27 protein-coding genes (1 of these 27 running past the window's edge) are annotated in these 57671 nt (G+C 66.9%); 16 read left to right on the top strand and 11 right to left on the bottom strand.

Annotated features, from left to right (window positions below; translation table 11 throughout):
• Both IAE34_RS06170 and IAE34_RS06165 read left to right on the top strand, forming a co-directional pair.
• Positions 1 to 322, top strand: the 3' portion of a protein-coding gene (locus IAE34_RS06170) for an arsenic transporter (RefSeq protein WP_200137985.1). It extends 932 nt beyond the left edge of the window; 322 of the gene's 1254 nt are visible here — the last part of the coding sequence; the start codon falls outside the window, past its left edge; it ends in the stop codon at positions 320 to 322.
• Between the two features lie 141 nt (positions 323 to 463).
• A complete protein-coding gene (locus tag IAE34_RS06165) occupies positions 464 to 1648 on the top strand; it encodes an MFS transporter (RefSeq protein ID WP_200137984.1) in 1185 nt (394 codons plus the stop codon).
• Positions 1649 to 1657: 9 nt separating this feature from the next.
• On the opposite strand, the gene IAE34_RS06160 is transcribed toward IAE34_RS06165, so the two are convergent.
• The 3 genes from IAE34_RS06160 to IAE34_RS06150 form a co-directional block, all read right to left on the bottom strand.
• Positions 1658 to 2602 carry a LysR substrate-binding domain-containing protein gene (locus IAE34_RS06160; protein ID WP_200137983.1) on the bottom strand — a complete coding sequence of 315 codons (945 nt, stop codon included), beginning with the start codon at positions 2600 to 2602 and terminating at the stop codon, positions 1658 to 1660.
• Between the two features lie 33 nt (positions 2603 to 2635).
• The gene (locus tag IAE34_RS06155) at positions 2636 to 4489 is read right to left on the bottom strand and encodes an ABC transporter ATP-binding protein (RefSeq protein ID WP_200137982.1); all 1854 of its coding nucleotides are present in this window, start codon (positions 4487 to 4489) and stop codon (positions 2636 to 2638) included.
• Positions 4490 to 4571: 82 nt separating this feature from the next.
• The gene (locus IAE34_RS06150; RefSeq protein WP_200137981.1) at positions 4572 to 5099 is read right to left on the bottom strand and encodes a hypothetical protein; all 528 of its coding nucleotides are present in this window, start codon (positions 5097 to 5099) and stop codon (positions 4572 to 4574) included.
• 175 nt (positions 5100 to 5274) lie between these two features.
• On the opposite strand from IAE34_RS06150, the gene IAE34_RS06145 reads away from it, so the two are divergent.
• The gene (locus IAE34_RS06145; protein WP_200137980.1) at positions 5275 to 6132 is read left to right on the top strand and encodes an SDR family oxidoreductase; all 858 of its coding nucleotides are present in this window, start codon (positions 5275 to 5277) and stop codon (positions 6130 to 6132) included.
• A 71-nt stretch (positions 6133 to 6203) separates the two neighbouring features.
• On the opposite strand, the gene nfuA is transcribed toward IAE34_RS06145, so the two are convergent.
• The 3 genes from nfuA to IAE34_RS06130 form a co-directional block, all read right to left on the bottom strand.
• Complete coding sequence (gene nfuA, locus IAE34_RS06140) at positions 6204 to 6788, bottom strand: Fe-S biogenesis protein NfuA (protein ID WP_200137979.1); 585 nt, start codon at positions 6786 to 6788, stop codon at positions 6204 to 6206.
• A gap of 59 nt (positions 6789 to 6847) precedes the next feature.
• The gene (locus tag IAE34_RS06135; RefSeq protein WP_200137978.1) at positions 6848 to 7882 is read right to left on the bottom strand and encodes an acyltransferase family protein; all 1035 of its coding nucleotides are present in this window, start codon (positions 7880 to 7882) and stop codon (positions 6848 to 6850) included.
• A 110-nt stretch (positions 7883 to 7992) separates the two neighbouring features.
• The gene (locus IAE34_RS06130) at positions 7993 to 10314 is read right to left on the bottom strand and encodes a fatty acid cis/trans isomerase (RefSeq protein WP_200137977.1); all 2322 of its coding nucleotides are present in this window, start codon (positions 10312 to 10314) and stop codon (positions 7993 to 7995) included.
• Between the two features lie 152 nt (positions 10315 to 10466).
• On the opposite strand from IAE34_RS06130, the gene metH reads away from it, so the two are divergent.
• The 8 genes from metH (at position 10467) to IAE34_RS06090 (ending at position 24220) form a co-directional block, all read left to right on the top strand.
• The gene (metH, locus tag IAE34_RS06125; protein ID WP_200137976.1) at positions 10467 to 14174 is read left to right on the top strand and encodes a methionine synthase; all 3708 of its coding nucleotides are present in this window, start codon (positions 10467 to 10469) and stop codon (positions 14172 to 14174) included.
• A gap of 408 nt (positions 14175 to 14582) precedes the next feature.
• The gene (gene pvdN / locus IAE34_RS06120; protein ID WP_200137975.1) at positions 14583 to 15869 is read left to right on the top strand and encodes a pyoverdine-tailoring periplasmic protein PvdN; all 1287 of its coding nucleotides are present in this window, start codon (positions 14583 to 14585) and stop codon (positions 15867 to 15869) included.
• Positions 15870 to 15916: 47 nt separating this feature from the next.
• A complete protein-coding gene (locus tag IAE34_RS06115) occupies positions 15917 to 16792 on the top strand; it encodes a formylglycine-generating enzyme family protein (protein WP_200137974.1) in 876 nt (291 codons plus the stop codon).
• 119 nt (positions 16793 to 16911) lie between these two features.
• A complete protein-coding gene (locus IAE34_RS06110) occupies positions 16912 to 17229 on the top strand; it encodes a DUF2388 domain-containing protein (RefSeq protein ID WP_200137973.1) in 318 nt (105 codons plus the stop codon).
• A gap of 219 nt (positions 17230 to 17448) precedes the next feature.
• Positions 17449 to 18693, top strand: coding sequence for a multidrug efflux RND transporter periplasmic adaptor subunit MexE (mexE, locus tag IAE34_RS06105; protein ID WP_200137972.1), 1245 nt, complete (start codon positions 17449 to 17451; stop codon positions 18691 to 18693).
• Between the two features lie 12 nt (positions 18694 to 18705).
• Entirely contained in the window at positions 18706 to 21885 is a 3180-nt protein-coding gene (locus tag IAE34_RS06100) for an efflux RND transporter permease subunit (protein WP_200137971.1), read from the top strand.
• Entirely contained in the window at positions 21882 to 23297 is a 1416-nt protein-coding gene (locus tag IAE34_RS06095; RefSeq protein ID WP_200137970.1) for an efflux transporter outer membrane subunit, read from the top strand. The genes IAE34_RS06100 and IAE34_RS06095 overlap by 4 nt, the downstream gene beginning before the upstream one ends.
• Positions 23298 to 23554: 257 nt before the next feature.
• Complete coding sequence (locus IAE34_RS06090; protein WP_200137969.1) at positions 23555 to 24220, top strand: helix-turn-helix transcriptional regulator; 666 nt, start codon at positions 23555 to 23557, stop codon at positions 24218 to 24220.
• 15 nt (positions 24221 to 24235) lie between these two features.
• Here the strand turns inward: IAE34_RS06090 and IAE34_RS06085 are convergent, their stop codons facing one another.
• The 4 genes from IAE34_RS06085 to IAE34_RS06070 form a co-directional block, all read right to left on the bottom strand.
• Positions 24236 to 26242, bottom strand: coding sequence for a MacB family efflux pump subunit (locus tag IAE34_RS06085; RefSeq protein WP_200137968.1), 2007 nt, complete (start codon positions 26240 to 26242; stop codon positions 24236 to 24238).
• Positions 26243 to 26244: 2 nt separating this feature from the next.
• Entirely contained in the window at positions 26245 to 27402 is a 1158-nt protein-coding gene (gene macA / locus IAE34_RS06080; protein WP_200137967.1) for a macrolide transporter subunit MacA, read from the bottom strand.
• 77 nt (positions 27403 to 27479) lie between these two features.
• Positions 27480 to 38891 (bottom strand): non-ribosomal peptide synthetase, encoded by an 11412-nt coding sequence (locus IAE34_RS06075; RefSeq protein WP_200137966.1) that lies wholly within the window; start codon positions 38889 to 38891, stop codon positions 27480 to 27482.
• Positions 38888 to 51793: a non-ribosomal peptide synthetase gene (locus tag IAE34_RS06070; RefSeq protein WP_200137965.1), complete on the bottom strand. Its 12906-nt coding sequence runs from the start codon at positions 51791 to 51793 to the stop codon at positions 38888 to 38890. Before IAE34_RS06070 ends, IAE34_RS06075 begins: the two co-directional genes overlap by 4 nt.
• A gap of 262 nt (positions 51794 to 52055) precedes the next feature.
• On the opposite strand from IAE34_RS06070, the gene IAE34_RS06065 reads away from it, so the two are divergent.
• Positions 52056 to 52604, top strand: coding sequence for a lipocalin family protein (locus IAE34_RS06065; RefSeq protein WP_200137964.1), 549 nt, complete (start codon positions 52056 to 52058; stop codon positions 52602 to 52604).
• A gap of 9 nt (positions 52605 to 52613) precedes the next feature.
• On the opposite strand, the gene IAE34_RS06060 is transcribed toward IAE34_RS06065, so the two are convergent.
• Complete coding sequence (locus IAE34_RS06060) at positions 52614 to 53927, bottom strand: methyl-accepting chemotaxis protein (RefSeq protein ID WP_200137963.1); 1314 nt, start codon at positions 53925 to 53927, stop codon at positions 52614 to 52616.
• A 276-nt stretch (positions 53928 to 54203) separates the two neighbouring features.
• Here IAE34_RS06060 and IAE34_RS06055 point away from each other — a divergent pair, with 276 nt between their 5' ends.
• The 4 genes from IAE34_RS06055 (at position 54204) to IAE34_RS06040 (ending at position 57450) form a co-directional block, all read left to right on the top strand.
• A complete protein-coding gene (locus IAE34_RS06055) occupies positions 54204 to 55166 on the top strand; it encodes a site-specific integrase (protein ID WP_200137962.1) in 963 nt (320 codons plus the stop codon).
• Between the two features lie 63 nt (positions 55167 to 55229).
• On the top strand, positions 55230 to 55877 hold the full coding sequence (locus IAE34_RS06050; RefSeq protein ID WP_200137961.1) for a DUF1345 domain-containing protein: 648 nt from the start codon (positions 55230 to 55232) through the stop codon (positions 55875 to 55877).
• 238 nt (positions 55878 to 56115) lie between these two features.
• Positions 56116 to 56376 (top strand): DUF1652 domain-containing protein, encoded by a 261-nt coding sequence (locus IAE34_RS06045; protein WP_200137960.1) that lies wholly within the window; start codon positions 56116 to 56118, stop codon positions 56374 to 56376.
• 696 nt (positions 56377 to 57072) lie between these two features.
• Positions 57073 to 57450, top strand: coding sequence for a hypothetical protein (locus IAE34_RS06040; RefSeq protein ID WP_200137959.1), 378 nt, complete (start codon positions 57073 to 57075; stop codon positions 57448 to 57450).
• The last annotated feature ends 221 nt before the right edge of the window (positions 57451 to 57671 follow it).

The raw sequence follows: 57671 nt of genomic DNA, 5'->3' as shown, positions 1-57671 counted from the left end.
CGAGGCATCGCCGACTCAGGCGACCTGGGCGGCGGGCATCGGGGTAGCGGTGGCGAGCAACCTGATGAACAACCTGCCGACTGGATTGATCGCAGGCTCCATGGGACAGCTGGCCGACCTGCCGCAGTCGACCACGGCAGCCTTGCTGATCGGCGTAGATCTGGGGCCGAACCTTTCCATCACTGGATCGCTGGCGACTTTGTTGTGGCTGGTGGCGATTCGTCGTGAAGGCGAGCAAGTGGGTGCCTGGCAGTTCCTGCGCCTGGGCCTGGTGGTGACGCCTGCGGCGTTGCTCGGAGCGCTCTTGGCCTTGTCGATCTGAGGCGTCGGGTGCTTGGCCAGAGGGCAACACGAAGCCAGGCACCTGCACTGATGAATTTTTTTCAGTGATGTGTGGAATTAATGCCAGAGAAGTGAATTCGATTAATCAATACAGTGGAGTGCCTTTGTAACGAGCCTTGTCATGTCCGCTACCTGCGCCTCCCCCACCGCTGCATCTACCTCCCGGCACACGTCCCTGAGCATCGCGATTCTGGCCTTCTCGGCCTTTCTGATCGTCACCACCGAGTTTCTGATCGTCGGCCTGCTGCCGGCGATCGCCAGGGACCTGCACCTGTCGATCTCCGCCACGGGTCAGTTGGTAACCTTGTTCGCCTTCACCGTGATGCTACTCGGTCCACCGCTGACCGCGGCCCTCTCGCACCTGGATCGCAAGAAACTATTCGTGACCATCCTGTGCGTGTTCGCCGCCGCCAACGGCCTGGCAGCGATGGCCGAGAACTTCACGGTACTGGCACTGGCGCGGATCGTTCCTGCCATGGCGCTGCCCGTGTTCTGGGGCACCGCGAGCGAAACCGCCGGGCAGCTTGCCGGCCCTGAACACGCTGGACGTGCCGTGGCCAGGGTGTATCTGGGCATCTCGGCGGCCATGCTGCTGGGCATTCCGCTGGGCACCGTGGCCTCGACCCTGATCGGCTGGCGCGGCTCGTTCTGGCTGCTCGCCGGCCTGTCGCTGCTGATGGCCATCGCCCTGTGGTGGCTGATGCCCTCGGTGGCCCGCACGGCCAAGCTGGATCTGCGCCAGCAGGCGAAGATCTTCAAGGACCCGTACTTCGTGGCCAATGTGCTGCTGTCGGTGGTGGTGTTCACGGCCATGTTCGTCGGCTACACCTACCTGGCCGACCTGCTGGAGCGGGTCGCCGGTATTCCTGCAGCGCAGGTGGGCTGGTGGCTGATGGGCTTCGGCGCCGTCGGGCTGATCGGCAACTGGCTGGGCGGCAAGCTGGTGGACCGCTCGCCGCTGAACGCGACGCGCACCTTCCTGGTGCTGCTGGCCCTGGGCATGGCGGCGCTGGTGCCTGCGGCGCAGTCGACGCTGCTGCTGTGCGCCGTGCTGGCGCTCTGGGGCATCGCCAACACGGCGCTGTATCCGATCTGCCAGGTGCGGGTGATGGCCTGTGTGTCCCAGGCCAAGGCTCTGGCGGGTACCGCCAACGTATCGGCGGCCAACGCCGGTATCGGCCTGGGTGCGATCATCGGGGCGGCGACGATCTCGAACCTGGGCACCGCATACATCGGCTATGTAGCGGCCGGTGTGGCCGTGCTGGCGCTGGTCTCGCTGCCGCTGGTGCGCAGGCTGGCGCACTGAAGGCATAGCTCAAGCGCGTTCATCGGCCTGTGGGCTGCGGATGCCGTGGGCACACAGGCGCGGCGTCAGATAGTCGAGCAGTGCCTGCACCTTGGGCAGGTTCTCGCGACGCTTGAGCCACACCAGGTTGATCGGTAGACCATCGGTCGCCAGGTCGGGCAGCACCTGCGTCAGGGCACCCTGCGTCATGTGCCGCTGGGTAAGCCAGGTCGGCAACTGGGCGATGCCCAGGCCCGCCAGCACAGCCGCCACCTCGCCTTCACCATCGCCCACGGCGATGCGCGCCTGCGGGCTGCGTCGTTCCATGTCGCCGGGCTGAGGCCCCTTCATGTACCAGGGGCCGACCCCGCCATCACGCTGGCCATAGACCACGCACGCATGCCCGAGCAACTCGGCTGCCGTGCGCGGTTCACCCTGGCGCTGGAGATACGCCGGTGCGGCGCAGAACACCATGCGCTGGGCGCCGAGAAAGCGGTGGCCGAGGCTGGCTGGCCAGACGTCCGGCCCACCGATGCGCACGACGATGTCGATGCCTTCGGTCACGGGATCGACGAAGCGATCGGTGAACGAGACGTGCGGCTCCACTTTGGGAAAGCGCTGGACGAAGTCGAGGATCAGCGGCAGCACGTGCAGGCGTCCGAACGACGCTGGCAGGTCGATGCGTACCCTGCCCTGGGGCGCTTCGCTGGCGATGCTCAGCGCCGTCTCGGCTTCCTCCAATTCACCCAGCACCGCAGTGCAGGTCCGGTAGTAGGTGCTGCCGGCCTCGGTCAGCGCCAGTGTGCGCGTGGTGCGACTGAACAGCTTGAGCCCCAGCCGCGCTTCCAGACGGGCCACGCTCTTGCTCACGGCCGAGGCCGTGAGGTTCAGGCGCTCGGCCGCCGCCGTGAAGCTGGCGCACTCGGCCACCGCGACGAAGACGTCCAGGCCCTTGAGGCGTTCAGACGAATGCATGGCAGGCTTCACCTCGGGCGAGTTGACGGCGCCTCACTCCACGCCCTCCATCACGCCCTGGTCCTCTCCGAGGAAGCCGCCGCTCTGATGGCGCCACAGCCGCGCATAGGTGCCGTTACGGGCCAACAGCTCGGCGTGGGTGCCCTGCTCGACGATGCGCCCCTCGTCCATCACGACCAACCGGTCCATCGCGGCGATGGTCGACAGTCGGTGGGCGATGGCGATCACGGTCTTGCCCTGCATCATTTCGTCCAGGCTTTCCTGGATCGCCACTTCCACTTCCGAATCCAGCGCACTGGTGGCTTCGTCGAGCAGCAGGATCGGGGCGTTCTTGAGCATCACCCGGGCGATCGCCACGCGCTGGCGCTGGCCACCGGAGAGCTTGATGCCACGTTCGCCGACCAGGGTGTCGTAGCCGCTGTGGCCGTCGCGATCACTGAGCTGGCTGATGAAGCCGTCGGCCTGGGCGTCGATGGCCGCCTGGCGGATCTGCGCCTCGGTCGCGTCCGGACGGCCGTAGGCGATGTTGTCGCGGATCGAGCGGTGCAGCAGCGAGGTGTCCTGGGTCACCATGCCGATGGCGCTGCGCAGGCTGTCCTGGGTCACCTTGGCGATGTCCTGGCCATCGATGCGGATCTGCCCGCTGTCCACGTCATGGAAACGCAGCAGGAGGTTGATCAGTGTGGATTTACCGGCGCCGGAGCGGCCGACCAGGCCGATTTTCTCGCCGGCGCGGATGTCCAGGCTCAGGCCGTCCAGCACTTGGCGCTCGCCGTTGTAGTTGAAGCGCACCTGGTCGAAGCTCACCGCACCACCCCGGGTCTCAAGCACCGCGGCATCCGGCGCGTCCTGCACCTTGGGGCCGGTGGTGAGGGTGGCCATACCGTCCTGCACCGTGCCGATGCTTTCGAACAGCGAGGTCATCTGCCACATGATCCAGTGCGACATGCCGTTGATGCGCAGGGCCATGGCGGTGATCGCCGCGACGGCGCCAACGCCGATCTCACCCTGATGCCAGAGCCACAGCGAGTACCCGGCCGCGCTCATGATCAGCCCGACCACCAGCGCCTCGTTGACGATCTCGAACTGGCTCACCAGGCGCATCTGGCGGAACCCGGTCTGCTTGAAGTCTTCCATCGCCGCACGGGCGAAGTGCGCCTCGCGCCTGGAATGGGAGAACAGCTTGACCGTGGTGATGTTGGTGTAGGCGTCCGAGATGCGCCCGGTCATGGACGAGCGGGCATCGGCCTGCTGCTGGCCGACATCGCCCAGACGCGGCACGAAGTACCACATGGTCAGGCCGAACACCACCACCCAGCCCAGGAACGGCAGCATCAGCTTCAGCGCGAAGCCGCCGGCCAGGGCGATGATGGCCACGAAATAGACACCGATGCCAGGCAGCACCTCGATCAGGGTGAACAGCACCTCGCGCACGGCCAGCGCGGTCTGCATCACCTTGGTGGTAACCCTTCCCGAGAACTCGTCGGAGAAGAACGACAGGCTCTGGCGCAGCATCAGCCGATGGAAATCCCAGCGCAGGCGCAGCGGCAGGTTGATGGCCAGCACCTGGTGCTGAATCATCGTGCGCGCGGCCACCAGGAACACACTGGCCACCAGGATCGCACCCACACCCCACAGCACGTGGCTCTGCTGCTCGGTCAGCGCGCCGCCGACTTGCCAGTCGCCGAGCAGGTCGACCACCTGGCCGAGAAAGGAGAACAGCCACGCCTCGTAGATGGAGAACGCTGCGCTGAGCAGGGCCAGGGCCAGGATGTAACCGCGCGCGCCGCGGGTGCAGGCCCAGATGAAGCGCGCCAGGCCCATGGGCGGCGGCGGTGCTTCATCGGGCGGGAATGGATCTAGCCAGCGCTCCAGGACACGCAGCATGAAGGTCTCCAGACAGATGAAAAGACAGGATGATGCCAGACAGCGCGGACGCAGACTGTAGGTGAATTGTTAACCGTGGCCGTCAACCGAGCTGGATGTACAGTGCGTAGCCGCCCAGGGTCAGCCAGAACACCAGGAAAATCCACGGTGTGCGCAGGGAGAACAGCAGCGACTTTCGGTGCGAGGCCTGGGAGGTCTCGGTTTCGCTGAACAGCGGCGATTCGTCGTAGGCCAGCCCCATCAATGGCTCGCTGCGCAGCAGGTGGCTCTGCTTGAGCTGCCAGTGCTCGATGATCTTGAACGCGGCGCGGATGCCCGGCCAGGCATTGAGCGAGCTGAGTACACCCAGCAGTGCCAGGAATGGGGGGACCAGCAAGGTGAACATCTGCCCCCAGCTCTCGTTCAGATTGCTCATGGCCGAGACGAAGGCGATGACCAGAAACGACTGGGCGGTGAGGTAGGCGTCGGTGCGGTTGGCCAGGATGCTGGTTTCGTACTGGATTTCGCGGCGGTAGAAGTCCAGGCGCTCCTTGGGCGAGCCGAACATGCGTGCTTCGGACTCGCTCCTGATCTCATGCTCGGGAGTGCTCGGGGTGATGATGCGCGGCACGTGATCGCTCCTGATCGTGGCCCTGTTGGATAAGGGATAGAGCCGATCGTTCGGCAAAGATTCAGCCGGCGATGGCGATCGACCGTCCGTCGTGGCGATCGGGCATCCGGTTCAACGCTCGGGATGGCCGTCTCTCGAACCCTTACGGACCTTTCCATCTGCAGGAGTGACAACCATGCGCGACTACCCGACCCCACCCTTCCCTTCCCAGCCGCAGACAGTGCCCGGTGCGCAAGACAAGATGCAGCCCGTGCCCGATTGTGGCGAGCAGAGCTACACCGGCCATGGCCGGCTGGCGGGCAAGAAAGCCTTGATCACCGGTGGCGACAGCGGCATCGGCCGGGCCGTGGCCATCGCCTATGCCCGCGAAGGCGCGGACGTGGCCATCGCCTACCTGGACGAGCATGAGGACGCCCAGGACACCGCCCGCCATGTCGAGGCAGCCGGCCGCGAGTGTCTGCTGCTGCCGGGAGACCTTGCGCACAAGGCGCACTGTGAGCACATCGTGGCCAAGACCGTGGAGCGGTTCGGCCGGATCGACATCCTGGTCAACAATGCCGCGTTCCAGATGTCCCACGACAGCCTGGACGAGATCGATGACGAGGAATGGGTCAAGACCTTCGACATCAACATCACGGCGATCTTCCGCATCTGCAAGGCGGCGTTGCCGTCCATGCCGCGGGGCAGTTCGATCATCAACACCAGTTCGGTGAATTCTGACGATCCGTCGCCGAGCCTGTTGGCCTATGCCACCACCAAGGGCGCCATCGCCAACTTCACCGCCGGCCTGGCGCAGATGCTGGGTGAACAGGGGATCCGCGTGAACAGCGTAGCGCCAGGGCCGATCTGGACGCCGCTGATTCCGGCGACCATGCCGGACGAGGCAGTGCGAAACTTCGGTTCGAAGACGCCCTTGGGGCGTCCGGGCCAACCGGTGGAAGTGTCGCCTATCTATGTACTGCTGGGCTCGGATGAGAGCAGCTACATCTCGGGTTCGCGCTATGCCGTCACGGGCGGCAAGCCGATCCTGTAAGCACACGCCTGGACGTCTCGGGGCCGCGATGGACCCCGAGTCGGTCCTGTCCAAGCCGGATGGACGATGGATCAGTAATACGCGTTTTCTTTCTGAGTGTGGTCGGTCACGTCACGCACGCCCTTGAGTTCGGGAATGCGTTCGAGCAGCGTGCGCTCGATGCCGTCCTTGAGCGTGACGTCGGCCTGGCCACAGCCCTGGCAGCCGCCGCCGAACTGCAAGACGGCGATGCCATCCTCCACCACGTCGATCAGGCTGACCTGGCCGCCATGGCTGGCCAGGCCGGGATTGATCTCGGTTTGCAGGTAGTAGTTGATACGCTCGTTGATCGGGCTGTCCTCGTTGACCATCGGCACCTTGGCGTTCGGCGCCTTGATGGTCAGCTGCCCGCCCATGCGATCGGTGGCGTAGTCGACCAGCGCGTCCTCCAGGAACGGCTCGCTTACCGCGTCGATGTACGCAGTGAAACTCTTGAGGCCCACCGGCAGATCGTCGGGCTTTTCCTCGCCCGGCTTGCAGTAGGCGATGCAGGTCTCGGCGTACTGGGTGCCCGGCTGGGTGATGAAGACGCGGATGCCGATCCCGGGCGTGTTCTGCTTGGAAAGCAGATCGGCCAGATAATCATGGGCGGCGTCGGTAATGGTTATAGCGCTCATGGAAGTTCCTCACAGACTTGCCGTGCAGTGTACGCCAAAGGCCGGCATCGGACAAAGTCCTAGTATTTGACTCGGGATAACGCAGGCGCTGGTTGCGGGGCGTTGCCCACGGCCAGCCTTGCCTTGAGGCGTCGGTACAGGCCGCATTCCAGCCATTGATAGCTGAACCAGGACAACAGGCCGATCGCCGGCACGCACACGGCGAAGACCAGGTACGGGTTCAGCTGCAGCCGCTGGCTGGCGAACCAGCCGGCCCACAGCACCAGCACATGGATCAGGTACACCGAGTAGGAACAGTCGCCGAGGGTCTTGAGCACTCGATTGCCGCGAAAATACGGTTCGAGCGAGACGAATGCCATCACCACCAGCGCGCTGGGCAGTCCCCAGTGCAGCAGGCGTTCGGAGGCATCGAGCAGGTACAGCGCGCAGCCGGCGGCGGCCAGCACCGCCAGTGGCAGCCACAGCCCCTCGCGGATCAGCCCCCGGCGATACAGCACGCCCAGGCCGATACCCAGCACGAATTCGTAGATGATGTCGTTGTTGTAGAAGCGGCTGAGCACGCCCAGCCGTCCCAGCACTTCGCTGACCAGCAACAGCGCGGCCGTGACCAGGATCAGGTGATGACGCTGACGAACCAGGAAGGCCAGGCCGAACAGCAGGTAGAAGAACATCTCGAAGTTCAGTGTCCAGCCGACGTTGAGCGTGGGATAGAGCCCATAGCCGCCTGGGTTCTCGGACGGGATGAACAGCAGGGACAGCAGCAGGTGCTGCCAGTCGAACACCTGATGCGGCATCCAGCGGCTGACGCACAACAGCATCAAGGCCATGAGCAAGGTGTAGAACCAGTACGCTGGCACGATGCGCAGCACCCGGTTGAGCAGGAACTCGCGCGGGGCGATGTCCTTGTCGCGGGTCGACAGGTAGATCACCAGGCCGCTGATGACGAAGAAGATGTCCACCCCCACCGCGCCCCGGTCGGCGAGCAGGCGGCCGATGGGGCCGGTGGCATGGAAGTCGAAGAAGATCTGCATGAAGTGATGGCACACCACCACCCAAGCGGCGAATGCGCGCAGCGCCTGAAGCGAATACAGCATGGGTTGTCCTGCGGTTGTCGGTGCATTCAGGCCCGCATGGGCAAGCGCCTGGCGCCTGCCCCTGCGGGCCACCCACCTGTCCGACCGCAGTCAGCCGGCAAAGGTCCCGCTCATAGATTCTCGTAGCGATTCATGTCCAGCACCCCCGTCTCCACCGGATCGGTTTCCTCGATGAATTTACTCAGGTCATGGAAGTACTCCCAGAACTGCGGATGACTGCGGCGCACGCCCCAGCGCTGGACGATGGCATCGAACTTGCCGGTGTCGTCACGTGCCGCCTCCAGGTCCTCGACGAACTCGGTGACCTCGTTGGCGGGGATGTTGAACATGAAGTTCGGGTAGCTGCTGAGCACCCCGGGGTACAGGGTAAGGGTGTCCAGCCCGGGCTGGTAACGGTACGCCTCGCCAAGCAGGAAGGCGACGTTGCTGTGGGCCCGGTTGCGCAGCAGGCTGTACACCTGGCGCTGCCCGTCCTGCCCGACGATGCGCAGCATAGTCGCCTCGGGCAACTGGCCGATCACCTTCAGCCCGGCGGCCGGACGCGAGACCAGGCGGCTCAGGGACTGCTCGACGTTGCGGAACTCCTCGTTCATCTGCGGCCGCGAGCAGTAGGCGCCGGTGCAGCGGTTGATCGGATCGGGGGCGACGTTGAGGCTGGCGCTGCGTTGCAGCAGCTTGAGGCCGAAATCGCGCTCGGCATGGTGCTCGCTCAGTTGCAGGCCGCTGGGCGTGTCGGTATCGATGTCGGTGTAGTCCAGCCACATCTTGACCTTGCCGCTGTTCTGGTACCAGTCGTCGAGAATCGCGCCCCGTTTGCTGGCCGGCATCAGGCGCAGGAAGTTGACCTCGGCGCCGTTGCGGATCAGGTCGAAGTACAGGCGGGTCTGCAACTGGTGGGACAGGTTGCCGAAGACGTCGAAATTCACCGCCAGTTGGTAATAGGTGCGCTCCAGCAGGGGGTAATCGAACAGCCACATGGTCAGGGGCACGTCGCCGATCAGGCCCTTGCTCACCGACGCGCTGTCGAAATGACGGAAAATGCTCAGCAAGGCATTGTCATTGCCGGTCCACAGGGTCGACCAGTTCGGTGGCGGCACCTGGGCGTAGGCCTCGCGGCGCAAGGTCTCGTAATCGTTGCGCTTGTCGCGGTAGGCGCGCCACAGGCTCAGCACGCTGCCGACGTCGTCGATCTGTCCGGGCATGGCCAGCAAGGGCGTGGCCTGGCCACGGTACACGGCGTCGGTGACGTAGAGGTCATGGGCGGGATCCTGGAACAGCGCCCAGAAGTTGTCGCGGATCACGTCGGTGGCGATCTGGCCACGACACACCGGTCCGCGGATGAAGGTGCGCACGAAGTACTCGGCATTGTCGAGCATGAACTGGTAGCGCGCCTGGGCCGGAATCGCCTCGAAGGTTTCGAAGGGATTGGCGCGGCGCTGCGGGCCGTAGCCCGGCAAGGCGTCGGTGTGCCAGTTGCCGCTGTAGAACAGCTGCTTGACCCGTGCCAGCTTCTGCGGGCCCATTGCATAGGTGATGTGGGTCTTGTGCACGATCACGCCCTGCACGGGCATGAGGCGGTAGTAGAAGTCGCTGCCGGGGGGATCGTTGGGGCGCCGGCTGGCGATCAGGTCCACTGGCTGGCCGCTGGGCGTGCGCGAGCGCACCCACTGGAAGAAGTGGCCGGGCTCGCCGCCCTCGAAATGCACATGAGCCAGGAACAGGTGCTCGTAGAGCCAGCGCCCGACCAGGGCTTCGCTCGCGCCGGGGCGGTTGAGCAGCGCTTCCCAGTCGGCGATCTGCCGGGCCTCGCGGGCATTGGGCTGGATCGGCTGCGACTCCACCGGCGCACCGGCGGCCAGCCAGCGTTGCAGGGTCTGGTGTTCCTGGTCGGTCAGGCCGGTGACCGCCAGGGGCATGCCCTCCTTGGGATGAGCGCCGGCATAGGCATCGAACTCATGGGGCAAGGGGCACATGTTGTTGCGATCGAGCCCCAGGACGATCTCGTCCGGCAGCTTGGCGTTGGGCACCAAGGGCGTCTTGTGGCCCAGTTCGAGCATGCGCGCCATCAGCGCGGCCTGGCTGCCCTGGGCATCGAGCACCGAATAGAACCCTTTCTTGCGCCACGCCGCCTCGCCCTGGGCATCGTAGAAGATGCGCGTGGTCGGCACCGCTTCGCTGCGCTCACCCTGGTACACCGGCACTTTCGATGCACCGCGCTGGGCACCTTCGCCACTGCCGAGGTTGAGCTGGCAGGCAGCGTCGTTGCAGGCGTGGCAGGCCACGCACTTCTGGGTGAGGATTGGCTGGATATCCCGAGTGTAGGAAATGCTAGGGCTCGAGGTCGGTGTCTGCGCACAGGCGGCGCCGCCGATCAGCAAGGCGAAGGCGGCGGCGATGAAGCTGGGCAGCCTGGAGGCTGCGTTCTGGTTCATGAAGGCTGTCACGATGGTCTGCGTATCCGTTGGTTCTGCGCTGGGCCGCGCCAACATGAATGAAATTCATGCAAATTGGCGATGCGTCTAAAATTCGTGCAGCTTTGTTATCATTCCGCACTTCCCATCATCGTCCGACCAGGTTAGTTCTCATGCCCGACCGCAGCGCTCGTCTTCAAGCACTTCAGCACGCACTGAACGCGCGAATCCTGATTCTGGACGGCGGTATGGGTACCATGATCCAGAGCTATCGTCTGGAGGAAAAGGACTATCGTGGCACGCGCTTCGTCGATTGGCCAAGCGATGTCAAAGGTAACAACGATCTGCTGCTGCTGACCCAGCCCGATATCATCGCGGCGATCGAGAAGGCCTACCTGGACGCCGGTGCCGATATCCTGGAAACCAACACCTTCAATGCCACGCAGATTTCCCAGGCCGACTATGGCATGGAAGCGCTGGTGTACGAACTCAATGTCGAGGGCGCGCGCATCGCCCGCCAGGTGGCCGACGCCAAGACGCTGGAAACTCCGGACCGCCCACGCTTCGTCGCCGGCGTGCTGGGCCCGACCAGCCGCACCTGCTCGATTTCCCCGGACGTCAACGACCCGGGCTATCGCAACGTCACCTTCGACGAGCTGGTGGTGAACTACACCGAGGCCACCCGGGGCCTGATCGAAGGCGGCGCCGACCTGATCCTGATCGAAACCATCTTCGACACCCTCAACGCCAAGGCGGCGATCTTCGCCGTGCAGCAGGTGTTCGAGGAAGATGGCGTGGAATTGCCGATCATGATTTCCGGCACCATCACCGATGCCTCCGGTCGCACCCTCTCCGGGCAGACCACCGAGGCGTTCTGGAACTCGGTGCGCCACGCCAAGCCGATCTCGGTGGGCCTGAACTGCGCCCTGGGCGCCAAGGACCTGCGGCCCTACCTGGAAGAGCTGTCGACCAAGGCCGACACCCACGTCTCCGCGCACCCCAACGCCGGCCTGCCGAACGCCTTCGGCGAGTACGACGAAACCCCGGCGGAAATGGCCGCCGTGGTCGAGGAGTTCGCCGCCAGCGGCTTTCTCAACATCATCGGCGGCTGCTGCGGCACCACGCCGGGGCATATCCAGGCCATCGCCGAAGCCGTGGCGAAGTACCCGCCGCGGGCCGTCCCGGACATTCCCAAGGCGTGCCGACTGTCGGGGCTGGAGCCGTTCACCATCGATCGCCAGTCGTTGTTCGTCAACGTCGGCGAGCGCACCAACATCACCGGGTCGGCCAAGTTCGCCCGGCTGATTCGCGAAGAGAACTACACCGAGGCGCTGGAGGTGGCGCTGCAGCAGGTCGAGGCCGGCGCCCAGGTCATCGACATCAACATGGACGAAGGGATGCTCGATTCCCAGGCCGCCATGGTGCGTTTCCTCAACCTGATCGCCGGCGAGCCGGACATCTCCCGGGTGCCGATCATGATCGACTCCTCCAAGTGGGAGGTGATCGAAGCGGGACTGAAGTGCATCCAGGGCAAGGGCATCGTCAACTCGATTTCCATGAAGGAAGGCGTGGAGGCGTTCAAGCACCACGCCCGGCTGTGCAAGCGCTATGGCGCGGCGGTGGTGGTGATGGCCTTCGACGAGGTGGGCCAGGCCGACACGGCGGCGCGCAAGCAGCAGATCTGCCAGCGCAGCTACGACATCCTGGTGAACGAAGTCGGCTTCCCGCCCGAGGACATCATCTTCGACCCGAACATCTTCGCAGTGGCCACCGGCATCGAGGAACACAACAACTATGCGGTGGACTTCATCGAGGCCTGCGCCTACATCCGTGATCACCTGCCCCACGCCTTGAGTTCGGGCGGTGTGTCCAACGTGTCGTTCTCCTTCCGCGGCAACAACCCGGTGCGCGAGGCGATCCACTCGGTGTTCCTCTACCACGCGATCCAGAACGGCCTGACCATGGGCATCGTCAACGCCGGCCAGCTGGAGATCTACGACGAAATTCCGGCGGCGCTGCGCGAGAAGGTCGAGGACGTGGTGCTCAACCGCACGCCCGAAGGCACCGACGCCCTGCTGGCCATCGCCGAAGACTACAAGGGCGGCGGCGCCGCCAAGGAAGTGGAAAACGAAGAGTGGCGCTCGATGCCGGTCGACAAGCGCCTGGAACATGCGCTGGTCAAGGGCATCACTGCCTACATCGTCGAGGACACCGAGGAATGCCGGCAGCTGGCCGCGCGGCCCATCGAGGTCATCGAAGGCCCCTTGATGAGTGGCATGAACGTGGTCGGCGATCTGTTCGGCGCGGGCAAGATGTTCCTGCCGCAGGTGGTCAAGTCGGCGCGGGTGATGAAGCAGGCCGTGGCGCACCTGATCCCCTTCATCGAGGCCGAGAAGGGCGACAAGCCCGAGGCCAAGGGCAAGATCCTCATGGCCACGGTCAAGGGCGACGTGCACGACATCGGCAAGAACATCGTCGGTGTCGTGCTCGGCTGCAACGGCTACGACATCGTCGACCTGGGCGTGATGGTGCCCGCCGAGAAGATCCTGCAGACAGCCCGCGAGCAGAAATGCGACATCATCGGGCTTTCCGGCCTGATCACCCCGTCGCTGGACGAGATGGTCCACGTGGCCCGCGAGATGCAGCGCCAGGACTTCCACCTGCCGCTGATGATCGGTGGGGCCACCACCTCCAAAGCGCACACGGCGGTGAAGATCGAGCCCAGGTACGCCAACGACGCGGTGATCTACGTGACCGATGCGTCGCGCGCCGTAGGCGTGGCCACGCAGTTGCTGTCGCGCGAGCTCAAACCCGGCTTCGTCGAGAAAACCCGCCTGGAATACGTGGACGTGCGCGAGCGCACGGCCAACCGCAGCGCTCGCACCGAGCGCCTGAGCTATGACCAGGCCATCGCCGCCAAGCCGCAGTACGACTGGGCCAGTTATCAGGCGGCGGTGCCTTCGTTCACTGGCGTCAAGGTGCTGGAAGACATCGACCTGCGCGAGCTGGCCGAGTACATCGACTGGACGCCGTTCTTCATTTCCTGGGACCTGGCCGGCAAGTTCCCGCGCATTCTCACCGACGAGGTGGTCGGCGAGGCCGCCACGGCGCTGTATGAGGATGCCCGCGAAATGCTCGACAAGCTGATCGGCGAGAAGCTCATCAGCGCCCGGGCAGTGTTCGGCTTCTGGCCGGCCAACCAGGTGGCGCACGACGATATCGAGGTCTATGGCGAGCACGGGCAGACCCTGGCCACCCTGCACCACCTGCGCCAGCAGACCATCAAGCCGGACGGCAAGCCGAACCTGTCGCTGGCCGATTTCGTGGCGCCCAAGGACAGCGGCGTGACCGACTACGTGGGCGGCTTCATCACCACCGCTGGCATCGGGGCCGAGGAAGTGGCCAAGGCGTACCAGGACAAAGGTGACGACTACAGCTCAATCATGGTCAAGGCCCTGGCCGATCGTCTGGCCGAAGCCTGCGCCGAATGGCTGCACGAGCGGGTGCGCAGGCAGTACTGGGGCTACGCCGGTGACGAGCAGCTGGACAACGAGGCGCTGATCAAGGAGCAGTACAGCGGCATTCGCCCGGCACCGGGCTATCCGGCATGCCCGGACCACACCGAGAAGGCGACCCTGTTCCGCCTGCTCGACGGCACGGCCCTGGGCGAGACGGGTGCCAGCGGGGTGTTTCTCACCGAACACTTCGCGATGTTCCCGGCGGCGGCGGTCAGCGGCTGGTACTTCGCCCATCCCCAGGCGCAGTATTTCGCCGTGGGCAAGGTGGACAAGGACCAGATCGAACGCTACAGCCTGCGCAAGGGGCAGGAAGTCGGCGTGAGCGAGCGCTGGCTGGCCCCCAACCTCGGGTATGACAACTGACGGCAACAGGCTGCCAGCCTGGCGCCGGCTCGTGAACCTCGGGGCCGGGTACGCTCATCCGGAATCAACCCCGCGCGCCAGGCGCCGCGCAGGGTTTGAACCGAACGCCAGGGCAGGCGCGGCGGTTCTCCGGCTCGTTTCGCCCGCAATGGCCAGCACAAGCTGGCCAAAGGTGGTACCCAGACACCAGCCGACCGCTTTTCCCTAAATTCCTCCCGCACAGCCTCGTCCATCCCCTACAGCAGGTGCCCCACCTGCACCCTTGATGGCGAGCCGCGAGAAGGCCATGACACCACCCCGTTGCCCCCTGGACCTGCCGTCCGCGCAGGTTCGCACGTGCCCGCAAGCCCCTGACCCGTACACGATTCCACCCCGGCGCGCCTGCGTGCCACCCAGCGAAGCCCAGCCATGAACGACCGCAGAACCTTTCTCAAGCAGGCAGGGGTGCTGGCCGCTGCCCTGCCCCTGGGCAGCACCTTGCAAGCCAGCGCCCTGGCCGCACCTGCGCCGCCGGCTGCGAGCGGCGAGGACAAGTGGCAGCGCCTGCGCCAGCTGTTCGACCAGGACCCCGACTACCTGCACCTGTCCAACTTCCTGATCACCTCCCACCCACGCCCGGTGAACGAGGCCATCGCGCGCTACCGCGCGCATCTGGACCGCAACCCGGGGCTGGCGATGGACTGGGACCGTGAAGAGGTGTGGCAGCACGAGGCACGGGTGCGCGAGGCGGCCGGTCGCTACCTGAAGGCGCGCCCGGGCCAGATCGCCCTGACCGGCAGCACCACCGAAGGCCTGACCCTGATTTTCGGCGGCCTGCACGTGCGCCCGGACCAGGAGATCCTCATCAGCCCGCACGAGCACTACGCCACCAAGCACGTGCTGGCCTTTCGCAGTCAGCGCGAAGGCACCCAGGTGCGCCAGATCAGTCTGTTCGAGCAGCCGGCCAGCGTGTCCACCGACGAGGTCCTCGGCAACCTGGCCGCCGGGATCCGTGACAACACGCGGGTACTGGGCGTGACCTGGGTGCAATCGGGCAGTGGCGTCAAGCTGCCGATCGGCGAGATCGGCCAGCTGGTGGCCGAGCGCAACCGCAACCGGGACGACAAGGACCGCATCCTGTATGTGGTCGATGGCGTTCACGGCTTCGGCGTGGAGAACCTGGACTTCCCGGCCATGCACTGCGACTACTTCATCGCCGGCACGCACAAATGGCTGTTCGGTCCGCGCGGCACCGGGATCGTCTGCGCGGCCTCCGAGCAACTGCGCGACCTCACGCCGATGATTCCGACTTTTTCCCAGGACAACGACTTCGCCACCACCCTGACTCCGGGTGGCTATCACGCCTTCGAACACCGCTGGGCGTTGGACGAGGCGTTCAACCTGCACCTGCAACTGGGCAAGGCCGATGTGCAGACGCGCATTCACCAGCTCAACAGCGACCTCAAGCAGCGCCTGCTGGCAACGCCGGGCATCGAGCTGGTCACCCCGCAGAGTCCGACGCTGTCGTCAGGTTTCAGCTTCTTCCGGGTCGCCGGCCAGGACTGCGACCAGGTCGCCGCCTACCTCATGGCCAACCGCGTGGTGGCCGACGCCGTGGACCGCGACGTCGGCCCGGTGGTGCGCACCGCGCCGGGGCTGCTCAACGACGAGCGCCAGTTGGATCGGTTCATGGCCATCCTCGAAAAACGCCTGTAGCCCGCGTGCGGCTTTTCCGTTTCACCTTTCAGACAGCGAGACCCGCGATGAAACCACAGCTCTGCCACACCCTGTCCGCCCTGACCCTGACACTGCTGGCCGGTACCTCGGCCAGCACCCTGGCGGCCGAGGCGCCTCAACCAGGCAAGGTGTTCAAGGACTGCAAGGACTGCCCGGAAATGGTGGTACTGCCGGCCGGGACCTTCACCATGGGCACGCCGGACGACGAGCTCGGTCGCCAGCCCGACGAAGGGCCGATGCACGACGTGACCTTCAAGAAAGCCTTCGCCATCAGTCGCTTCCAGATCCAGAACGGTGAATGGCACGCCTACCTGCGCAGCAGCGGCTACAAGGTGCCCAACGGCGACACGCGCCCTGGTCGCGAGTGCATCGCCGGCAAGCCTCGCTACCCCATTGGCGACAAGCAGCCGGCGGTGTGCCTGAGCTTCTTCGAAGCCGAGGCCTACGCCGCCTGGTTGTCGAAGAAAACCGGCAAGGCCTACACCGTGCAGAGCGAAGCGCAACGCGAATACGCCGTGCGCGGCGGCACCACGGGACCATTCCCCTTCCCCTTCGACGAGGGCGAGGAATACAGCATCAACAAGCACGCCAATACTTATGGCCCCCGGGACGGCTTCTCCTATACCTCGCCGGTCGGCAGCTTCCCGCCCAACGCCTATGGTATGTATGACGGTCACGGCAACGTCTACGAGTGGACGCGCGACTGCTACGTCGACAGCTACCAGACCGCGCCTACCGACGGCAGTCCGCAGACCCAGAGCAGCGAATGCCGCGACCGTCGGGTGATCCGTGGCAACGACTACACCGAGGCGCCGATTTTCTCCCGCTCGGGCAACCGCAACGAACGCGGCTCGGGCCTGCGCGGCGACTGGCTCGGCTTCAGGGTAGTGCGCGAGCTTTGACGGCAGGCTGATCCAAGGGCTGGCTGCGGCCTGCAAATAAATCGAACTCCAGTCGCAACGCTCGCTCATATCTGCATGCAGTACATCTCATGGCTCGCGTTGCTTCTGGAGGACTGATCATGCGTTACGTAATGCTCGTTCCGGCACTGGTGCTGTGCACCGCCGCAGGTTCTGCCCTGGCCCGTGTGGATGGCCGCGACGTCGCGACCTCGGCGGGTGTCTCGGCGTCCTTGTATTCCACGTTCAAGGATGACAAGCGCATCATTCCGGCCCGCGACGAACTCTCCGCGTTCGTCGCCAGCGGTGGTGCGATCCGCGGCGTGTACGTCGATGCCGCGCTGCAACGCGCGCGTCAGAGCCATCCTGGCATCGACGCCAGCGATGAGGCGCTGGCACAGGCTTTGCTGTCGCAGGATGATCTGCTGGCAGAGCAATAAGCCGTTCGCCGACGCTTGCGCTTGCCAATGGATGGCGAGCGGCAAGCTTCGCTGAGACCCCTGCACCTCCCCCTCGATCGCTCCAAGCAAGCTTGGCCCAGCTGAGCCCTCAGCCAATCCATCAATCGGCTTGATAGTGACCTTCGAGTCGTTCGATTCGTTACCCGGCCTCGACACTCGCAGAATCCGCCCACTATTCCTACAGTGGCGGAGCTCTCCATGGAACCTTCATTCAAGGCCCTGCGCCATCCCCTGGCTGCCCTGGCAGTCGCGGTGATGATCAGCGCCTGCGGCAAGCACCCCGACACGGCCCAGGCGCCCGCTGCGCCCAAGGTCAGCGTGGCCAAGGTGATCGAACAGCCGATCAACGAATGGGACGAATTCACCGGTCGCCTGGAAGCGCCGGAAACCGTGGAGATCCGCCCGCGGGTCTCGGGCCAGATCGACCGCGTGGCCTTCACCGAGGGCGCCCAGGTCAACAAGGGCGATCTGCTGTTCCAGATCGATCCGCGGCCCTTCCAGGCCGAGGTGCGCCGCCTGGAAGCCCAGTTGCAGCAGGCCAAGGCCAGCGCTTCGCGCAGTGCCAATGAAGCCCGTCGCGGCGAGCGCCTGCGCGACAGCAACGCGATTTCCGCCGAATTGGCCGAGTCGCGCAGCAGCGCCGCCGCCGAAGCTCGCGCGGGCGTGGACTCGATCCAGGCGCAGCTGGACCTGGCGCGCCTGAACCTGAGCTTCACCCGCGTCACCTCACCGATCAGCGGCCGGGTCAGCCGCGCCGACTTCACCGCCGGCAACATCGTTACCGCTGACGTCACGCCGCTGACCAGCGTGGTGTCCACCGACAAGGTCTATGCCTATTTCGACGCCGACGAGCGGGTCTACCTCAAGTACACCCAACTCGCCCGCGAGGGTCAGCGTGGCCAGAGCACGCCGGTGTACCTGGGCCTGACCAACGAGACCGGCAACCCGCACCTGGGGCAGATGAACTTCGTCGACAACCAGGTCAACCCGCGCACCGGCACCATTCGTGGTCGCGCCGTGTTCGACAACCGCGACGGCCAGTTCACCCCCGGCCTGTATGCGCGCCTGAAGCTGGTGGGCAGCGCCCAGTACGACGCCATGCTGATCAACGACGAGGCGGTCGGCACCGACCTAGGCAAGAAATTCGTGCTGGTGATGGACGCCGACAACAAGGCGACCTACCGCGCCGTGGAGCTCGGGCCCAAGCTCGAAGGCCTGCGCATCGTGCGCAGCGGCCTGGCCAAGGACGACCGTATCGTGGTCAAGGGCCTGCAACGCGTGCGCCCTGGCTCAGCGGTCACCCCCGAGGAAACGCCGATGGCCAGCGCCGACACCCTGGCCACCCTCGCCCGCCAGCGCCAGGCCCTGCAAGCCAGCCAGCCGGCCCCGGCCGTGGCCGGTTCGAACGTGAAAGTCGCCAGTGCCCAGGCACCGCGCGGTTAAGGGACGACACCGATGAACTTCTCGAAATTCTTCATTACCCGGCCGATCTTCGCCGCCGTGCTGTCGCTGGTGCTGCTGATCGCCGGCAGCATTTCGCTGTTCCAGCTGCCGATCAGCGAATATCCCGAGGTGGTGCCGCCCACCGTGGTGGTGCGCGCCAACTTCCCCGGGGCCAACCCCAAGGTGATCGGCGAGACCGTGGCCGCGCCGCTGGAGCAGGCGATCACCGGGGTGGAGAACATGCTGTACATGTCCTCGCAGTCCACCGCCGACGGCAAGCTCACCCTGACCATCACCTTCGCCCTGGGCACCGACCTGGACAACGCCCAGGTCCAGGTGCAGAACCGGGTCACCCGGACGCAGCCCAAGCTGCCCGAGGAGGTCACCCGTATCGGTATCACCGTGGACAAGGCCTCGCCCGACCTGACCATGGTCGTGCACCTGACCTCGCCGGACCAGCGCTACGACATGCTCTACCTGTCCAACTACGCCATCCTCAACATCAAGGACGAACTGGCGCGCCTGGGCGGGGTGGGTGACGTGCAGCTGTTCGGCATGGGCGACTATTCCCTGCGCGTGTGGCTGGACCCGAACAAGACCGCCTCGCGCAACCTCACCGCCAGCGACGTGGTCGCTGCCATTCGCGAACAGAACCGCCAGGTCGCGGCCGGTCAGTTGGGTGCGCCGCCTGCGCCCGGCTCGACCAGTTTCCAGCTGTCGATCAACACCCAGGGCCGTCTGGTCAGCGAAGAAGAGTTCGAGAACATCATCGTGCGCGCCGGTGCCGATGGCGAGATCACGCGCCTGAAGGACATCGCTCGGGTAGAGTTGGGCTCCAGTCAGTACGCCCTGCGTTCGCTGCTCAACAACCAGCCGGCCGTGGCCATTCCGATCTTCCAGCGCCCTGGCTCGAACGCCATCGACATCTCCGATGAAGTGCGCGCCAAGATGGCCGAGCTGAAGAAAGACTTCCCCGAAGGCATGGACTACAGCATCGTCTACGACCCGACCGTGTTCGTCCGTGGCTCGATCGAGGCGGTGGTGCACACCCTGTTCGAAGCCCTGGTGCTGGTGGTGCTGGTGGTGATCCTGTTCCTGCAGACCTGGCGCGCCTCGATCATCCCGTTGCTGGCGGTGCCGGTGTCGCTGATCGGCACCTTCGCGGTCATGCACCTGTTCGGTTTCTCGCTCAACGCCCTGTCGCTGTTCGGTCTGGTGCTGGCCATCGGCATCGTGGTGGACGACGCCATCGTGGTGGTGGAGAACGTCGAGCGCAACATCGCCCTGGGCCTGGCGCCGCTGGAGGCGACCCAGAAAGCCATGAGCGAGGTGACCGGCCCGATCATCGCCACGGCCCTGGTGCTGTGCGCTGTATTCGTTCCAGCGGCGTTCATCTCTGGCCTGACGGGGCAGTTCTACAAGCAGTTCGCGCTGACCATCGCCATCTCCACGGTGATCTCGGCATTCAACTCGCTGACCCTGTCCCCTGCCCTGGCCGCCGTGCTGCTCAAGGACCACCATGCTCCCAAGGACAGGTTCTCGCGAGTGCTCGACCGACTGCTCGGTAGCTGGCTGTTCGCCCCGTTCAACCGCTTCTTCGAGCGGGCCAGCCACCGCTACGTGGGCGGCGTGCGGCGGGTCATCCGCTCCAGCGGCATCGCCCTGTTCGTCTATGCCGGGCTGATGGGCCTGACCTACCTGGGCTTCTCGTCCACGCCGACCGGTTTCGTGCCGGCCCAGGACAAGCAGTACCTGGTGGCCTTCGCCCAGCTGCCGGATGCGGCAAGCCTGGACCGTACCGAGGCGGTGATCAAGCGCATGAGCGAGATCGCCCTCAAGCAGCCGGGCGTGGCCGATTCGGTGGCCTTCCCGGGCCTGTCGATCAACGGCTTCACCAACAGCCCCAACAGCGGCATCGTGTTCACGCCGCTCAAGCCCTTCGACCAGCGCACGGACCCGAGCCAGTCGGCCGGTGCCATCGCAGCGGCGCTCAACGCGCAGTTCGCCGACATCCAGGACGCCTACATCGCGATCTTCCCACCGCCGCCGGTGCAAGGGCTGGGGACCATTGGCGGCTTCCGCCTGCAGATCGAGGACCGTGGCAACCTGGGTTACGAAGCGCTGTACAAGGAAACCCAGAACATCATCGCCAAGAGTCGCGAGGTGCCTGAACTGGCGGGGCTATTCACCAGCTACCAGGTCAACGTGCCCCAGGTCGATGCCGCCATCGACCGGGAAAAGGCCAAGACCCACGGCGTGGCGATCACCGACATCTTCGACACCTTGCAGGTCTACCTGGGCTCGCTGTACACCAACGACTTCAACCGCTTCGGGCGCACCTACCAGGTCAACGTCCAGGCCGAGCAGCAGTTCCGCCTCGATGCCGAGCAGATCGGCCAGTTGAAGGTGCGCAACAACCTCGGCGAGATGATTCCGCTGGCGACCTTCCTCAAGGTCAGCGACACCTCGGGTCCCGACCGAGTGATGCACTACAACGGCTTCATCACCGCCGAGATCAACGGTGCAGCGGCGCCCGGCTACAGCTCCGGCCAGGCGGAAGCGGCGATCGAGAAGCTGCTCAAGCAGGAACTGCCCAACGGCATGACCTACGAGTGGACCGACCTGACCTACCAGCAGATCCTGGCGGGCAACACCGCGCTGTTCGTGTTCCCGCTGTGCGTGCTGCTGGCCTTCCTGGTGCTGGCCGCCCAGTACGAGAGTTGGAGCCTGCCGCTGGCGGTGATCCTGATCGTGCCGATGACCCTGCTGTCGGCCATTACCGGGGTGATCATTTCCGGGGGCGACAACAACATCTTCACCCAGATCGGGCTGATCGTGCTGGTGGGCCTGGCGTGCAAGAACGCGATCCTGATCGTCGAGTTCGCCAAGGACAAGCAGGCCGAGGGTCTCGACCCGCTGGCCGCGGTACTGGAAGCCTGTCGCCTGCGTCTGCGGCCGATCCTGATGACCTCGATCGCCTTCATCATGGGAGTGGTGCCGCTGGTGTTCTCCTCCGGCGCCGGCGCCGAGATGCGCCATGCCATGGGCGTGGCGGTGTTCTCCGGGATGATCGGGGTGACCGTGTTCGGCCTGTTCCTGACCCCGGTGTTCTTCAACCTCATCCGCCGTCGTGTCCAGGGTCGCCAGGCCCGCAAGGCCGATGCCGCGCCCAGCCTGGAGCACACTGCATGAGCCTGCTCAAAGCCCTGACACCGAGCCTGTTGGCGCTGGCCCTGGCGGCCTGCGCCGTGGGCCCGGACTACCACGCGCCGGCCACCGCGCCGGCCCGCCTGGATGAGCCGGCGGCGGCAAAGCTGCTGGACCGCAGCCGCTTCGAGAGCAGCTGGTGGAAACAATTCGACGACCCAACCCTGAACCAGCTGGTGCAAGCCTCGCTGCAGGGCAACCGTGACCTGCGCGTGGCCTTCGCGCGCCTCAAGGCCGCCCGGGCGATCCGCGAAGACGCCGACAACGACGACCTGCCGGTGGTCACCAGCCGCGCCAGCAGCGAGATCGGCAAGGGCCAGGTGCCGGGCCAGACCGACCGCCGGGTCAACCAGGAGCGCTACGACCTGGGCCTGGACATGGCCTGGGAGCTGGACCTGTTCGGCCGCATCCAGCGCCGCATCGAGGCCAGCCAGGCGCGTGAAGACGCGGCAGCCGCCGACCTGCAGCAATTGCAGGTCAGCCTGATCGCCGAGCTGGTCGACGCCTATGGCCAACTGCGCGGCGCGCAGCTGCGCGAGAAGATCGCCCTGGCCAACCTGCGCACCCAGGAAGACTCGCGGCGCATCACCGTGACCCTGCGCGACACCGGCGTGGGCAACGAGCTGGACGTGGTGCGCGCCGATGCGCGGTTGGCAGGCGTCGAGGCCAGTGTGCCGCAGTTGCAAGCCGAGCAGGTACGCGCGCGCAACCGCATCGCCACCTTGCTCGGCGAGCGGCCCGAAGCGCTCAGCGTGGACCTCTCGCCCAAGCAACTGCCGGCCATCGCCAAGGCCTTGCCGGTGGGCGATCCGGGCGAACTGCTGCGGCGCCGTCCGGACATCCGCAGTGCCGAACGCGAGCTGGCGGCCGCCACCGCCGACGTGGGCGTGGCCACCGCCGACCTGTTCCCCAGGGTGAGCCTCAGCGGTTTCCTCGGCTTCACCGCCGGCCGTGGCTCGCAGATCGGCGCGTCGGCGGCCAACGCCTGGGCATTGGGGCCGAGCATCAGCTGGGCAGCCTTCGACCTGGGCAGCGTGCGCGCCCGTCTGCGGGGCGCCAAGGCCGATGCCGACGGGGCACTGGCGACCTACGAACAGCGGGTGCTGCTGGCCCTGGAAGAGTCGTCGAATGCCTTCAGCGACTACGCCAAGCGCCAGCAGCGGCTGCTGTCGCTGATGCGCCAGAGCGAGGCCAGCGGCAAGGCTGCCGACCTGGCCTCGATCCGCTACCGCGAGGGCTCGGTGGACTACCTGGTACTGCTCGATGCGGAGCGGGAAAAGCTCGCTGCCGAGGACGCCCAGGCACAAGGCGAGGTCGACCTGTATCGCGGCATCGTGTCGATCTACAAGGCTCTGGGGGGCGGCTGGCAGACCGAGCGGGTGGCCACCGCCAACTGACGGCCTTGCTCCTGCAACGACTCCTTTGGTTGGTCCGTACCAGCCCTTCGCCCCGCCGGCCCCAGGTCTGCGGGGCTTTTTTTGTCCAGTTCGGCAGCAGGCAGCAGTGCCAGCGCAATTTCGTCCGATGCCCGGCATTGATAACTCCCGCGCTGAATCGTTGTACTAGGATGACCGGTGCAGGGAAGCGAAATGATAGCCATGTGCTATTGTTCAGCGCTACACCAGGACGATTCACCCCAGCCATGGATGCCACGATGAATTCGCACATGTTCTTTCCGCAGGTCGGCAAAGTGATCGCCAGCACCGGCAGCCGCCATTTCCCGCGTTTGCTGCACGACCTGATCCAGACCCACCTGAACGTCGACGCCACGCACATCCGCCAGGTTCGCCCGGCCAGCGGCACTCTGGGCATCAGCACCACGCTGCTGAGCGAAACCGTCTTCAGCGCTGCCGAGCAGGCGGCCTGCGACCTCGGAGCCCCAGCGCGCCTGCACCTGGTGCAGCGCACCCCCGAGTACCAGTTCGAACTGCACGTGCTGCGGGCCGAGCGCGCCGCCTTCTCGGCCTGCGAGCGTGATCGCCTGCAGGACATCTCGCCGCTGCTGTTGCCGATGCTGCACAAGCACCTGGAGGCCTTGCAGCCTGCCGTTGCCGAACGCAGCAGTGGCGACAGCCTGCAGACCCGCTTCCAGGAGCGCCTGGCGCAGACCGGCCTGGAACTGTCCGCTCGGGAGTTGCAGGTGTGCCTGGGCCTGCTCGCGGGCCAGACCGCACGTCAGCAGGCCGAGCGGCTGGAGCTCAAGGTCAACACGGTGGAGAGCTACCTGCGCCGCGCCGCGATCAAGCTCGGCATCGGCGGGCGGCACTCGCTGATGAAGTGGATGTACGCGACCGACGCCCAGGCGCCGGCCGCCGAGTAGCGCCAGGCGCCGAACTCAATCCCGGGCCAGCGCTTGGATCGGGTCCAGGCGCGCGGCATTGCGCGCCGGCACGAAACCGAACACCACGCCGATCAGCGTCGAACAGGCGAAGGCCATGACCACGGAGGTGGTCGAGAACACCATCTCCCATTGCTTGACGAACAGGGTGAACAGGTAGCCGATGCCATAGGACAGGCCGATGCCCACCAGCCCACCGAACAGGCAGACCATCACCGCCTCCACCAGGAACTGCTGGCGAATGTCCGATTGTCGCGCACCGACCGCCATGCGGATGCCGATTTCGCGGGTCCGCTCGGTCACCGACACCAGCATGATGTTCATCACCCCGATGCCGCCGACCACCAGCGAGATCACCGCGATCAGCGACAGCAGCAGGGTCAGTGAACGGCTGGTCTTCTGCACCGTCTGCATGATGCTGTCCAGGTTGTTGGTGAAGAAGTCCTTGCTGCCATGGCGTTGCAGCATCAGGGCATTGACCTCCTGGTCCACGCGCTGGCTGGGGATGCCGTCCTTGATGCGCACGCTGATGCTGTCCAGGTGGCGCTGGCCGAGCACGCGTCCAGCGGCGGTCTCGTAGGGGACCCAGACGTTCAGCGCGTTGCCGGCGGCGAACAGGTTCTTGTTCTCGCGGGTGACGCCGATCACCGTGCAAGGCAGGTTGCCGACCAGGATCACCTGGCCCAGCGGGTCCACCCCCGGGGCGAACAGGCGCAGTCGCGTGTTGTGGTCGATCACCACCACCTGGGCCTGGCGCCGGGCATCGTTTTCGCTGAAGGCGATGCCGGCGGCCATTTCGATGTTGCGCACCTGGAAATAACGCTCGCTGACGCCATTGAGCTGGACGTCCAGGTCCAGGTTGCGGTAGCGCACCAGCAGGCTGCGACCGATCACCGGGGTGGCGCTGTCGACGTAGTACAGCTGGTTGAGCGCTTGCACGTCGCCCAGTACCAGGGTCTCGATGGCCTTGGCGCGGCTGTCGCCGAAGTTGCTGCCCGAGTAGATATCGATGGTGTTGCTGCCGATCGCCTGGATGTCCTTGAGCACGTAGCCCTTGGCGCCCTCGCCGATGGCCGAGATGGACACTACCGAGGTGATGCCGATGACGATGCCGAGCATGGTCAGCAAGGTGCGCATGCGGTGCGAGATCAGGGCGATCCAGGCCATGTTGAAGGCCTCGCGAAACAGCCCGAGGCTGGCCACCAGGCGCCGCGTGCCGGGCGGGCGCCGTTCGGTCTGGGCCGGCGCAGGAGCTGGCACGGCCTGGTGCGGGGTGCGCCGGTCGCTGACGATCTGCCCGTCGCTGACTTCGATGACCCGCTGGGCATGGGCCGCGACCTTGGGGTCGTGGGTCACCAGGATCACTGTATGCCCGGCGGCGTGCAGTTCCAGCAGGATCGCCATCACCTCCTTGCCGCTGGCGGTGTCCAGGGCGCCGGTGGGCTCGTCCGCGAGGATCACTTCGCCGCCGTTCATCAGCGCCCGACAGATGCTCACCCGCTGCTGCTGGCCCCCGGACAGCTGGCTGGGGCGGTGCGTGAGGTGCCCAGCCAGGCCCAGGCGCCGCAGCAGGTCCTCGGCACGCTGGTGACGCTGGGCCTGCGGCGTACCGGCATACACCGCCGGAATCTCCACGTTGCGCAGCGCATCCAGGTGCGGCAACAGGTGGTAACGCTGGAAGATGAAGCCGAAATGATCGCGCCGCAGCGCCGCCAGCGCTTCGTCGTCCATGGCGCGGGTTTCCTGGCCATCGACCTGATAAGAGCCGGCACTGGCGTGGTCCAGGCAGCCGAGGATGTTCATCAGCGTCGACTTGCCGGACCCCGAGGCGCCGATGATCGCCACCAGCTCGCCGGCATGGATCTCAAGGTCGATGTGGCGCAGGGCGAGGAACTCGCGGTCGCCGGCCATGAAGCTGCGGCTCACGCCGTGCAGGCGCAACAAGGGATGGGCAGCGATCTGCACAGGCGTGCGCCGGGCGCCCGGTTCGACGGTCATGTTCATGCTCAGGCCCCCGCCGCGTCGCCGATCGGCTCGCCGATCACCACGCGGTCGCCTTCGGCCAGGCCCTGCTTGATCTCGACCCGCACGTTGTTGTTGATGCCGGCCTGCACCTGGCGCACCTGGGCGAAGCCCTTGGCGTCGAGCACGCGCACGGCGAACCGCCCCTGGTCATCCTGCGCGCCCAGGGCCGCCACCGGCATGTTGAGTACCGCTTCGGCGGTGGCCAGCACGATGCGCACCTGGGCGGTCATGGCGATGCGCAGCCGATGGTCGGGGTTGGGCACCTCGAACAAGGCGTTGTAGAACACCGCGGTGTTCTGCTTGGGGGCGGCGGCGCCGGTGCGGTCGCTGCTTTCCAGGTAGTTCTGCGGCGCAGGCTCGGTGCCGCGCAGGGTGGCGTAGTAGCGGCGATCTTCGCCGAGGATGGTGAAGTACACCGGCTGGCCCGGGGCGATGTGAATGACGTCGGCCTCCGACACCTGGGCCTTGACGGTCATGGTGTCCAGGTCGGCGAGCTTGAGGATCACCGGCGCCAGTTGCTGGGCGATCACGGTCTGGCCCTGCTGGGTGACGATGCCCACTACGTCGCCGTCGATGGGGGCGCTGATGCGGGTGTAGTCCAGGTTGACCTTGGCGGTGTCGATCTGCACCTGGGCGCTCTTGATCTGCGCATCCAGCGAATTGAGGGTGGCCTGCTGCACCTGGTAGTCCGACTCGGCGTTCTCGTAGTCCTGGCGGGAAATCGACTGGTCGTTCTGCAACGCCTTGTAGCGCTCGTAGACGCGCCGCGTCTGGGTGACCCGGGCCAGGGTAGAGCGGCGCTCGGCCTGCAGCTTTTCCTCGTCGACCTGGGCCTGGCGCAGGGTATTGCGCAGCACCAGCGGGTCGATCTCGGCCAGCCACTGGCCTTTGACCACCTTGTCGCCGAGCTTGACCTTCAGCGACCGAAGCTGGCCGGACACCTGGGCGCCGACATCCACCTGGCGGATGCCTTCGAGCACACCGGTGGCCAGGACCGCATTCTCGAGGTCGCCCCGCTCGACGGTGGCGGTGATGTAGCGCGGCGCCTTGGCCGGGGCCTGCGCCGCATACAGCGCGATGCCGGCCACCAGGGCCAGAGCGCAGGCCAGGCCCACGTTGCGAAATCTGCTCTTGTCCATAAACACTCGTCCATCATTGCCAATGCGTGCGCGGCCACCGGCAGGCGCCCGAAGGCGCCTGCGCGGGGCCTGCGCGGTCAGGAGGTCACGCGGCGCAGCCGGCGCGTGTCATGCCACCAGGCCGCCAGGCTGTACACCTGCGGCGCCTTGAGCACGCTGAAGTGGTCGCCAGGCCCCTGCCACACCGCCAGTTGCGGCAGCACGCGCTGCCAGCCGGCCTGCATGGCGGCCTGCTCGCGCCGATTGCCGGCCGCATCCAGGCTGGCGTCGGCCACCAGCACCAGGCTGGCCGGTCCGCGATAGCCCGCTTGTGGACGGTAAGGTGTGCGCAGGGCACTGGCGAAGGTCCTGGCGATACCTTGCAAGGCCCGCACGCTGGAGCGCGCCGGCATCAGGCCTGCCCGCACCATGGCCTGGTGCAGCACGCTGAGCTGTCGCTCGTCGTCCAGCGCGGCGAAGGCCTGAGGGTCGAGTTGCAGGGTTCGGCCGCTGGACAGCTGCAACGACTCGATCAGGCGTTGCAGCGCTGCCGTGGCGGTATAGGGCCGTCCGCAGACGCTGTCGCTGCCGGGCGCTTCGCTGTCGATCAAGGTGAGCGAGCGCACCTCGCGGCCCTGGGCCTGCAGGCGCACGGCCATGGCATGGGCCACCCAGCCGCCGAACGAATGCCCGACCAGCTTCAACGGCCCGTCGGGGTACAGCGCCTCGATCGCCTCGACATGGCACGCCGCTGCGGCTTCGATCGTGCAGTGCGGCGGCGCGCTGCCATCGAGCCCGCGCGATTGCAGGCCGTAGACCGGCCATTCGCTGCCCAGGGCCTCGGCCAGGCCAATGAAGCTGGTGACGCTGTCACCGGCGCCAGGCACGCAGAATACCGGCGCATGACCGCCCTGCCCGCTCTGGATAGCCACCAGTGGCTGATGCCCGGCCCAGGGCGGTGCATCGCCCGCCCCTGCTCGCGCGGCCTGCAGGGCGTCGCTCAGGGTGCGCCCCAGCACCTGCACCTGGGGCGAGCGCATCATGCTCAGGTGATCGCCCGGCACCTCCAGGCAGCGCAGCTGCTCGGGCGGTAGGGTGCGGTCCCAGCCCAGGTTCGCCACCTCGCCGTGCTGCTGGCGGCTGTCGCGGGCCTGCAACAGATGCACGACGATACCCAGCGGCTCAGGACGATAGTGCGCCATGGCGTGGGCATGGGCGATCTCACGGGCGAAGAAACGCTGCAAGTGTGCGTCGTCGACACTGGCCAGCTCCGGGTACAGCAGGTCCTGCTCGCGGCATGCGACCAGCAGCTCGGACAATGGCGCCTGACCGTCGTCCAGGCGCTGCAAGCGTTGCAGTTTCGCGACGCCGTCGCGGCCCTGCCCCTGCCAGTGGCCGGTGCAATGCAGCAGCAACTGGCGCTCCAGCAGGCGCGGCCCCTGCCAGCGAGCCTTGCCCTGGTCGACCAGGCGCGGCTGCCAGGTGTCGATCAGGCCGAGGAATTCCACCGGCTGGTCATCGCCCAGCAACTGCGCGGCGATCTCGTAGGCCAGCAGCCCGCCGAACGACCAGCCGGCGAGCCGGTACGGGCCCTGCGGCTGGCACTGGCGGATGCGCTCGAGCTGGGCGCGGGCCAGGGCCTCCAGGGTATCCGGCTGCGGCTGCTGCAACGGCAGGCCGGGCACGCCGTAGATCGGGAAATCGCCAGGCAACGCCTGCCCCAGCACCGGGAAGTAGAAGTCCAGGCCGCTGAACTCGTGGATCAGGAACAGCGGCGGCTCGCGGCCTTCGGCACGCACGCAGACCAGTGCCTCGGAGTCGGCCCCCTGGCCCGTCTCCAGGTGCTGCGCCAGCGCGGCCACGCTCGGGTGCTGGAACAATTCGGCCAGCGACACGCCATGGCCTTGCTCACGCAACAGGCCGATCAAGCGAATCGCCAGCAGTGAATGCCCGCCCAGATCGAAGAAGCTGGCGTGGCGCCCGACCTGCTCGACGTCCAGTACCTGCTTCCAGTGCTCGGCCAAGCGCTGCTCCAGCGCCGTGGCAGGCGCCTCGTGAGTGGCGGGTGACAGGTCCGGTGGGGTCGGTTGCGGCAAGGCCTTGCGGTCGATCTTGCCATTGTTGGTCAACGGCAGGGCCGCAAGCTGCACCCAGGCCGACGGCACCATGTAGGCGGGCAAGCGCGCATGCAGCCAATGGCGCACCTGAACCAGCTCCAGCTGCGGGTCCTCGACGGTGAACCATGCCACCAGGTGCGTCGAGGTCTGGCCTTGCCCCTGCGCCATCACCACCACCTCGCCGATGCCTGGGCACTGCGCCAGGTGTTGCTCGACTTCGCCCAGCTCGATACGGAAACCGCGGATCTTCACCTGGTCATCGTTGCGTCCCAGGTACTCCAACTGGCCGTCGTCGCGCCAGCGACCGAGGTCGCCGGTGCGGTACAGACGTGCACCGGGCTGGGCGCTGAAGGGGTCGTCGAGGAAACGCTCGGCGGTGAGCACCGGGCGGTTCAGGTAGCCCAGCGCGACCCCATCGCCGCCAATGTACAGTTCCCCCACCGCGCCCAGCGGCACGGGCCGGCGGTGGGCGTCCAAGACATGCACCTGGGTGCCGCCGATGGGCGTGCCGATCGGCACCTGCTCGGCGCCCGTGGGCACGGCGCGGACCTGGCTGGCGGTGGCGTAGGTGGTGGTTTCGGTCGGGCCGTAGCAGTGCACCAGGCGCAGCGCCGGCGCCTGGGCCAGCAGGCTGCGGAAGGCTTCGGGGTCGGCACGCTCGCCGCCGCACATCAGCACGCGCAATCCGGCCAGCACTTGGGGGATCATCTGCACGTACTGGTTGAACAGCGCGGTGGTGACGAACAGCACCGTGACTTCGCCATCAGCCAGGGCCTTGCCCAGGCGCAGCGGATCGAGCAGCGTGTCGGGGTCGATCACCAGCACCTGGCCACCGTTGAGCAAGGCGCCCCACACTTCCTGAGTACTGGCATCGAACGCCGGGTTGGCGGCGAAGGCGATACGGTCCTGGGCACAGAAGTTTGCATAGGTGTCGTCCAGTACCAGACGGGCGATGCCGCGGTGGGTCACGCGCACGCCCTTGGGCGCGCCGGTGGAGCCGGAGGTGTACATCACGTAGGCCACGTCGTCGCCGCCCCGCGCCAGGCCGGGGTTGTGGTCGGGCATCCCGGCAAGGTCGAGGTGGTCAAGGTCGATGCGCCGGGCGCTGCACGCCAGCGTGGTGTCGCGTGTACAGATCAGCGCCACGGCCTGGCAATCCTGGAGCATGTAGGTCTGGCGGTCGGCAGGCGCCTGGCTGTCCAGGGGCACGTAGACGGCGCCACACTTGGCCACCGCCAATTGCGCCTGGAGCAGCGCCAGCGAGCGGGGTAGCAGGATCGCCACGGCGTCGCCCGCTGCCACGCCCTGTGCCAGCAGGTAATGGGCCAGGCGGTTGGCCTGCTCGTTGAGCGCGGCGTAGGTGAGGCTGCGATGCTGCTCGCGCGCTGCCACAGCCAATGGATGCCGCGCCACCTGGGCCTCGAACAGACGATGGACTGGCAGGTCGCGCGGATAGTCGCGCGTGGTGGCATTGAACTGCTCGCGCAGCAGACGCGTCTCGCTGTCCGGGATCACCGAGAGTCGCTCCAGCCCTTCCGCGCTCTGGGTGTGCAACGCCTCGACCAGCACTTCGAGGCTCTGGCGGAAATAACCGCACAGGCGCCGGGCATCGATGCCCGGCTCGGTCTGCGCGGTCAAGGCGAAGCCCTGCCCGAGGTCGTCGATGCTGATGGCCAGCGGATAGTTGCTGCGCTCCTGGGCGTGGACCAGCTCGATACCGTCCCAGGCCGCACGTTGCTGCGCGTCCTGGCCGCCCGGTGCACTGTGCCGGTAGTTGAGCAGTGTGCTGAACAGGGCAGCACCCACTGGCAGCGCACTGCAACGCTGGGCCACGGACAACGCGGCGTGCTCGTGGGCCAGAAGACCGGTCAGGCGCGCATGAGCCTGCTGCAACGCCGCCTGGGCCGAGTGACCGGCCAGGTCCAGGCGCAGGGGCAAGGTATTGATGTAAACGCCCAGGCCGCGCTCGGCGCCCTCGCCGCCTTGCAGGCGACCCAGCAGCACGGTGCCGAACACCACGCTGTCGCGCCCGCTCAGCTGACCGAGCACCAGTGCCCACGCCAAGTGCATCAGGCTGGCGGCGCTGACAGCGTGCAGGCGTGCCTGCTCGCGCACGCGGGCGCTCAAGGCGTCGTCGAGGCGCTGGTGATGGTCGCTCAGGGCGTCGAGATGCGGGCGCGCGTAGCCGCCATAGGCCAGAGTCGGCTCATCGATGTCCGCCAGTTGCTCGGTGAAGAAAGCTGCGGCGTCGTCGCCGCTGCGCAGCACCTGCGCAATGTAGTTGCGATAGGGCACCGGGGCCGGCAGGTGCTGCACCTCGCCCTGCAGGCAGGCCTGCAGCTCGCTGCGCAGCAGCTCCAGGGCCACATGGTCCATGACCAGGTGATGGAACAGCAAGGTGGCCTCCAGCCGTCCGCTGGCCGGGTCGGTGCTGTGCACCAGCCGCAGCAGTGGTGCACGGCGCAGATCGAATCGATGCACGTCTTCGACGTCGCCCAGTTGCACCACCTCCAGCGGCGCATGGCGCCACACCACCTGCACCGGCTCGACCAGCCCTTGCCAATGGAACGCCGTGCGCAGGCTGTCATGGCGGGCGATCACCTGGTCCAGCGCATGATGCAGGCGTTGCAACCGGCTGCGGTCGGCGAGATGGAAACGCGCCTGCAGCACGTAGGCGCCCTCGCCTTCGTGGGCCAGGTGGTGATAGAGCATGCCAGCCTGCAGCGGCCCCAGCGGATAGATGTCCTGAACGTTGCCCACGCCGCCGTCGACCTGGTCGACGAGGCGGTCGATGGCCTGTTGATCCAGTTGCACCAGCGCCAGCAACTCCGGGGTGATGCGCGTGCAGTGGTCGCCGATGCGGTTGGCCGGCACCTGCACCTGCTCCAGTGGCACCAGCGTGGCCGCCAGGGAAGCCAGGTCAGGCTGAGTGAACAGCGCCTGGATATCCAGAGCCAGGCCGCGTGCGCGCAACTGCGCCACCAGGGTCACGGCCAGCAGCGAATGTCCGCCGAGTTCGAAGAAGCCATCGCGCCGCCCTGCTCGCTCCAGCCCCAGCAACTGGCACCACAGCTGGGCCAGCAAGGTCTCGGCATCGCCTTGCGGCGCTTCGTGGACCCTGCGCTGCAAAGCATCTGCCTGCGGCACCGGCAGCGCCTTGCGGTCCAGCTTGCCATTGGGGCTCAGCGGCAAGGCGGCCAGGTGCACGAACTGCGCCGGGATCATGAATTCGGGCAATTGGCCCTTGAGCTCTGCGCGCAACGTCTCGGCGTCGTGCTCGGCACCCGTATGGTAGGCCACCAGGCGCAGGCCGGCGGGCGGCAGGTCCAGTGCCAGCACCGCTGCCTCCTGGACGCCGGCGATACGGGTCAGGCAGGCCTGGATCTCGCCCAGCTCGATGCGCAGGCCGCGGATCTTCACCTGGTCGTCGTTGCGGCCCAGGTATTCCAAGGTGCCGTCGGCCAGGTGCCGGGCCAGATCACCGGTGCGGTACAGGCGTGCGCCAGGGCGCTGGGTGAACGGGTCGTGGAGGAAGCGCTCGGCGGTCAGGTCGTCGCGGTTCAGATAACCGCGCGCCACCTGCACGCCGCCGATGTACAGCTCGCCTGCAACGCCCTGGGGTACGGGCTGACGCTGGGCGTCCAGTACGTAGAGGGCGGTGTTGGCGACTGGCTTACCGATCGGTGTGTTGTCCGGAGTCTGTGCCAGCGGTTCGGCACAGTGCCAGGCGCTGACGTCAACCGCTGCTTCGGTCGGGCCGTAGAGGTTGTGCAATTCCACGCTCGGCAGTTGCGCCTTGAAGCGTCGCACCAGGGCGCCCGGCAGCGCTTCGCCGCTGCACAGCACGCGCCGCAGCGCAGCCGCCTCGGCATCACCGAAGGCCAGGAACACATCCAGCATGGACGGCACGAAGTGCAGCGTGGTGACCGCTTCAGCGGCGATGACCTGGCGCAGATAGGCCGGGTCTCGATGGCCGCCGGGACGCGCCATCACCAGCTGGGCGCCCGTCTGCAACGGCCAGAAGAACTCCCATACCGACACGTCGAAGCTGAACGGCGTCTTCTGCAACACCACGTCGTCGGCATCCAGCCCGTAGGCGTCCTGGGTCCAGAGCAGGCGGTTGACCACCCCGGCATGTTCGTTCATCACGCCTTTGGGCAGGCCGGTGGAGCCGGAGGTGTAGATCACGTAGGCCAGGTGCTGCGGGGTGAGCCCCACGACTTCAGGGTTGTCGGCGGACAAGGACTGCCAGGTCGGCTGATCCAGGTCGACCCTCGGCACGTCGAAGCGGGCGAGCAGCGCCTGGGTGGCCGCGTGGCCCAGCACGACCCGTGGCGCGCTGTCGGTGAGCATGTGGCGGATACGCTCCACCGGGTAGTCCGGGTCCACCGGCACATAGGCGCCACCGGCCTTGAGGATGGCCAACAAGCCGACCACCATGGACAAGCCGCGCTCCACGCAGATCGCCACGCGCGCGTCCGGCCCCACGCCCAGGGCGATCAGATGATGGGCCAGGCGGTTGGCCTGGGCGTTGAGTTCGCGGTAGCTGAGCGCCTGACCCTCGGCGCGCACGGCGATGCGCTCGGGAGTGCGCGCCGCCTGGGCCTCGAACAGGCCATGGACGGTCTGCTCCAGGTCGTAGTCGGCGGCGGTGTCGTTGAATTCGATCAGCAGTCGCTGGCGCTCACGGATATCCGGCAGCACGACCTTGGACAGCACAGCGCCATCGCCAGCGGCCATCGCCTGCAGCAATTGCAGCCAATAGCCCAAGTAGCGCTCGACGGTGGCCCGGTCGAACAGCGCGGTGGCATAGGTCAACTGGCCGCCGAAACCGTCTGCTCGCTCGCCCAGGCTCAGGCTGAGGTCGAACTTGGCGAATGCAGCGCTGCCGCCCAGATTGCGCACGCTCAAGCCGGGCAGGCCATTGGCCAAGTCATGTCCGCTGTCCCATTCGAGGGATACCTGGTACAGCGGCGTATGGGCCAGGCTGCGCGGCGGCTTGAGCAGGTCCACCACCTGTTCGAACGGCAGGTCCTGGTGTTCCTGGGCCGCCAGCACCTGGGCCTTGACCCGTGCCAGCAAGGTGGTCACGTCCGGCTCGTCGGCCAGCTCCAGGCGCACCGCCAGGGAGTTGACGAACAGGCCGATCAGGCTTTCGACCTCGACCTGGCGGCGCCCGGCCACGGGCGTGCCGACCACCACGTCGGTCTGCCCGCCCAGGCGTCCCAGCAGGACGCTCCAGGCGCCCATGAACAGCATGAAGGGCGTGACCTGATGACGCTGGCACAGGGTCTTGAGGTCCTGCGCCAGGCGTGGGTCGAGGTGGAAGTCCAGACTGTCGCCGGCGTAGTCCTGGCGCGCCGGTCGGGGTCGGTCGGTGGGCAGGCTCAGCAGCGCCGGTGCGCCGGCCAGGTAGTCGCGCCAGAACGTCCCCTGGCGCTGCAGCGCCTGGCCCTGCAACCAGCGCCGTTGCCACACGGCGTAGTCGCCATACTGGAGGGTCAGCGGCGCGAGCGGTGTCTGGCGGCCGTCGCGCAACGCCGAATACAGTGCGCTCAGTTCGCGGGTCAACACCCCCATCGACCCGCCATCGGCGACGATATGGTGCAGGGTCAGCAAAAGGACGTGGCGATCTGGCGCAAGTCGCAACAGACGCCCACGCAGCGGCAAGTCCCGGCCGAGGTCGAACGGCTGCGCGGCTTCTTCGCGAACCCATCGGCGCAGGGTATCCGCGTCGGGATTGTCCAGCGTCTGGCGCTGCAACACCCAGGGCGTGGCGCTGGCCCGCACCTGCGGCTCGCCGTGCACCTCGAAGAATTCGCTGCGCAGGGCTTCGTGGCGCTCGACCAGCGCCGTCAGGGCGAGCGCCAAAGCGTCGCCGTCCAGCTCGCCACCCAACTCCAGGGCCAAGGGGATGTTGTAGGCCTGGCTGGCATCGCTCATTTGCGCCAGGAACCACAGGCGCTGCTGGGCGAACGACAGCGGCAGCGGCTGCTCGCGGGACACCGCCAGCACCGGTGGCAACTCGCTGCGTGCCGCCGTGGCGAGGGCCTGGGCCATCGCCGCCAGTTCGGCCTGGGCGAACAGGCTGGCCAGGCTCAATTCCACGCCCAGGCGCTGACGCACCAGGGCGACCAGTCGCATGGCCAGCAGCGAATGCCCACCCAGTTCGAAGAAATGGTCGTGGCGGCCAACCCGCTCGACCTGCAGCAGGTCCTGCCAGAGCTGCGCCAGGGTCTGCTCCAGCTCGCCCTCCGGCGCCTGGAAGTGACGCTCGAACAGGTCGGCGCGGGTCGGCGCAGGCAGCGCCCGACGGTCCAGCTTGCCGTTGGCGGTCAGCGGCAGGTTGGCCAGGCGCACGAAGGCTACCGGCACCATGTAGTCCGGCAGATGGGCCTGCAACTGGCTGCGCAGTTGCGTCGGTGTGGCCACGTCGACCTCGTCCTGGCCGGTGAAATAGGCCACCAGGCGCAGGTGCCCCGGCCGGTCCTCGCGGGCGATCACCACCGCCTCGTGGATACCTGGCAGCGACACCAGGCGGCCTTCGATTTCGCCCAGCTCGATGCGCACGCCGCGGATCTTCACCTGGTCGTCATCGCGCCCCAGGTAGTCCAGCGTGCCGTCGTCCAGCCAGCGCACACGGTCGCCACTGCGGTACATGCGCGCGCCGGGCGCCTCGCTGAACGGGTCGTCGAGAAAGCGCTCGGCGGTCAGCTGCGCCCGGTCCAGGTAACCGCGTGCCACCCCGGCACCGCCGATGTACAGCTCGCCCGGCACGCCCAGCGGGGTCGGCTGGCCCAAGGCGTCGAGCACGTAGAGCCGGGCATTGTCCACCGGCGCGCCGATGTGCAGCACGCCACAGGGGGTGACCGTGCCGGAACTGGCGACCACCGTGGTTTCGGTGGGGCCGTAGTTGTTGACCACGGCGAAGCCTGGGTGACGATTGAACTGGCGCAGGCGGTCGCCGCCGATCAGCAGCGTGCGCAGGGTCGGATGATCGAGGTGGTGGCTGAAGGCGTATTCGGCCACCGGGGTGGGCAGGAAGCTGACGTCCAGCGGACGACTGCGCCACCAGGCCAGCAACGCGTCGAGATCCTCGCCCTGCTCGCCGGGCGGTGCGATGTGCAGGCTGGCGCCGGCGCACAGGGCCGGCCAGACCTCCCAGGCCATGGCGTCGAAGCCGAAGCCGGCCAGGCTCGAAGTATGCCGGCCGGGGCACAGCTCGAAGGCGCGGCAGTGCCAGTCGATCAGGTTGTTCAGGGTCCGGTGCTCGACCATGACACCCTTGGGCAGGCCGGTGGAACCTGAGGTGTAGATCACGTAGGCGAGGTTGGCGACCGTGACCATTGGCAGTTGCGGCGCTGGGCCACGGGCCTGCCAGTCGAGGCGGTCGAGTTCGATGACCGACAGCGGGCACTGGCCCAGACGAGGACGCAGGGCGTGCAGGGTCAGCACTGCGGTCGGTGCGCTGTCCTGCAGCAGGTAGGCGATGCGCTCGTCGGGGTGGGCCGGGTCGATCGGCACGTAGCCGGCACCGGCCTTGAGCGTGGCGAGCAGGCCCACCAGCGCGTCGAGCCCGCGCCGGGCGAGAATCGCCACCCGGTCCTCGGGCTGCACGCCGAGGGCCACAAGGTGCTGGCCAAGGATGTTGGCGCGGCGCTCCAGTTCGGCGAAGGTCAGCGTGGCGTCGGCGCAGCTGGCCGCAATGGCGTGCGGCTGCAGTTGCGCCTGCTGAGCGATGCGCACGTGGACCGCCAGAGTGCTCTCGGCCACCCCGGGTCGTTCATTGAAATGCGACAGGATCTGCTCGCGCTCGTGGGGCGGCAGCATGTCCAACTGCCCGACCTGCGACTGCGGCGCGTGCACCAGCGCCTGCACCAGGCTGTGCAAGGTCTGGTGCAGGTACGCGCAGATCCGGCCCTGAGGAACGTCGGCACTGCGCAGCAAGGTCAGGCGCAGGTCATCGCCCAGGTCGTCGACGCTGAGGGTCAGCGGGTAGGTGGTGCGTTCTTCGCTGGCCAGAACCTCGATACCGTCCCACGCCGAGCGCGCCTGGCCATCGGCGATGGGCGCGCTGTGGCGGTAGTTGAGCAGCGTGTTGAACAGCGGCGTGGGCGCCTCTACCCCGCTGCACCGCTGCGCCAGTGCCAGGGGCGCGTGTTCGTGACGCATCAGCGTGGTCAGGCGCCGATGGGTGGCCTTGATCACAGGCACCAGCTCGAGCCCGCCCAGGTCCACCCGCAGCGGCAAGGTGTTGATGAAGATGCCCAAGGCGCGGTCATTGGCTTCGGCGCCCATCAGACGGCCCATCAGGACGGTGCCGAACACCACCGAATCGCGCCCGGTGAGACCGCCCAGCACGCGCGCCCAGGCCAGGTGGAGCAGGCTCGCCAGGCTCACGCCCAGCGCGCGCGCCTGGCTGCGCAGGCCTGCACTGAGGGTTGCCGGTAGCGTGAAGATTTCTTCGCCGGGCGGCGTCTGGTCGCCTTGCACATCCTGCACGCCGTAGGCCAGGGTCGGCTCGTCGATGTCGCCCAGCTGTTCGCGGAAGAACGCTTCGTGCTGCGTCTGGCTCACGCCCAGCAGGGCCTGGCCGACGTAGTTGCGAAACGGCACCGGCGTACCCAGCAGGTGCCCTTCGCCGCGCAGCACCGCCTGCATCTCGTGACGCACCACGTCCAGGGCGCTGTGGTCCAGGGCGATATGATGGAACTGCAAGATGGCCTGCACGCGGCCATCTTCGCGCGTGGTGTCGCAGTGCAGGCGGATCAGCGGCGCCTGGGTCAGGTCGAATCGGCCGCTGACGGCCACGTCGTGGAATACCGCAAGGCGCGCCTGGCGCCACACCACTTGCAGCGGCGCGTCCAGGCCCTGCCAGTGCACCGAGGTGCGCAGGATGTCGTGACGATCGATCACCGTCTGCAGGGCCTGGACGAAGGCTTGCAGGTGATCCTGGCTGGCGAAGACGAAACGCGACTGCATGATATAGGGGTCGGCGCCTTCGGCACTGGCGTGGTGGTACAGGATGCCCTGCTGCAAGGGTGCCAGCGGATAGACGTCCTGCACGTTGGCATGACCGCCGGGAATCGGCGCGAGCAGCGCATCGATGCTCGCCTGGTCGAGCTTCACCAGATTCAGCCGTTGCGGCGTGATGCGCGCGCACCCTGCTTCGATGGTATTGACCGGCACGCTGACGCTGGCGCTTGAAGGAGCAGCCTGGTACTCGCCCCGTTCGATCATCTCGATCAGCGCTGGCTTGTGCTCGCGCAGGCGCGCTACCAGCGCGGCATCGCTCAAGGCCTGGCGATTGCCCTGGACCACCAGCTGGCCATCCTTGAGCGCTAGCTGGATACCGCTGTCCGACAGGGTCGCGACTAATTCTTCGATGCTCACAGCACGATCTCCATTCTGTCTGTGATGGCGGCATAGCCCGCCAGTGTCGGTTGCTCGAACAGGGCGCGCACATCGGCCTCCAGGCCTTCCTGGCGCAGGCGCGCGGTGAGGGTCACCGCCAGCAGCGAGTGGCCGCCGAGCTCGAAGAAATTGTCGTGCCGCCCTACGCGCTCGACGCCCAGCAGTTCGATCCACAGCGCTGCCAACAGCTGCTCGGTATCGCCTTCGGGTGCTTCATAGGGGCGCGCGTCCGGCGCCGCGGCTGCTGGCAGCGCCTTGCGGTCAAGCTTGCCGTTGGGGCTCAGCGGCAAGGCGGCCAGGTGCACGAACTGCGCCGGCACCATGAACTCGGGCAACTGGCTGGCCAGGGACTGGCGCAGGCTGTCCAGTGGCTGCACGGTGCCGGTGTAATAGGCCACCAGGCGCTGGTCGCTGGCCAGTACCACCGCCTCCTGCACGCCGGCGATACGGGTCAGGCAGGCCTGGATCTCGCCCAGCTCGATGCGCAGGCCGCGGATCTTCACCTGGTCGTCGTTGCGGCCCAGGTATTCCAAGGTGCCGTCGGCCAGGTGCCGGGCCAGATCACCGGTGCGGTACAGGCGTGCGCCAGGGCGCTGGATGAACGGGTCGTGGAGGAAGCGCTCGGCGGTCAGGTCGTCACGGTTCAGATAACCCCGCGCCACCTGCACGCCACCGATGTACAGCTCGCCAGCCACGCCCTGAGGTACCGGCTGGCCCTGGGCGTCCAGTACGTACAAGGTGGTGTTGGCGACCGGCTTGCCGATCGGCGTGTTGTCCGGGGTCTGTGCCAGCGGCTCGGCACAGTGCCAGGCGCTGACGTCCACCGCCGCTTCGGTCGGGCCGTAGAGGTTGTGCAATTCCACGCTCGGCAGTTGCGCCTTGAAGCGTCGCACCAGGCTGCCCGGCAGCGCTTCGCCGCTGCACAGCACGCGCCGCAGCGCAGCCGCCTCGGCATCACCGAAGGCCAGGAACACATCCAGCATGGACGGCACGAAGTGCAGCGTGGTGACCGCTTCAGCGGCGATGACCTGGCGCAGATAGGCCGGGTCTCGATGGCCGCCGGGACGCGCCATCACCAGCTGGGCGCCCGTCTGCAACGGCCAGAAGAACTCCCACACCGACACGTCGAAGCTGAACGGCGTCTTCTGCAACACCACGTCGTCGGCGTCCAGGCCGTAGGCGTCCTGGGTCCAGAGCAGGCGGTTGACCACCCCGGCATGCTCGTTCATCACGCCTTTGGGCAGGCCGGTAGAGCCGGAGGTGTAGATCACGTAGGCCAGGTGTTGCGGGGTGAGCCCCACGACTTCAGGGTTGTCGGCGGACAAGGACTGCCAGGTCGGCTGATCCAGGTCGACCCTCGGCACGTCGAAGCGGGCGAGCAGCGCATCGGTGGCCGCGTGGCCCAGCACGGCCCGTGGCGCGCTGTCGGTGAGCATGTGGCGAATACGCTCGACCGGGTAGTCCGGGTCCACCGGCACATAGGCGCCACCGGCCTTGAGGATGGCCAGCAGGCCGACCACCATGGACAGGCCGCGCTCCACGCAGATCGCCACGCGCGCGTCCGGCCCCACGCCCAGGGCGATCAGGTGATGGGCCAGGCGGTTGGCCTGGGCGTTGAGTTCGCGGTAGCTGAGCGCCTGACCCTCGGCGCGCACGGCGATGCGCTCGGGAGTGCGCGCCGCCTGGGCCTCGAACAGGCCATGGACGGTCTGCTCCAGGTCGTAGTCGGTGGCGGTGTCGTTGAATTCGACCAGCACGCGCTGGCGCTCCTGGTCCTGCAACACGGGCAGGCGCAGCAGCGAGCGCTCGGGCTCGTGTTCCAGAGCCTGCGCCAGCGCTTGCAGCACCTGCTGCAACTGGCCGCACAGGCGGGCAGCGCCGACCGCCGGCAGCACTTGCACGGTCAGGCGCAGATCGTCGCCCAGATCGTCCACGTTCAGGCTCAAGGGGTAGTTGGTGCGCCCTTCGTTTGCGAGGGTCTCGATCCCTTGCCAGGCTTGGCGTTGCGATTCGGTCTCGGCTACACCGGCGCTGTGGCGATAATTGATCATGGCACTGAACAGCGGCGATGGGGCATGCACTGCGCTGCACCGCTGGGCCAGTGCCAACGTCGCATGCTCGTGAGCGAGCAGTGCACTGAGTCGCTCGTGGCTCATCCGTACCGCCTCGCGCACGCTCAACTCAGCGAGGTCCAGGCGCAGCGGCAGTGTATTGATGAACATCCCCAAACCCTGACCGCTGTCGGCACCGCCCTGCATGCGCCCCAGCAGCACGGTACCGAACACCACGCTGTCGCGACCACTGGCACTGCTCAGCAGACGCCCCCAGGCCAGGTGCAGCAGGCTCGCCGTACTGACCCCCAGCTTGCGCGACTGCTCGCGCAGACGTCGGCTGAGCACAGATGGCAGCAGCAACTGCGCCTCCTCGATGCGTCCGGGTTCGCCCTGGATGTCGCGCAGGCCGAACGGCAGGGTCGGCTCGTCGACATCCCCCAATTGCCCACGGAAGAAGGCTTCGTGCTCGGCCTCGCTCATGCCCAGGCGGGCCTGGGCCACGTAATTGCGGTAGGGTACTGCCGGCTCGGTAGGCACGGGTACGTCGTGCAGGTAACCCAGCAGCTCGGTACGCACCACCTCCAGCGCGGTGTGGTCGAGTATCAGGTGGTGAAACTGCAGCGTCGCCTTCAGGCCACCGGGCGTGTCGCGATACAGCAGACGCAGCAACGGCGGCCGGTCCAGTGCCAGGGTGTGGGTGTCGAAGCCAGGCGCTGCATCCAGGTCGATCAACGGCAGATCGGCCTGCCGCCAGACAACTTGCAATGGCTGGGGTAGACCTTCCCAGAGCACGGAGGTGCGCAGGATATCGTGCCGGGCAATGACCTTTTCCAGTGCCGCGGCGAAGGCGTGCAGGCGCGTCCTGCCATCGAAGGCCAACTGCGTGTGCAACAGGTAAGGGTCGGCGCCGCGGGCGCTCAGGTGGTGATACAGAATACCGTCTTGCAACGGCGCCAGAGGATAGATGTCCTGCACGTTGGCCGCACCACCGGGCACGCTGGCCACGACGCGATCGATCGCCACCTGGTCCAGCTCGATCAGGCTGAGCATGTCCGGGGTGATGTGTGTGCAGCCCGGCACGATGCGGTTGGCCGGCACCCGCACTTCTCGCCCCTGGCCCAGCACGGCGCTGAAGGCCGCTACGCTGGGATGGCCGAACAGCAGGCGTACATCGGCGTGCAGGTCCTGCTGACGCAGGCGCTCGACCAGGCTGACGGCCAACAGCGAATGGCCGCCCAGCTCGAAGAAATTGTCATGCCGTCCGACCCGCTCGACGCCCAGCAATTCGGCCCACACCGCCGCCATGCGCTGTTCGATATCGCCCAGAGGAGGCACGTACTCGGCCACCGGCAGGTCGGCCGGGTCCGGATCGGGCAATGCGCGGCGATCGAGCTTGCCGTGGCTGGTCAACGGCAATGCATCCAGGTGCAGGAACGCCAGCGGCAGCAGGTGCGCTGGCAGGCGGGCGCGCAGGGCCTGGCGCAGGCCATCCGCACGGGCCTGGCCCGTGTACCAGGCCAGCAGTCGTTCGCCGCGAACCAGCACCACGGCATCGGCGACACCGGGCTGGGCCGCCAGGGCCGCCTCGATCTCGCCCAGTTCCACGCGCACACCACGGATCTTCACCTGATCGTCGTTGCGACCCAAGTAGTCCAGGGTGCCATCGGGGTTCCAGCGCACCAGGTCACCGCTGCGGTACATGCGTGCGCCGGGATGAGCCGCGAACGGGTCGGCCAGGAAGCGCTCGTCGGTCAGCTTGGGACGGTGCAGGTAGCCTCGGGCCACGCCCTCGCCACCGATGTACAGCTCGCCCACGGCGCCCTGCGGCACCAGTTGGCGCTGCTCATCGAGCACATACACACGGGTGTTGGCGATGGCTGAGCCGATGTGCAGCGGTGCGCCGACATGCACCCGGCCGGAGGTGGCCACAACGGTGGTCTCCGTGGGGCCGTAGTTGTTGATCACGGCGAACCCCGGATCGCGCTCGAACTGGCGCAGGCGATCGCCACCGATCAACAGGGTGCGCAGGCTGACCGGGGCCTGCTCGCGGCGCAGGGCCTGCTCGGCCACCGGGGTGGGCAGGAAACTCACCTGCAGCGGCTGCTCGGCCCACCAGTCCAGCAGGCCCTCGACCTCTTCGTTGCCCAGCTGCACCGGTGGCAGGTGCAGCACGGCGCCAGTACACAGGGCCGGCCAGACTTCCCAGGCCATGGCATCGAAACCGAAGCCGGCGACACTGGAGGTGTGGGTGCCTGCCTGCACGGCGAACGCCTCGGCGTGCCAGTGCACCAGGTTGGCCAGGGTGCGGTGCTCGACCATCACCCCCTTGGGTTGCCCAGTCGAACCGGAGGTGTAGACCACATAGGCCAGGGCGCTGGCATCCAGGCCCGGCACCTGCGGATCGTCGGTCATGGCCAGGTCCCAGGTCGCCTGGTCCGGATCCAGGCGTGCAACGCCCTGGGGCAGCCCGGCGTGGGCGGCGGGGGCCAGCACCAGCACCGGTGCGCTGTCCTGCAGCAGATAGGCGATGCGCTCGGCCGGGTACAGCGGGTCCACCGGCACATAGGCAGCGCCCGCCTTGAGCACCGCCAGCAGGGCCACCAGGCGCTGCGCGGTACGTGGCAGGCACAGCGCCACGCGATCGCCCGGCCGCACGCCGAGACCGATCAAGTGATGGGCCAGCGCGTTGGCCTGGCCATTGAGCGCGCCATAGCTCAGCACCTGGGCGGCCTGCACCACGGCCGGCGCATGCCCGTCGCGGGCCGCGCTGGCTTCGACCAGCGCATGCACGGTATGGCCTTGCGGGTAAAGACGCGGCGCGGGGTTGAAATCGACCAGCAGCTGCCGGCGCTCATCCGGCCCCAGTACACACAGCCTGTCCAGGCGCAGCGTGGGCGTCTGTACCAGGCTCTGCAGCAGTTGCGCGACGCTGTTGGCCATCCACCGGGCCACCCGGTGGGCGCCGATTTCCGGCAGGCTCAGCACGCTGAACGTGAAGCCTTCGCCGCGATCGTCGACGCTCAGGGTCAACGGGTAGTTACTGCGCTCCTCGCCCCCGAGCAGCCGGACCCCTTGCCAGATGCCCTGGCCATCGCGTGGCAGGTCGGCGCTGCTGTGGCGGTAGTTGAGCAAGGCACTGAACAGCGGCTGGCCGGCCGGCACCGCGCTGCAGCGTTGCGCCTGGGCCAGGGAGGCCTGTTCGAAGCCGAGCAGCGCCGACAGCTGGGCGTGGACCGCCTGCACGGCGTCGGCCACACCCAGGCCGGTATCGACCCGCAGTGGCAAGGTATTGATGAACACGCCCAAGGCTCGGTCGGCCCCCTCGCCGCCTTGCAGGCGCCCCATCAATACGGTGCCGAACACCACGTCGCTGCGGTTGGCCAGCATGCCGACCAGCCGTGCCCAGGCCAGGTGCATCAGGCTCGCGGCACTGACGCCGAAGGTTCGCGCCTGCTCGCGCAGCTGGCGTGCCTGCGCCGGGTCCAGGGTCAGGTGGGCCTCCTCGATCCCCACCCCATCGCCCTGCACATCGCGTAAACCAAACGGCAGGGTCGGTTCGTCGATGTCCCCGAGGCGGTCGCGGAAGAACGCCTCGGCGGCGGCTGTGTCATTGCCCAGGCGCGCCTGGGCCACATAGTTGCGGTAGGGCACCGGCGCGCTCAGGCTGCCAGCGTCGCCCTGCAGCAAGGCGTGCATTTCCGCACCGACCACGTCCATGGCGGTATGGTCCAGGGCCAGATGGTGGAACAGCAGGATCGCGACGATCTCGTCACGCGCGGGATCTTCGCAGTAAACCAGGCGCATCAGCGGCGCCCGCGCCAGGTCCAGGCGCTGCTGACGGGCGTCGAAGCGCGTCTGCAATTGCTCGATCACGGCGCCTTGCCCTGTACACGGCACGTGCTCGACCTGCAGGGTCGCCTGGCGCCAAACCACCTGCACCGGCAGGTCCTGCCCTTCCCAGACCAGCGAGGTGCGCAGGATGTCATGGCGATCGATCACCTGTTGCAGCGCTGCGGCCCAGGTGCGCAAGCGCTCGAGACTGTCGAACGCCAGGCGCGACTGCAACAGGTAGGGATCACCCTGTTCGGCGCTCAGGTGGTGATAGAGAATCCCCTCCTGCAGCGGGGCCAGAGGGTAGATTTCCTGCACGTTGGCCGCGCCACCGGGCACGCTGGCGACGATGCGGTCGATCGCCGCCTGCTCCAGCTGGACCAGGCTAAGCATCGCCGGGGTGATACGCTCGGCATTGCTGGGCACGCGGTTGGCCGGCACCTGCACCTCGCGCCCGCTGCCCACCGCCGCCGCCAGCGCGGCCAGGGTCGGCTGGGCGAACAGCACGCGCACGTCGGCAGCCAGGCCCGCCTCGCGCATGCGCTCGACCAGGCTCACCGCCAGCAGCGAGTGGCCGCCCAGTTCGAAGAAATGGTCGTGGCGACCCACCCGCTCCACGTGCAATAGCTGCGCCCAGATCGCCGCCAGACGGCGCTCCACATCGCCCTGTGGCTCGACGAAGTCACGGCTGACCCGCGCGCGGTCATCCGCCGCCGGCAATGCCCGCCGGTCCAGCTTGCCATTGGCGGTCAGCGGCCACTCGGCCAACTGCACATAGGCCGAGGGGAGCATGTAGTCGGGCAATTGCCCTTGCAGGCATTGGTGCAGGGCCGCCACCTGCGGCGCTTCGCCCTCGGCGGTGAACCAGGCCACCAGGCGCCTGTCGCCGGGGCTGTCCTCGCGTACCAGCACCACGGCATCGCGCACGCCAGTGCAGGCGGCCAGGCGCGCCTGGATCTCGCCGAGCTCGATACGAAAGCCCCGCAGCTTGACCTGCTGGTCGTTGCGACCCAGGTAACGCAGGCAGCCATCGGCCTGCCAGCTGACCAGGTCGCCACTGCGGTACAGGCGTGCGCCCGGCGTGTCGTCGAACGGGTCGTCGACGAAGCGTTCGGCGCTCAGCGCCGGCTGGTTCAGATAGCCCAGGGCAACGCCATCGCCACCGATGTACAGCTCGCCGATCGCACCCACCGGCACGGGCTGGCGATGGGTGTCGAGTACGTAGCAGCGGGTGTTGCCGATGGGCCGACCGATGGGGATGGCGCCCTCGCCCACCACCTGGATCTCGTGGGTGGTGGTGAAGGTGGTGGCCTCGGTCGGGCCGTAGCCGTTGAGCAGGTGCTGCGGCGCGCCATCGCGCAGGACACGGGCGACGACCTGGGGGTCGAGCACGTCGCCGCCGACCATCAGGTAGCGCAGCCGAGCGAATGCCGGCAGCAAGTGCTCGGCGTACTGGTGGAACAGGCCGGCGGTCAGCCACAGCACCGTGACTGCCTGTTCCAGCAACACTTGGGACAGGGCCTGATGCGACAGCACCTGGTGCTGGTCGATCACCACCGCGCAGCCCCCGTTGAGCAGCGGCGCCCACACCTCCAGGGTGCTTGCGTCGAACGCCGGGTTGGAGGCGAAGGCCACGCGGTCGCTGCCGTGGAACTGGGCGAATCCGTTGTCGATCACCAGGCGCACGACGGCGCGGTGCGGCACCAGCACACCCTTGGGCGAACCGGTGGAGCCGGAGGTGTACATGAGGTACACCGCAGCGCCGGCCTGCACTGCAAGGTCGAGGGCATGGGCCGGATAGCCGGCCAGGTCCAGGGTCTCCAGTTCCACACGCCGGCCGTGCTCGCCCAGCAGCGGTTGGTCGGCGTGGGTCAGCAGCACCTGGGCACGGCTGTCCTGAAGCATGAATCGCTGGCGTTCGACCGGGGCATTGGCATCCAGCGGCACATAGACAGCGCCGCACTTGCTCACCGCCAGTTGGCTGGCCAGCAGATCGAAGCTGCGCGGCAGCAGCAGCGCGACGCGCTGGCCCGGACGTACGCCGAGTTCCAGCAGATGACGCGCCAGGCGATTGCTGTGCAGGTCCAGGTCGGCGTAGCGCCACTGGCGCTGGCCATGGACTACGGCGACCGCATCGGGCGTCTGCACTGCGCAGGCGTGGAACAGGGCATGCAGCGGCTGCTCGCGCGGGTAGTCGCGGGTGCTGGCGTTGAACGCGTGCAGCACCTGTCGACGCGCCTCGGGCGACAGGCAGGAAATGCCGTGCAGTGCCTGCCGTGGCGTAGCTTCCAGCGCCTGCACCAGGTTGGTCAGGGCGCTGGCGAGCAGCTGGCACACCTGGGCACCGTCGACCTGCGGCACCGCCTGCACGGTCAGCGCGAGACCCTGGCCGAGGTCATCGACGTTGACCACCAGCGGATAGTTGCTGCGCTCGCGCGAGGTCAGCAAGCGAATGCCGGACCAGCCCAGGCCGTCGCCTGCGCCCTTGGCGCGGCTATGGCGGTAGTTCAGCAGGCTGGTGAACAGCGCCTGGGTGGGCGGCACACCGCTACACTGCTGGGCCAGCGCCAGCGAAGCCTGTTCGTGGGCCAGCAGGCGAGCCAGGCGCTGATGGGTGCGGCGCACCCCCTCGGCCGCTCCCAGGGCGTCGACACTCACCCGCAAGGGCAAGGTATTGATGAACATGCCCAAGGCACGGTCGGCCCCAGCGCCGCCCTGCAGGCGCCCCAGCAGCACGGTGCCAAAGACCACCTCGGCCTGGCCGCTGAGCTGCGCCAGCACCAGCCCCCAAGCCTGGTGCACCAGGCTGGCCAGGCTCACCCCCAGGCTGCGCGCCTGAACCCGCAGACGATTCGCCACGACATCGTTTAGCGCCAGTTGGCTGTCGAGCACATCGACCCCGTCGCCCTGTGCTTCGCGCAAGCCGAACACGTCGGTCGGCGCGTCGATGTCGCCGAGCAGCTCGCGGAACATCGCCTCGTCGGCAGCCGGATCGGCATCGAGCCGGGCGCGGGCCACATAGTCGCGGTAAGGCACGCTGTCCAGGCGCAGCGGCTGGCCTTGAAGCGCTGCGCCGACCTCGGCCACCAGCAGCTCGACGGCCGTATGGTCGAGCAGCACGTGATGCAGCAGCAGGGTCGCTTCCAGGTGCGGCGCGTCGGTGTGGGGCACCAGTCGCATCAGTGGCGCACGGGTCAGGTCCATGCGCTGGAGGTCGGCGCCCTCGCTGCAGTGCAGGCGCGCTTGACGGTGCACCACCTGCACGGGCTCCGGCAAGCCTTGCCAGTGCAGGCTGGTGCGCAGGATGTCGTGACGGGCGATAACCAAGTTCAGTGCGTCGATGAAGCCCTGCAACTGGGCCGGATCCTCGAAGGCGAAGCGAGCCCGCAGCACGTATGGGTCCGCGCCATCGCTGGCCAGGTGGTGGTAGAGGATGCCCTGTTGCAGCGGCGCCAGAGGGTAGACGTCCTGCACGTTGGCGGCCCCGCCGTCGAGCGTGTCGATCAGACCGTCCAGCGCCTGCTGATCGAGCTCGACCAGGCTCAGCATCTGCGCCTCGACGCGCGTGCAAGCGGCGGGAATCCGGTTGGCCGGCACTGCGCTGGGCAACTCGGCGCTCACGGCAGCGGCCAATGCGCTCAGGGTCGGCTGGCCGAACAGCACCCGCACGTCGGCGGCCATGTTCTGCTGGCGCATGCGCTCGACCAGCTTGACCGCCAGCAGTGAGTGCCCGCCAAGCTCGAAGAAGTTGTCGTGACGGCCAATGCGGTCCAGGCCCAGCACCTGCTGCCAGATCGCCGCGATGCGCTGCTCCACCTCGCCTTGCGGCGCTTCAAAGGCGCGCCGCACGAAGGCCTCGCCATCGGGTTCGGGCAGGGCCTTGCGGTCGAGCTTGCCGTTGCCGGTCAGGGGGAAGGCCTCCAGTCGCACGAAGGCGGCCGGCACCATGTACTCGGCCAGGTGCAGGAGCAGGTCATCGCGCAGCTGGGCTGCATCGGTCGTGGCGCCCGTCTCCGCCAGCCAGTAGGCCAGCAGGCGCGGCTCGCCAGCGCTGTCGGGGCGGGCGATGACCACGGCCTCGCGCACCCCGTCGCAGGCAGCCAGGCGCGCCTCGATCTCACCCAGTTCGATACGAAAACCGCGGATCTTCACCTGGTCGTCGTTGCGCCCCAGGTACTCCAGGCTGTGGTCGGCGGCCCAGCGCGCCAGGTCGCCGGTGCGGTACAGGCGCGCACCGGGGCTGAACGGGTCGGCGATGAAGCGCTCGGCATCGAGCGCCTCGCGGTTCAGGTAGCCGCGGGCCACGCCGGCGCCGCCCACGTACAGCTCGCCCACCACGCCGACGGGCACCGGTCGGCGCTGCGCATCGAGCACATACAGGCGCAGATCGGCGATGCGCTCGCCGATGGGGCTGACCCCGACCCGGTACGCGTCGGCGGCCTGCAAGGCCCGGTAGGTGACGTGCACGGTGGTTTCGGTGATGCCGTACATGTTCACCAGCTGCGTTCCGGCGTTGCCCAGCCGCGCGTACCAGGGCTTGAGCATACCGGGCTCCAGCGCCTCGCCACCGAAGATCACCTGGCGCAGGGAGTGCGCCAGCTCGCTGCGGGCCTGGGCCGCGATCAGTTGGCGGAAGGCGCTCGGCGTCTGGTTCAGCACACTCACACCGGTGCGGCAGAGCAAGGCGTAGCACTCGTCCGGCGAGCGGCTGACACGCTGCGGGACGATCAGCAGGCGACCGCCGTAGGCCAGCGCACCCCAGATTTCCCAGACGGAGAAATCGAAGGCGAAGGAATGGAACAGCGCCCAGGTATCCTGGTGGCTGAAATCGAACCAGTGCGCGGTGGCCGTGAGCAGCCGCGCCACGTTGCCATGCTCGACCATCACGCCCTTGGGCAGCCCGGTGGACCCGGAGGTGTAGATCACGTAGGCCAGGTGCGAGGGCTGCAGATCGGCGCGGGCCGGGTCGTGCACGGGCTGGCGGGCGAGGTCCGGCTCGTCCAGGTCGACCACCGGCACGTCGAGCGAGCCCAGCAAGGCCCGGCAGTGCTGCTGGGTGAGCACGGCGCGCGGCGCGCTGTCGCTCAATGTGAACGCGATACGCTCGGCCGGAGACGCCGGATCGATGGGCACATAGCCGGCCCCGGCCTTGAGCACGCCCAGCAAGCCAGCGAGCATGGCCGGGCCGCGCTCGACGCAGAGCGCCACGCGGTCGTCCGGGCCGACGCCGAGCGCGATCAGGCGGTGCGCCACCTGGTTGGCACGCTGGTTGAGCTCGCCGTAGCTCAGGGTCTGCTGTTCGAAGATCAGCGCGGTAGCCTGCGGCCGTGTCCGAGCATGCTCCTCGAAACGCTGGTGCACCAGGGGCGTGACGGCGAAGGCTGGCAACGGCTGGTTGACCCCGTGCAGCAGATGCTGGCGCTCTTCGGCCGGCAGAATGTCCAGGCTGTCGAGCCGTGCGTCGGGCGCCTGCTCCAGTGCCTGCACCAGTTGCGCCAGGGTATTGGCCAGGTAGCCGGCGATGCGCGCCGCACCCAGCCCGTTGCCGACCAGGGCGGTGATGCGCAGGTCTTCGCCGAGGTCGTCCAGATTCAGGGTCAACGGGTAGTTGGTCCGCTCTTCGGCGCCCAGCACCTGGATGCCCGGAGCGATGTCGATCACCTCGGCGGCGTCGCCCGCAGCGCTGTGGCGGTAATTCAGCACGGTGTTGAACAGCGGCGTAGGCGCGGCCACGGCGCTGCAACGTTGGGCCAGGGCCAGCGGCGCCTGCTCGTGGCCGAGCACGCCGGTGAGGCGGGCATGGGTGGCCTGCAAGGCGTCGCGCACACCGACGTCGCCCACATCCAGGCGCAGCGGCAGGGTGTTGATGAACATGCCCAGGGCCTGCTCGCCACCCTCGCCAGCCTCCATGCGCCCCAGCAGCACCGTGCCGAACACCACCGCGTCGCGGCCGGACACCTGACCGAGCACGCGACCCAGCCCCAGGTGCACGATGGCTGCCGGGCTGACCCCCAACTGACGGGCCTGGGCGCGCAGGCGCAGGCTCAGGTCGCGGTCCAGGGTCTGGCGGGCTTCCTGCACCGGGGTGTCATCAAGCTCGGCCGCGCCGAACGCCAGGGTCGGCGCGTCGATGTCCGCCAGCAGCGCTTTGAAGAAGGCTTCGTGGGCCGGTACGTCCAGGCCTTGCCGCGCCTGGGCCAGCAGGTTGCGAAACGGCACGGCCGGCCCGACCTGCTCGGCGTCGCCGGCCAGCCAGGCGGCGATTTCGCGACGCACGATATCCAGCGCGGTGTGATCCATCACGGTGTGATGGAACAGCAACAGCGCCACCACCTCCTCCCCCGCACCCTGGGCATGGACCAGGCGCAGCAGCGGCGCCTGGCGCAGGTCCAGCCGGTAGTGGCGGCTGTCGTGCAGTGCGCGCAGTTGCGCCAGCGGTGCGCCCTTGCCGCCCAGGTGCACGGCCTCACGCTGCAGTGGCGCTTGGCGCCAGACCACCTGCAGCGGCTCGTCCAGGCGCTCCCACACCAGCGCAGTGCGCAAAATGTCATGACGCTGGATCACCCAGTCCAGGGCCTGGGCGAAGGCGTCCAGGTGCGAGGCATCGGCGAAACGCAGCTGCGCCTGCAACAGGTAGGGGTCGCCCGCTTTGGCCGTCAGGTGATGGTAGAGCATCCCCTCCTGCAAGGGCGCCAGCGGGTAGATGTCCTGCACGTTGGCCGCGCCACCGGCAACGCTGGCGACGATGCGATCGATGGCCTGCTGGTCGAGGTCCACCAGCGGCAGCATGGCCGGCGTGATCCTGAAGGCCGGGCTCAGCCAGTCGTCGCCCTGGGCGGCGAGCATCTCCAGCAACGCAGGCTTGTGTGCGGCCAGTGCGTCCCAGAGGGCGTCGTCGAGACTGTCCTCGTCGCCATCGACCAGCAGGTCCTGCCCCTCGCGTTGAAGTCGGATCGCACGGGTTGAGAGCACAGCCATCAATTCGCTGAAGCGCATGGTCAAGCATCCTGCCTTTGCCAGTCGGAAACCGCGCACGCTAATGGATCACCTGCGCGAAAGCTGACAGGGGAAGCCGGGACAACGGCTACACGGCGCCGCAGACTGACGCAAGGTCAGCAGGCCCTACCCGGCGTCCAGGCACAGGGATGGCTCGAACGAGGGGCGCCAGCGCCTGCAATCGAAAAGCCCAGGAGCGATTCAACTTTCGCCGGCACCCAGCGTCGAAACAGACACAACACCTTTACCAAGGAGGTCACTCATGGCGATTCGTGCCACATCACTGGTTTGCTGCCTGGCGTTCGCCCTGGCGGGCTGCGTGGGCTCGTCGGACGACCAGCCGCCACCCAAGACCATGGCCGTCGATCTTCAGCAATACCAGGGCAAATGGTACGAACTGGCGCGCCTACCGATGTTCTTCCAGCGCAAGTGCGTGCAGTCCGAAGCCAATTATCGGCTGCGCCCCGACGGCCAGGTGGACGTGACCAACCGCTGTCGGGAACAGGACGGCCAATGGCAGGAGGCGACCGGTATCGCCCAGCTGCAACAACCCGGCAAGACCGACAAGCTGTGGGTACGCTTCGACAACTGGTTCAGCAAGCTGGCGCCGGACACCGCCAAGGGCGAATACTGGGTGCTGTACCACGACCCCGAGTACAAGGTAGCGCTGGTCGGTCACCCCAACCGCGAATACCTGTGGCTGCTGTCACGTACTCCCACGGTCAGCGAAAACACCCGCAACCTCCTGCTGGAGGCCGCTCGCCAGCGTGGTTACGACACCAGCGAGCTGATCTGGCGCCAGCCAGACTGACCTCGGGCATCACAGCAGGTCGTGGGTCACCTGGCCCACGGCCTGGACCACGCGCCGGGCGCCATCCTGGATCCCGGTGATGGCGCTGCCGGCCTGACCGGCCAGGGCCAGACCGGCACTGGCCTGCTCACGACTGCTCTCGATCTCGATCACCGCCTGGTCGGCCAGCTGCTGGTTGCGTGCGACCACCGAAACGATCTCCTCGGTCGCAGTACTGGTACGCGCCGCCAGTTGCCGCACCTCGTCGGCGACCACGGCGAAACCGCGCCCCTGCTCACCAGCACGCGCAGCTTCGATGGCGGCGTTCAGGGCCAGAAGGTTGGTCTGCGAGGCGATGCTGCCGATGGTCTGCACGATCGAGCTGATCACCACCGACTGCTTGCCAAGGGCCTCGATGGTGGTGGACGCGGACTGCATCTGACCGGCGACCGCCTGCATGGTCTGCACCGCTTCCTGAACCACGGCAGCGCCTTCGCGGGCACTGACGTCGGTGGTGCGCGACACGTCCAGGGCCATTTCCGCCGCCCGGCGAATCTCCTGCTCCTTGCGCACTTGATCGGTGACCACCGAGGCGTACTTGATCACCCGGATGATCTGACCTTCGGCGTTGTACACGGGGTTGTAGCTGGCTTCGAGCCACACCTCCTGGCCGTGGCTGTCCAGGCGGCGGAAGCGTCCGGCCACATAGCGGCCGCTGTTGAGGATCTTCCAGAATTCGGCGTAGGCCGGCGAGGCCACTTCCTCGGCGCTGCAGAACACCCGATGGTGCTGGCCGACCAGTTGGTTGATCGAGTAGCCCATGGCGCCGAGGAACTGGTCGTTGGCGGTGAGGATATTGCCGTTCAGGTCGAACTGGATGACCGCCATGGAGCGGAAGAGCGCTTCGACGAACGCGCCGTTCTCGCGATTCTTCTCGATCTGCACGGTGGTATCGCTGCCAAAGCCCTGGATGTATTCCAGGCGCCCGTCCTGATCGCGCACCGGCAGCCAGGTCAGACGCAGCCAGATCAGCCCACCTTGCGGATTCTGGAAACGGTAGTCGTCGGTCACCGGCTGGAAGCGCGATACGGCCTCCTTGAAGCGGCGGTAGCACGGCAACGTGGTGACGTAGCCAGGCACCAGGTCGAGCAGTGGCCGCCCGATCAGGCGCTCTCGCGGTTGACCCAAGGCCGTGGCGCAGGCTTCGTTGCAGGCCACGATGCGTTGCTCGGGGTCCAGGCGCAGTGCCAGGGTGCCCTGCTCCAGTTGATCGAGCACCTGGCGCAGGCGCCGAACTTCGGCTTCACTGGCCGCCAGTTGTGTTTTTATTTTGCGATCGAACATGAGGATACCTTGCCAACAGGAGGGAATGAGCACGCACGCATCCTGCAAGCCAGTCGCCTGGCGGCGCACAAACCCCGATAGGCGGGGCCTGCAGCTTTTTTATGGATCTCGACGCAGCATGCCACTAGAGACCGCAGCGCCGCTATCAAAGTGCTATGGCTGGGCGGGATTATTTTTGCTCGCGCTGTAGCCGCCTAGATACGCGCATCGGCAGGCGATGGCGTCTGCCGCCGCGCTGGTTTAAGGTGACGCCATCACCGCTCCGCGTCCGCTGCCATGACCGATATCCAGCGCTATGTCCACGCCGCCACCCGAGACAACACCCGGCGCAGTTACCAGGCGGCGGTCGAGCACTTCGAGGTGCAGTGGGGCGGCTTTCTCCCGGCGACGGCCGACAGCATCGCCCGCTATCTGGCCGACCACGCCGACCGCCACACCGTGAGCACCCTGCGCCAGCGTCTGGCAGGCCTGAGCCAGTGGCACCAGGCGCAGGGTTTCCCAGACCCGACCAAGGCGCCGCTGGTACGCCAGGTGCTGCGCGGGATCCGCACGCTGCACCCGACCCTGCCTCGCCAGGCCGCCCCCTTGTTGTTGCAACACCTGAAAACCGCCGTCGACGGGCTGCAGGCCGAGGCGTGCCAAGCGCTGGCCGAGCATGACCTGCCCACCCTGCTGCGCGCCCGTCGCGATGCCGCGCTGCTGCTGCTGGGTTTCTGGCGCGGGTTTCGCGGCGATGAGCTGGCGCGCCTGCGCGTGGAGCACATTCAGGCCGAGCCCGGCGTCGGCATCACCCTGTTCCTGCCGCGCAGCAAGGGCGACCGGGAAGCGCTGGGCGTGCGACACCGCACGCCAGCGCTCAAGGCGCTGTGCCCGGTGACCGCGTACCTGAACTGGATCGAAGTCGCCGGTATCGCCCGTGGGCCGGTGTTTCGCCGGCTCGATCGCTGGGGTCACCTGGGCGAGGCGGCGCTGCACAGCAACAGCCTGATCGGCGTGCTGCGGCGCATGCTCGAACGCACCGGCGTGCCCTCGGCGCTCTACACCGGCCACTCGCTGCGCCGCGGTTTCGCCACCTGGGCCACCGACAACGGCTGGGAGCTCAAGGCGCTGATGAGCTACGTGGGCTGGAAGGACGCCAAGTCGGCGCTGCGCTACATCGAGGCGGGCCAGGCCTTCGGCGACCTGGCGCTGGCGACGCCGGCGCGGCCGTTGCCGAACCTGAGCGGCCCGGTCGACTGAACGCTTCGCATCTGCCGTCTTCTCAGCTAGCCTTGCCCTTCTCCCCAGAACAGTCGAGCACCCATGGCCATCCACCGTCTGACACGCTCCCACCCGCGCCTGAGCCTGGGCCTGCTGATCGGCGTGCTCGGCGCCTGGCTCCTCCCCGCCGACGACTGGATTCAGCGGGTGCTGGCCGGTTGGAACCTGGGGGTATGGACCTACCTGGTGCTGGTGCTGTGGTTGACCTGGCGCGCTTCACCGGACACGGTGCGGCGGGTGGCGAACATAGAGGATGAAAACGCCGGCGTGGTGCTGTCCACGGTCTGCATCGCCGCCATCGCCAGCCTGGCGGCCGTGACCCTGGAACTGGCCGACAGCCGTGACCTGCACGGCAGCGCCCAGGCGATGCATTACCTGTATACCGGCTTCACCGTCGCCGGCTCATGGCTGCTGATCGGCTGTATCTTCAGCCTGCATTATGCCCGGCTGTTCTATACCCACGCCGGTGAAGAGCCGCTGTTGCGTTTCGCCGACGGCGAGCGATGCCCCGATTACTGGGATTTCCACTACTTCGCGTTCACCATCGGTGTGGCGGTGCAGACTTCCGACGTCGGGGTTGGTGGTCGGGCCATGCGGCGGGTGGTGCTGGGGCAATCGCTGGTGGGGTTCGTGTTCAACACGGCGATTCTGGGGTTCACCATCAACATCGCGGCCGGGTTGCTCAGTTGACCATCGGTCCGAAATACAGGGGTATGTGGCCTGCGGTTTGAGCTTCTGTACCGGGCGGAAAACGTTTGCGCTGGGTCTTGGGCGGGTGGTGTTGCGACGGATTCATGAATCGAGGTGCGAATTGTCATCCGGTTCGCGCGACAGTTGCGGTGGGGCTGCTATGTTTAGAGTCGGCCAGATGACACCAAGGGTGTTTCTCGGCGCGGCGGCCTTCTGGTGACTGGGTGTGGAGGTTGGCATGAACACGATGACATTTCCCAATGCCTGTCAGGTGATGCGGTGGCATTTTCATCCTCTGGGGTTCGAGGCGAACATGGATGCGCCGCGTAGCATGGTTGCCCGGGTTTTTCATCGGGGGACCGGGGAGACGGTGCTGGTGGTGGCTGGGATTCCCTGTTCGACGGTGATGGGGGCGGCTGAGGTGGAGCGGATTATCGAGGCTGTGGAGGATGAGTTGGAGGCGTTTGGGGATCGGGGGGGGTTGGTTCGGGTGGGGTAGGTTTTTTGCGGGTTTTGGGGTGGTGTGAATGTCTGTGTGCTTTGTTGACGCTGATTCATCTTTTTGATGGTTTTTGAACGGTGTAAATATCTGTTTGCTTTGTTGACGCTGATTCATCTTTTTGATGGTTTTTGAACGGTGTGAATATCCGTTTGCTTTGTTGACGCTGATTCACCTTTTCGCTTTTACAGCGACCTACTTTTTCTCTTGGGAAAAAGTAGGCAAAAACCGCCTGCTCCTGCATCCGGCCCCTGCGCGTTGCGCAGGGGTTCCCTCGCTGCGGCGTCTTTCGGGCCTTCGCGGCCTAAGACTTGCTGCGCAAGTCACCGTCTCGCGACTTCGGCTACGCCTCAGGGCGCTGCGCGCCAGGGCCCTACAGGCACCTCTGCTCGGCCTCCTGACGTCGCGATTTGTGGTGACTGGACTATCGCGCACTTAGAAGCAAAGGCAAAGGCAAACAGCAGGTTTGCGCCTACGACCTGGCATGCCAGGAGCATGAAGGTATCTCTGGTTCGACTTTGACGCGTTTGGCCAATTGCGGAGGACGACCATCCTGTCGAGGGCTTGACGTCTTTGTGCATGAATGTCGCAGGCCCACTACCTCGAAATAATCCTGGCGAGGCTTCCAGAGATGTTGTGTCAGTGCAGAACATGACGATAATGGCGGTCGGAAATGACTCATCGGATCAGCGAACAATGAACAATCGTGCAGCACGCTACGGGCTAGTGGTTTTGCCTTTTCTGGTGATGTGTCAGCCAGCCCAGGCTTCTAAATGGGAAATTTGCCGCCTGGAGCTTCACGTCACTCAGGTTGTGAAGCAACCTCATCCAAAGCTGCAGGCCCAGGTCATGAAAGTGAGCACCACCTCGACCACGGCCGAATGCCCGAAGGAAGGCGTCACTCTCACCTTCATCCCTGAAACTCCCGACTACCAAAGCACACTCCCACGCCGACAGTGGCCAGGCCAAGGTCAGTCGATGCGCATCGACTACCGCTACCTGGACGGCAACTGCAAGGGAGAAGGCCATAGCTACGCCTGTCGCATAGAACACTATCCACTAGCAAGAAATTGAATCTGACCCGCAACAGCTTCAAACGCCACGTGCAAATGCAAGTGCAGCCCCAGCCCCAGCTTCTAGGCGCGCAATAGCCAGACACCATAAATCGCGGCGCCATTAGGCCGAGCAGCGGATGCCCTGCGCCAACCCCCTCCAGATTTTGCTTCTAAATGCGCGATAGCTCAGTCACCACAAATCGCGACGTCAGAAGGCCGAGCGAAGGCGTCTGTAGGGCC

Origin of the sequence: Pseudomonas sp. S30 (genome assembly GCF_016518545.1) — a bacterium.
Taxonomy (GTDB): domain Bacteria; phylum Pseudomonadota; class Gammaproteobacteria; order Pseudomonadales; family Pseudomonadaceae; genus Aquipseudomonas.
The sequence above is the reverse complement of the archived record's forward strand: the minus strand, read 5'-3'. Positions and strand labels throughout refer to the sequence as shown.

Excerpts from the sequence above, each read along its gene's own strand:
- IAE34_RS06165 (WP_200137984.1), top strand. The coding sequence starts at position 464 with ATGTCCGCTACCTGCGCCTCCCCCACCGCTGCATCTACCTCCCGGCAC.
- IAE34_RS06160 (WP_200137983.1), bottom strand. The coding sequence starts at position 2,602 with ATGCATTCGTCTGAACGCCTCAAGGGCCTGGACGTCTTCGTCGCGGTG.
- IAE34_RS06155 (WP_200137982.1), bottom strand. The coding sequence starts at position 4,489 with ATGCTGCGTGTCCTGGAGCGCTGGCTAGATCCATTCCCGCCCGATGAA.
- IAE34_RS06145 (WP_200137980.1), top strand. The coding sequence starts at position 5,275 with ATGCGCGACTACCCGACCCCACCCTTCCCTTCCCAGCCGCAGACAGTG.
- nfuA (WP_200137979.1), bottom strand. The coding sequence starts at position 6,788 with ATGAGCGCTATAACCATTACCGACGCCGCCCATGATTATCTGGCCGAT.
- IAE34_RS06135 (WP_200137978.1), bottom strand. The coding sequence starts at position 7,882 with ATGCTGTATTCGCTTCAGGCGCTGCGCGCATTCGCCGCTTGGGTGGTG.
- IAE34_RS06130 (WP_200137977.1), bottom strand. The coding sequence starts at position 10,314 with ATGAACCAGAACGCAGCCTCCAGGCTGCCCAGCTTCATCGCCGCCGCC.
- metH (WP_200137976.1), top strand. The coding sequence starts at position 10,467 with ATGCCCGACCGCAGCGCTCGTCTTCAAGCACTTCAGCACGCACTGAAC.
- pvdN (WP_200137975.1), top strand. The coding sequence starts at position 14,583 with ATGAACGACCGCAGAACCTTTCTCAAGCAGGCAGGGGTGCTGGCCGCT.
- IAE34_RS06115 (WP_200137974.1), top strand. The coding sequence starts at position 15,917 with ATGAAACCACAGCTCTGCCACACCCTGTCCGCCCTGACCCTGACACTG.
- IAE34_RS06110 (WP_200137973.1), top strand. The coding sequence starts at position 16,912 with ATGCGTTACGTAATGCTCGTTCCGGCACTGGTGCTGTGCACCGCCGCA.
- mexE (WP_200137972.1), top strand. The coding sequence starts at position 17,449 with ATGGAACCTTCATTCAAGGCCCTGCGCCATCCCCTGGCTGCCCTGGCA.
- IAE34_RS06100 (WP_200137971.1), top strand. The coding sequence starts at position 18,706 with ATGAACTTCTCGAAATTCTTCATTACCCGGCCGATCTTCGCCGCCGTG.
- IAE34_RS06095 (WP_200137970.1), top strand. The coding sequence starts at position 21,882 with ATGAGCCTGCTCAAAGCCCTGACACCGAGCCTGTTGGCGCTGGCCCTG.
- IAE34_RS06090 (WP_200137969.1), top strand. The coding sequence starts at position 23,555 with ATGAATTCGCACATGTTCTTTCCGCAGGTCGGCAAAGTGATCGCCAGC.
- IAE34_RS06085 (WP_200137968.1), bottom strand. The coding sequence starts at position 26,242 with ATGAACATGACCGTCGAACCGGGCGCCCGGCGCACGCCTGTGCAGATC.
- macA (WP_200137967.1), bottom strand. The coding sequence starts at position 27,402 with ATGGACAAGAGCAGATTTCGCAACGTGGGCCTGGCCTGCGCTCTGGCC.
- IAE34_RS06070 (WP_200137965.1), bottom strand. The coding sequence starts at position 51,793 with ATGCGCTTCAGCGAATTGATGGCTGTGCTCTCAACCCGTGCGATCCGA.
- IAE34_RS06065 (WP_200137964.1), top strand. The coding sequence starts at position 52,056 with ATGGCGATTCGTGCCACATCACTGGTTTGCTGCCTGGCGTTCGCCCTG.
- IAE34_RS06060 (WP_200137963.1), bottom strand. The coding sequence starts at position 53,927 with ATGTTCGATCGCAAAATAAAAACACAACTGGCGGCCAGTGAAGCCGAA.
- IAE34_RS06055 (WP_200137962.1), top strand. The coding sequence starts at position 54,204 with ATGACCGATATCCAGCGCTATGTCCACGCCGCCACCCGAGACAACACC.
- IAE34_RS06050 (WP_200137961.1), top strand. The coding sequence starts at position 55,230 with ATGGCCATCCACCGTCTGACACGCTCCCACCCGCGCCTGAGCCTGGGC.
- IAE34_RS06045 (WP_200137960.1), top strand. The coding sequence starts at position 56,116 with ATGAACACGATGACATTTCCCAATGCCTGTCAGGTGATGCGGTGGCAT.
- IAE34_RS06040 (WP_200137959.1), top strand. The coding sequence starts at position 57,073 with ATGAACAATCGTGCAGCACGCTACGGGCTAGTGGTTTTGCCTTTTCTG.